A 57,671-nucleotide genomic window follows, 5' to 3' on the forward strand; every position below is an offset into this window, starting at 1 on the left:
TACAAGACTTTTTTTGGCAGGGGAGACAGGACTTGAACCCGCAGCCGACGGTTTTGGAGACCGCTACTCTACCAATTGCGCTACTCCCCTAAGACGAATATTAGTATACAATACAGTTTGCAGTCTTGTCAATGAAAAACTGATATTTAGACCAAGAATTTTGCGTGTGAAGATAAGGATAGCTATTTTCCATTTTTCGACCGTATTATTTCCGGGTTTTTTAATAATATTGCTCCTTTACTTGAAAAAAGGTATTATTAAAAGTAGAATATTAAGTAACATTTTTAAGCAGTAAATTTTAAAGCAACACATTTTAAAATAATACATTTTGAACTCAAGTTATATAATTTTAAGGCACACTTGATTGACCGATTGTAAAATACAGATAATGAGGCAGCTATGAAATTCAGAGACAATTTCTTTATTTTATTTATAATCTTCATATGGTTGGGTGCTTTGGCTACTATTCAGATAAGAAGCACTGTGGACATGCAGCGTCAAAATGCCGAGACCCTGGATCTGGGCAAGCTGAAGGACCAGCTTGATTCAAAAATCAAGCTTGGGGAATCCTATAAGGCCCAGATAACAAAATTGGAAAATGACAAGGAGGTTTTTATCAAGGCCTCTTCAACCAATGCGGCAAATGCCCAGTCCAAAATGGAACTTGACTATTTAAGACTGATATGCGGGCTGACGGATATTACAGGGGACGGAGTCATTATTACCCTCAATGATGCTGAGGGACCTGACGTAGTTGATGCTGATTCGGTTATGGACTATATTATCCACGATTCCGACATACTGAATGTGGTGAATCAGCTCAGAATCGGCGGAGCGCAGGCTATTTCCATCAATAATGAGAGGATCATTTCCACAAGTGAGCAGGTGTGTGCCGGTCCTACCATAAAGGTCAACAGCAACCGCTATGCGGTTCCATATGAAATAAAAGCCATCGGTGATCCTCATGAACTGTACGCGACCTTGACCGGCAGCGGTTTGATCGATGAAATGACCACCCTTGGCAAAAGGGTCACCATAACTCAGAAGGAAGGCATTGAAATACCTAAATTTTCAAATGATATCAGCGGTTTGATTTCCAAGTTGGAGGTAGTTAATAATGAAAGCAAAAAGAGTAAGTAGAAATATATCCATAGCCTTGATATGCGTTATTTTGGGCCTGGCCTTGTCCTGGCAGTTCCAGAGCATCAGGAGCAATGCAAAGGTTATGAATCTGGAAAGCCAGAAAAAAGATGATCTGGTTGTTAAAATACTCAATGAACAGAAAAATAATGAGAATCTGAGGGCAAAGCTTAACGAACTGCAGGTTCAGCTTAACAAATTCGAAAGCGCAAGAGGTAATTCCGACGAAAACCTGAAGCTTTTGACCGATGAAATACAGAAGCTGAAAACAGTGGCAGGCCTGACCGATGTTAAAGGCAGGGGTGTAACTGTGACTTTTGCAAAGGAAGATTCACTTAATGTGGAGGATGACGATCTTTTGTTCGTGCTGAACGAGCTCAGGGCCACAGATGCCCAGGCGCTGGCAATTAATGACCAGAGAATAATCGACACTACCGAGGTGAGGGTCGCCGGAGGTTATATAATGGTAAACGGCCGGCATGTTACACCGCCATATGTGATAAAAGCCATTGTAGACCCTGACAATGCAGTGAATGCACTGAATATGATCGGCGGAGCCCTGGAAAAAATAAAGCTCTTCATAGATGTACATGTTGAAAAGTCTGATAACATTGAGATTCCGAAAATAAGTGAGGAATTGATAAGGACAGATAAGTTAAAGCCGGTGGAAAAGGATTGACCCAGGGCCCCGGCCTTGTTTTAAAACAAATTGTATAATACAAAATCATCAGCTTTACCACAAATGACAAGGCAGTCTTGCAGTATGTTAAAACATCATACTGCAAGGCTCTTTTTTTGTTCTCAAATCAATATAAAGTTTATATAAATAAATATAAATAACTTTTATCATAACGAGGCCATAGATGTCTGTGCTGTCCTACAGGACTCTTTTTCCTCGTTAGATGCGCCTAAGTAAGAAAATTCTTTTAAAATTTTCAATTAATCTTATGCGTTGTAATGTATCAATTACGTCGATGGGGGTAGTTAAATTGAGGATTAGAAAAGTAATTACCATATTTATTATACTGGTCATTTTTGCCCTGCTGTTTGATAACTTTATAGTGCGCCATAACAGGGCAGACCTGAATTCCAGACTCTCGGACCTGGGCGGGGTTTATAGTGCCAGCAGCAGGAATGTCGACTATTCCAACGAGCTGACAGGCAGAGTTATAGATGAGGTAGACTCTGCTGCGGGGGAGGAATCTGCACAGCAGGGTGTTTATTCCTATGAGCAGAAAAGATGCTGGGGGATCAGCCGCCAGCCTGACGGCCAGACTCCCAGGGCAGACCCTGGGGCAGGTGATGTGCTGAAAAAATACGGCGGCAAATATTTGGGAGATGTAACAAAAAATATTATCTATCTCACCTTTGATGAGGGCTACGAGAATGGTTACACCCCCAAAATACTCGATACTCTAAGGGACAACAATGTAAAGGCCGCATTTTTTATTACAGGCCCCTACCTTAACGAACATCAGGACTTGGTGCGGAGAATGGTTGAGGAAGGCCATACGGTGGGGAACCATACCATTCATCACCCGAGCCTCCCCGAAAAGGATGATTCACAGATAGAAGAGGAAGTTCTGGGGCTTGAGAGGGCTTTCAACGAAAAGTTCGGTGCAAAAATGAAATTCCTCAGACCCCCAAAAGGCGAGTACAGTGAACGAAGCTTGAACATCACATATAAACTGGGCTATTGCAACCTTTTCTGGAGCTTTGCGTATGATGACTGGCACAGGGACAAAATACGCGGTCCCGAGTATGCATACAAAAAAGTTATGAGCAACCTGCATAATGGAGAAGTAATGCTTTTGCACGCAGTATCCAAAGATAATGCGGATGCCCTGGATATGATAATAAAAGGAGTCCGGGCAAGCGGATACGAATTCGGAAATGTGGAAGAACTTGCAAACTAGTTCTACTGTGAAGAGAGGCAGGAATCCGATGAAGAGTAAGGCTTTGGAGAAAGGAAAGGCTGTCAGGAAAGCTGGGGCTGCCAAAAAGGAGCAGGAAAAGAAGAAACCCGGACTTAAGGAAAAGGTTGCTGAAATCCTTGAACTCCCTAAAGAAATAGTCTTGAATATGCCCAAGCTGACCATGCTGGGGAATGGGGATCTCATTGTTGAAAACTACAAAGGCATTGTAGAGTATGATGAAGGGATTATAAGACTCAATACAACCTCGGGAATCATTAAGGTAACAGGCACTAATATTTACATAAAGGAAATCACACTCGAAAACATAATGATTTTTGGTGAAATTCAATCTCTGGAATTTATGAAATAGATTATCGGATGATTGAATTTGAGCAAATGAAGAATATCTTGGGCATATGAAAAAACGCAGGTGCTCTTTATCACTGTTTGCTTGCGTGCATGTACCGGGTACGCAGATAGGAGATTAGATGTTGATTTGGAGATTATGGAATTATATCAAGGGATATGTTATTATTATAGTTGAAGGTTACTTTTTGGAAAAGTTTATAAACATATGTACCCATAGAAACATCCGTCTTTGGAATGTCAAGTGGCAAAAGAACAGCAGGGTGTCAATGAAACTCAGTATAGATGATTTCAGGGAGCTGAGACCTGTTGTAAAGAAGACCAGGTGCAAGGTGCATATTGTCAAGCGAAAAGGTATCCCGTTTATTTTAAACAGGTATAAAAGCCGTAAGGCCTTTGTGATAGGTTCCGGTATTTGTATTATTGCTTTTTTTCTGATATCCTCCTTTATCTGGGATATATCAGTTGCCGGAAACAGTAATGTTTCTACCGAATTTATACTGGAAAGGTTAAGGGAGAACGGCGTAAGGACAGGTGCCTTGAAATTCAGGATCAATACGGATGATGTTGTGGAAAATATGATGCTTCAAATAAATGACCTGGCCAGAATCAGTGTTTCACTAAAAGGAACCAGGATTTATGTGGAAGTCACCGAAAGAACAAAGCCGCCTGAATTGATAAATAAGGAAATTCCCTGTGATATCATAGCATCCAGGGACGGAGTGGTTTATTCGATAGTTGCCAAGGAGGGACTTGAAACAGTAAAGATTGGAGATACTGTTACAAAAGGTCAGCAGTTGATTACAGGCAGGGTGCTCAATGTTAAAAATCCTGAAGCACCTCCATTGATGGTGCATTCCATGGGAAGCGTAAAGGCAAGGACCTGGTATGAAGCAACTGCAAAAATTGAGCAAAATCTCGTAACGGCTAAAAGAACGGGCTTGAAAAAAGAAATGTATTCGATAGTTTTTTTTACAAAAAAAATCAAATTATTTCACACTCAAATTCCATATAATAATTCAGAGCATGTGGAATTGAAAAAAAAGCTGTCGCTTGGAGCCAACTTTGCTTTACCTTTTGAACTGATCACTGATCAGTATTACGAGTATGAATTGGAACAGAACAAGGTTGATATGGCAACGGCAAAAAAAATTGCTTCTGAGAAGGCGGTAGAATTGGCACAGAAGCAGATACCCTCTCACGCAGAGGTGTTGAAGAAGAATATTACTGAAGTTGAGGACGGCGATGGAAGCAAATCAGTCAGAGCATTGATAGAATGCATTGAAGACATCGGAATTACACAGGAGATTGGAGGAATGTGATACTTGACAGAAATAGTGGAAAAGAGTATTGATTTTTACAGTATTGAGTATGCAATGAATATTTTCGGAAATTATGATGAAAATATCAAAATTATAGAGGACGCCTTAGAGGTGAAGGTACTGACAAGAGGGACTTCGATCACTATTAGCGGTGAGGAGGAAAACGTACAAAAGGCCGAAGTAATAGTAATAAAGCTTCTGGAAATTGCAAAGCAGGGACAATCCATAACCAGGCAAAATGTTCAATACCTGGTTGGGCTCACCCTTGAGAAGCAGATAGAGAAAGCTGATGAAATTATACAGGACTATGTGTGTCTGACAGCCAAAGGGAAGCAGATCAAGTATAAGACCCATGGACAGAAGCTTTATTTCAACGCCATCAAGAAGAATGATATAGTTTTTGGAATAGGTCCTGCCGGCACGGGTAAGACCTTCCTGGCAGTTGCAATGGCGGTTACGGCTTTCAGAAACAAGGAGGTCGACAGGATAATCCTTACAAGGCCGGCAGTGGAGGCCGGTGAAAAGCTGGGTTTTCTGCCAGGGGATCTGCAAAACAAGGTCGACCCGTATCTGAGACCTTTATATGACGGTTTGTATGAAATAATGGGTGCTGATCTCTATATGAAATACCTGGAAAGAGGTATGATAGAGATAGCTCCCCTGGCCTATATGAGGGGAAGAACTCTTGACAATTCCTTCATCATCCTTGACGAGGCCCAGAACACAACTCCCGAGCAAATGAAGATGTTCCTTACCAGAATAGGCTTCAACTCAAAGGCGGTTATAACCGGGGATATCACCCAGATAGATTTGCCGGGGGAAAAGAGATCGGGCCTCAAGGAAGTGACAAATATTTTAAAGGATATCAATGGTATAGAGTTTGTTTACCTCACAGAAAAAGACGTTGTCAGGCACGAACTGGTACAGAAAATCATAGTTGCTTATGACAAATACGATAAAAAGAACAGTGTAAAGCAGTAGTTTAGGGGATTTGCCAATGAAAAAAAACAAGAAGAATACCAGCAAACTGAACAAGCTTGCCAGGAATAACAATGTACAAAGGATGTTCCTGGTATTGATTACTGTTTTAATTGCTTTTATCATAATTGAAACAGGTGCCCAGCCCACCAAATACAAATTGAGTGTCGGTGACGTATCCAGATATGACATTCCCGCACCGAGAGACATTGTAAATGAGGTTTTGACCGAACAGAACAGGCTGGCTGCTATGGAAAATGTCGAACCCGTCACAAAGGAAGATACCAAAGCCTTTGTGGAGGTAATCTATAAAAAGGACGACTTTTTCAAGGCAGTGGCCGGGTCAAGATCAAGTGTTGAGAAATATTTAAAGGATATGGGTATATCATCCAGGGATGAAAACTATGCCCAATATCTGAAGGATGCCCAGAATATTGCAATCAACAGTTTGTCGGGACAGGTGAAAAAACAGGGTATAATCCTGTCGCAGGACCAGATAAGCTACCTTGTTACAAAGGCCACAGACAGCGAAATGGAAATTTTCGAGGAGCTGACCAGGCGTCTGATTTCCGAATCCATGGCCGAAGAGGTTACCGAAAGCAATCTTGCAATACATTTACATAGGTTGCAGAACAGTTACCAGAGTGAGCAGGGTATAAGCCAGGAATTGAAGAATATAGGGGAACATCTGGTCAGGAGCATTTTAAAGCCAAACAGGATTGTGGATGCTGATGCTACCGCAAAGAAGAAGGAAGAAGCCTACAACGACAATGCAAACATTGTAAAGATAAAAAAAGAGTCCAGGATAATAAGCTTTGGAGATATAGTTACCGACGATAAGCTGAAACTGCTGGAAGATCTCAATCTGCTTGAGAAAAACGGAAAATATGATTACCTGTTCTCAGCGGGTATCCTGTTTGTAATTTTATTCCTTACAACGCTGACAGCCCTGTTCCTGAGGAAATATAACAAGGACATATACAACAGACGGAAGGATATACTGTTGATTTGTCTGATAATAACAATAATTCTGGTGCTTGCAAGGTATTTGTTTACATTTTACGATGGTCTTGTAATACCTATATTTATGGGGACCATGCTGGTAGCAACTCTTTTGAATATTGAAACCGCCGTGGTGATAAACTGTATTCTGACCATCGGCATTTCAGTAATGTCCAAGGGGAATTTGAAATTTCTGTATTTGGGCCTTATTTGCGGTGTCATATCGGCATTTATGGTCTCAAAGGCCAATCAGCGCAGCAGGATGTCCATGAATGGAGTATTGCTCGGCCTTATAAATACTGTTTTTATTGTTTGTCTGGACTTTATTTATAAGAGTGATTCCAAGACCATACTGATCGACAGTGCGGTAGTATTTCTGAACGGTTTTGTGTCAATGATTCTTACCATTGGCTTCCTGCCGTTTCTGGAGAGCGCCTTTAATATAGTCACCCCATTGAAGCTTCTGGAGTTGTCAAATCCCAATCATCCGCTGCTGAAAAAGCTTTTGATCGAAGCTCCGGGGACCTATCACCACAGCCTGATGGTAGGGAATCTTGCAGAGATTGCCGCCGAGGATCTGGGTGCCAATGCGCTTCTGGCGAGAACAGGTGCGTATTTCCATGATGTCGGCAAGCTTAAAAGGCCTGACTTTTTCAAGGAAAATCAGTTGACCGAAAACCCCCATGACAGGATGACTCCAAACCTGAGTACCCTTGTCATTACGTCCCATACCAAGGATGGCCTTGACATAGCAGCCAAATATAAACTCCCCCAGTCAATACTTGATATAATCAAGCAGCATCACGGGACTACACTGGTTGCCTATTTTTATCATAAGGCTTTGAAGGGAGAGGGCGAGGCCGAAATCAAGCAGGAGGACTACAGATATGACGGACCAAAGCCTCAGACAAGGGAAGCAGCAGTGGTAATGCTGGCCGATTCGGTTGAGGCTGCCGTGAGATCCATGAATGATAAAACAGAAGCCAAAATTGAAGCTCTGATCAGAAAAATTATAAAGGATAAGCTGGACGACGGTCAGCTTGACAATTGTCAGCTTACATTAAATGACCTCGATAAAATAGCAAATTCTTTCATGAGGGTATTGAGCGGATATTTCCACGCAAGGGAGCAGTATCCTGAAATAAAGGATGCCCTGATGGGAGCGAATAATGTGAATACCAAAGAGATTAATGAGTTATCCGAAGCCGCCGGGACAGATGCCGTTGGGAGACCGGCAGGAGCTGACGGGGAAAACCGCGGAAAAGGAGAGGCAAGGGTTGATAATAATAGAAAATGAACAGGACAGGATTTCAATATCCGGAAATATAAATGAGTTGATAGAGCGCACCATAGACCTCTGTATGAAAGCTGAAAAGCTGGAAAAGGCTTATGAGGTAAGCGTGTTAATAGTGGACGACGAGGAAATAAGGAAAATAAACAGGGAACACAGGGATATTGACAAAGCTACCGATGTGCTTTCGTTTCCTATGGCGGAATTTGAAAACGGTGAACTCATCTCGGATGAGGGGGACTACGATCCCGAATCCGAAGAGCTGATGCTGGGGGACATAATCATATCTGCCGAGACTGCAAAAAGGCAGGCCCATGAGTACGGACACAGTTTCGAAAGAGAAATTGCCTTTTTGACGGCACATTCCTGCTTCCATTTGCTGGGCTATGACCACATGGAAGCGGAGGAGGAAAAAATAATGCTTGGCAAGCAGGAAAAAATCCTGCGGCAAATGGGTTTAAACAGGCACAGTATTTAGCTGCATTTATGCAGATGTGGAGACATATATGAAAAACAGAAATCTTTACGAGAGCTTTAAGACGGCTTCTCAGGGTATATGGTATACCCTTGTAAAAGAGAGGAATATGAAGATTCATTTTGCCGCTGCTGCCGGTGTTATTCTTCTTTCGCTCTGGCTTGGCGCAAGCAGGCTTGAATTGACCGTACTTTGCCTTACAATAGCTATGGTTATTTGTTTTGAACTCATAAATACAGCAATGGAGGTCATGGTTGATATCATTGTTGACGTATATCATCCCAAAGCCAAAATAATAAAGGACGTGTCGGCAGGAGCCGTCCTTGTATCCGCATTCTTCAGTGTTGCCATTGGCTGGATCATTCTGGGAGATAAGCTTATAAACAGGTTGATTATTTTATTGAAATATTTTTAAATCCAATTGACAAAGATAATGTCAGGTGATAGTATGAATATAAAGAGTGGTAATACCACCTTACCAAGTTAGTTTGGTGGCTTGCAAATTTTTAATATTACAAAAGGAGTCTTGGTTTTGAATTATAGTGATGGAGTAATAAATAAAAATGCCGTAAGCGATCAAATAGTTGCATACATTGAAGAACGTATCATAAAAGGAGAGTTAAAAAGCGGTGATAAACTTCCCAGCGAGAGGGTATTTGCCGAAACACTGGGCGTCAGCCGTATTCCCCTGAGGGAAGCTCTGAGATCCCTGAGCCAGCTGGGGCTTGTAGAAACAAAGCACGGCCAGGGCACTTTTATACGTGATGCCAATAATAGTTTTCTCACAGGGAAGCTGGCGACATATATGTATTCCAGCGATACTTCGGTTTTTGAAATTCTGCAGTTCCGCCAGATTTTGGAGTCTGAATGTGCAAAGCTTGCTGCAACTTTAGCTACAAAAGAAGAGCTGGAGGAGATCAAATATTACAGGATAAAGGCCGAAGATGCCGAGGCTTCCATCCGGAACGGTGATTATGATGAATTCAGTTCCATGGATATCAAGTTTCATACGGCCATAGTAAAGGCCTCACACAATCAACTATTTCTCAATCTATTCAATGCAATTCATAAAACGCTGAGGATACAACAAATTTGGAGTTTGAGCGAAAGTCATGAAATTTATGATTATATAGATTTTCACCGGCAGATAACAGAAGCCATAGAAAACAGGGATCCTGAGCAGGCATACAACTGTTCGAGGGAGCATATCATCAGCGTGGGCAATCTCATGATGAAGAGTTATAAAAAAGATCAGGAATAAGTTCTGTTAAAAATCCAGCTGAAAAATTGAGATTAATATTGTAATATACATTTAGCCGGATTTTTTTATTCAAAGTGGTAATACCACCTTACCAATTAGTGAGGATTATAACTTATACACAGAAGAGCTTAACAATAAAAGGGGGTTATCCAATGGATATTCTGAAACAAAATATTATTGCGGCAAAGGACGATTTAATACTGGCTGCCCGGAGAGCTGTCAGGTCGGGACTTCAGACCGGCACAGGGGGCAATATAAGTGTCAGGGTTCCGGATTCCGGTTTAATGGCAGTAAAGGCAAGCGGTGTGGCTTTTGATGAATGTGTACATGATAATATTGTGGTTACCGACTTTCAGGGAAATGTGCAGGAGGGCAATTTGAAGCCTACACAGGAGTTTGTGCTCCACGCTTCCCTGTATGAAAAATACGGAAATATCGGTGCCATAGTACATACTCATTCTCCATACTCCATAGCATGGACCTACACAAAAAAAGATCTGCCTCTTATAACACAGCACGCAATGCTCAAACTGAAGCATGCCATACCAAATTTATCCTATGACACACCCACAATTCCAAAGGAAGGCATGCTGGAAATATATAAAAATATGGACGAGAAGGCCGGCTTGCAGGCATTTTTACTGGAAGGCCACGGTATTGTGGCAATTGGGAAAAGCGCGGTTAAAGCCTGCCAGACAGCCGAGCTTATAGAGGAGACGGCAAAGATCGTATACCTGAATGCAGTTCTTAAAAGTACATTAAAAAAATTTAAAGATCTTTAAACAGAATTTAAAAGCATTTGAAATGGAGATTAAAATGAAAAATGAGCAGATTTTTTGTTTAATGGAAAAGATAAAGGATGAGGATTATATAATAGCCACCTATTACGTTGAGTTGATGCAGAATGAAAGTATAGTAAAAAAAGCTTCTGCATTTGCCGTAGGTCAAACCCTCGGAACATGGATTCCCGTTCCCGGGATTGATGATGCAATGAGAGAACGGCATATGGGTAAGGTAGTAAACATCTATGATATTCCGCCTGCCGATCTTGAAGTGTCCGGGGATGAAAAAAGAAAATATCTGATTCAGATAGCATTTCCCATAGAGAATTTCGGGAACCAGTTCCCCATGATGCTGACAACCCTGGTCGGTAACGATGCTTCCACCTCAATTCAGACAAAGCTTGTTGACGTTCAGTTCCCCAAAAAATTCACAGCTGGTTTCGGCGGCCCCAAATATGGTATTGAAGGCATACGCGAACTGAGTGGTGTGAAAAATCGTCCTTTGCTGCTTAACATGATAAAGCCCTGTACAGGAATCACACCTGAAGCAGGTGCCGGAATTTTTTATGAGACGGCTTTAGGCGGAGTTGATTTGATCAAGGATGACGAACTTCTGGGTAATCCTGCCTTCAGTGAGATTTCAAAAAGGGTAAAAGAATATAAAAAAGCAGCCCGGAGGGCCTTTGAAGCCACCGGACACAAAACCCTGTACGTGGTGAATATTACCGACCGCGTGGGAAATATGCTGAATAATGCAAAAAATGCAGTTGATCTGGGTGCTGACGCAATTATGATCAACTATTCGGCAGTGGGCTATGACGTTCTTAATTATATTTCGGAATCAATAGATATTCCCATTCTGGGGCATTATGCGGGAGCCGGACTGTTCTATGAATCAGGGTTCTCAGGTATAAGCTCCCACCTGGTCACAGGGAAATTCCCGAGACTGGCAGGAGCGGATATGGTGGTTATCAATACACCATATGGAGGTTCCAATTTGAAGCATCAGAAATATTTAAACACAGTACAGCAGCTTACCCTGCCTTTTTATGACCTGAAGCCGGTATTTCCGGCTGTTGGAGGCGGAGTACACCCCGGCATGGTAGAAAGGTATATGAGTGATCTGGGAGCAGATATAATATTGGCTTCCGGCGGGGCGGTGCAGGGTCACCCCATGGGAGCCGCCGCAGGGGCAAAGGCAATGAGACAGGCTGTGGATGCAGTGGTTGAAGGAACAAAAATGGAGGATGCCGCAAACCGTCACGAGGAATTGAAATGTGCTCTGGATTTGTGGGGGTATCAAAAGACCTAGGAGGATGAGTTAGTGAAAAAACCAGTTTTCGGTTCGGGTTGGAAAATGTTTTTAACGGATAAGGAAGCCATGAATTATGCTCAAAGGCTGAAAGAAAATATTCCCGGGGAACAGGACGCAGAACTGTTTGTGCTTCCGTCCTTCACGGCTGTAGAAAGGGTAACGGCAATACTGGCAGGGACTGACATAAATGTTGGGGTACAGAATATGTGCTGGGAGGAAAAGGGAGCCTTTACCGGAGAAGTATCGGTATTGTCACTGAAGGAAATGGCTGTCAAATATGTGGAAATCGGACATTCAGAACGCAGAACGTTATTTGGAGAGACAGACCGGACAGTAAATTTAAAAATCGGAAAGGCCATGGAACACGGCCTGGTACCCATATTCTGCATGGGAGAGGAACTGCAGGAAAAAGAAAAAAATCTTGCCAAAGAGCTGCTTTCAATAGAGATAAAAAACGCTTTGCACGGAATACCTTATGCTGACGCTAAAAAAATTATTTATGCATATGAGCCTGTATGGGCCATAGGCATGGAGGATTCGGCCCAACCCGATTATGCCCAGGAGATACTTGGATTTATCAGACAGCTTCTTGCGCAGATATACGGGAGGTCCGAGGGGACTGAATTTACCGTGGTATATGGCGGAAGTGTGTCCCTTAAAAATGTGGAGGAGCTCATTTCACAGCCTGATATTGACGGAGTTTTTGTAGGCAGGGCAAGTTTGAGCATCGAATCCTATATGGAGATGCTTGATATAATCAAAGATTCATGGAGCAAAAAAGTTAAGAAGCAGAGAGGGGACGATGAAAATTGATCATTGCAATAGGAAGTGACCAGTGGGGATTTGATTTTAAACAGATGCTTATAAAGGAATTCACAGCTAAAGGACATGAATTTGTTGATGTCGGTGCTTATAACAGGGATGAAATAGATTATCCCGACATAGCTTATACCGTTGCACAGAAAGTTTCTAAAAAAGAATGTGAAAGAGGCATACTGATATGCGGTACCGGAATCGGTATGGCGCTGACCGCCAACAAAGTTAAAGGTGCTTATGCCGCAGTATGCCATGATGTTTATTCCACCGAAAGGTCAATACTCAGCAACAATGCCAATATCATGTGTATGGGAGCACAGGTCATAGGGCCTAAAACTGCATATTCTCTGACTGACCTCTGGCTGAATCTGGAGTTTGACAGTAAAAGCAATTCAGCGAGAAAAGTTCAGGAAATATATCAGATTGAAAAGCTGGGCTAATAATCATTAAATAACAAGGAGATATAAAATGTCTAAACTAACTGTAAGACCAATCAATACAGGATATATACCAACCTATCCAAAGCAGTATCATTATCATCATTCGGTCCACAAATATTATCCTGACATAAGTGATGAAAAGGTTGCACTGCCGGTGTTTACATTTCTTGTAGAAGGAGGGGAGGAGCTTATTCTGGTGGATACGGGTATGGCCTGGACCGACAGGGCAAGTGCATATCACCATCCGGGCTCTTATCAGCCGGAGGGAATGGCAATCCATGAACAGCTTGAAAAGATAGGCTGCAAATGTGAGGATATTAAGAAAGTTATTTTCACTCATCTGCATTGGGATCATATATTTTACATGGAGAAATTCACCAATGCCCAGTTTATAGCACAGCGCAAGGAGTATGAGTTCGCCATGGATCCAATACCACTGTACTATAAGTCCTACGAACACCCGTCGCTGGGAGTGAAGCGTCCTTTTGAAGGTATAAAAATAGATCTTGTGGACGGTGAGGCGGAAATTGCTCCCGGAGTGAGAGTATTCCCCACACCTGGACATTCTCCGGGACACCAGTCTGTTGAAATCGACACAAACCAGGGCAGTTATATTTGTGCAGGCGATTCGGCTTTCATCATGAATAACTTTAATGAAATCGGTGAGATCAACTATACAGTAACTCCGCCGGCACGCTTTGCAAATATGGTGGAATGCTGGAAGAGTCTTGAAATACAAAAGAAAAGAGCTAAAAGCCTGGAATTCATACTGCCTTGCCATGAACCGGAAATAGAAGAACGTATTAAGAAAACTCCGGTTCTGGGAAAATAACCGTTTGAATGGAAGGTAATTATTGATATCATGGAAAAAACCATAGCAATTATCGCCAGTTTGGATACAAAAGAAGCTGAAGTGACATTTGTGAAGGAAATGATAGAAAAACAGGGCTGCAAGACTTTCATTATAGATGTGGGAGCAAAGGGCAGCGAGCGCATTATGCCCCATATCAGGGCTGAAGATGTGGCCAGGGTGGCAGGCAGGGAATGGGACAGTATATATGACATTCCAAAACATGAAATGATAGCGGGACTATTGGAAGGGATAGCTGCTTTGATGCCTGAACTGTATGCTCAAGGGAATTTTGACGCTGTTTTGTCTCTCGGCGGTGCCCAGAATACAACCATAGGCATCAGTGCAATGAAAAGCCTGCCCGTTGGGCTGCCAAAGCTGATGGTCTCCACAATTGCGTGCGGACAGAGGACTTTCGAGTCATTCGTGGACACAAAGGATATCACTATAATGCCGTCCATTGCAGACATATCCGGAATCAATAACCTCACCCGCACCATTTTAAGCAATGCTGCGGCAGCTATTGCGGGAATGGCCAAACACGCGGGAGCTCCATTAAAATCAGGCCAGGAGCTCATTGTTGGGGCAACGCTGATGGGGGTGACCAATACCGGAGTTGCAGAGGCAGTCAAGCTGATGGAAAAAGCCGGCTTCCAGGTCATAAGCTTTCATTCCACCGGTGTGGGAGGACGGGCGATGGAAGAATTTATTCAAGAGGGCGCAATCCGGGCAGTAATGGACTTGTCCCTGCATGAAATCACATCCGAGATGTTCGGAAAGGGCTTTTCCACAGGGGCCAATAACAGGCTGGCTGCAGCCTGCAATGCGGGCATACCCCAGGTGGTGGCACCCGGAGGGGTTGACTTTATTGACTTTTATGCAAAAGAATTGCCGCAGGATTTAAACAAACGCAAACATATATATCATAACTCAAACATTGTACACGTTAAGCTCCTGGAGCAGGAAATAGTCAGGGTGGGCGAGATTATTACCGAGCGGTTAAACAAAAGCCGCGGACCCGTCACTGTAATTATTCCCTTACGCGGATTGAGACAGAATACTTCTCCGGGTGAAGCCTTATATGCCCCGGAGGTCGACAACGCTTTGATTGAAGTGTTGTACAGGGGATTGCGCAGGGATATTAAAATCGTTGATGTGGATGCAAATATTAATGATGAGATATTCAGTAAAACAGCTGCGGCAGAGCTGCTCAGGCTGCTCAGGCAGCAAAATATGGAATAAATGTAACTGTTGAGGGGAGTTTGCACAAAAAGCGTACTTTATATTGAAAATATATTGTGCAAAATAACCTAAAAAGATATTGACTTATGTAACCTTGTTTTATATAATGTAATACGAAAACGTTTTCGTGTTAGCGCTTTCTAGAAAACGTTTTCGCAAATAATTACATTATGGAGGTATGCCATGTCAAACATAAATGATGTTGCTAAAGAGGCCGGTGTATCAATTACGACAGTTTCCAGATATCTTAATAATTCATACCCTGTGAATGTCAATACTAAAAAAGCAATACAGGAAGCCATTGACAAACTGAATTACAAACCTAATGCCATAGCAAGGGGATTGGTCCGGAAAAAGACAAACACTGTAGGAATAATAGTCCCCTACATAACAAACATGTTCTTTCCTGAAGTGGTAAGGGGTATTTCAGATCAGTGCAACGCAAAAGGTTATGACATTATTCTGGTTAACAGCAACAGTGATGGTTTTGAAGAGAAGAAAGCCGTAGAAAACTTTCTGGAGCGGCAGGTAGACGGTATCGTGATCATAGCACCGAAAATAGAAAAACTGCCGGCCTCCTTTTATAGAAAGCTTAATAAAACCCTGCCGCTGGTTCTGGTCAACAAATACTTTAATGATAAGGATATTGTTTTTATTTACAACGATGAAAGAGATGGGGCTTTCAAAGCCACAGAGTACCTACTTGATTTAGGACATAAAAATATTTTGTTTATAAGCGGTTCAGAGAACAGTTACTCCAGTGAAGTAAAAATAAAGGGCTTCAATAAAGCCTTGAAGAGCCGGGGGCTGCTTCAGAAAAAAAATTCCGAAGACAATGATAATATTTTGATAAGCGATTATACCAGCGAAAATACCTTCAAACTGATAAAAAGCAATATGGAGCATGTCAGAAAGCATAGTGCCATCTTCTGTGCCAATGATCTGATGGCCATAGGTGTGATAAAAGCACTTAGGTCGGAGGGATATGAAGTGCCCAGGGACTTTTCGGTCATGGGGTTTGATGATATCAGCATAAGCGCTTTATATGAGCCGGGTATATCCACAGTTTCTCAGAACATTACTTCTCTTGGGAAAGTATCTGGAGATGCAATAATTAAACTTATATCAAAAGAGGATGTCGTAAGAAATCAGGTTTTGAATACCAGTCTTATTATCAGAGATTCATGTTCGAGAATAAAGGAATAGTAGTTCCTTTATCTAATAAAACCCAATTTGAGGAGGAAATTATTCATGAAGAAAAAGATTTTAGGCTTGTCATTGGCAGTTGTTCTTTCAATAACAGCAGTATTGACTGGATGCGGCGGACAATCAGCTTCAAATCAAGCACCGTCAAATTCGTCTGCAAGTGCTGCCAGCACCGCCGGAAAAGCGGAAGAACCGGTAACAATCAAGTTTGCTTATTGGGCAAGTGCCGGCGGAGAGAGCGATGCTTTTGATGCATTGGCTAAAAAGTTCCAGGATGAAAATCCAAACATCAAGCTGACAATGCAAGGTGGAGAATTTAAGGATTTTTATACAAAACTTGAAACCAGAATTGCCGGAAATGATGTACCCGATGCTATAAGGATTCAATTCCAGCAGGTGGGAAGATATTCAAGTAATGGTGTTCTAAAAGATATAACCAAAGACCTCCCTTCAGATTTCAGCTCAGACTTTCTTCCTTCCTTATGGAGTGCGGTTAATTACAAAGGTGCGACTTATGCTATACCACAACATACTGATACTCTGGCGTTGTATTATAATAAAAATTACTTTGAGAAACTTGGCATCACAGCTCCTACCAAGCTTGAAGATGCCTGGACCTGGGACCAGTTCCTTGATATAGCAAAACAGCTGAAAGAAAAAGCTGGAGCCAAATATGGCTTTGCATACAACTGGACAAAAGGGAACAGCTACAGATGGCTGCCTCTGCTGTATCAAAAGGGTGGTCAGCTCCTCTCGGATGATTTGAGCACAAGCAAGATAGACAGCCCTGAAGCGCTGGAAGCACTGAAGCTGTCAAAGAGATTCTTTGATGAAGGTCTGGTGCCTGCCGGAACAAGTGTAAAGGGTACTGAAGATATCAACACCTTATTTACCAATGGAACGGTTGGTATGATAATCAACGGAAACTGGCTGGCAACCAACTTTGATAAGAACATGACAAATTATACTTATGGGGTAACTTACATGCCAAGGGATAAGGCTGCTGCTTCCGACATGGGCGGAAATGCACTGTCGGTCATGAATAAGGCAAAGAATCCTGAACAGGCGCTGCAATTCATAGAGTTTATGACATCACAGGAAAGCATGACATATTTTGTAGAGAATGGTATATTCCTCCCTGCAAGAAACAGTATTACTCCTGAAAAGCTCAAATACGCAATAAACCAACCTGACATAATGAAAGTATTCATGGAGCAGTCCACAACAGTTCCGGCCAATATGGCCCAGTCTGTTACATCCCCGAATATGAGCAAAATTACTGCTTTACTGTCGGATGAACTGGATATGTTATTCACACAGGGGAAAGATCCGGCAGAGGTACAAAAGGCTTTAAAAGATGGCATTGATGCGGCATTAAAGTAATATATCCGGCAAACCAAAAAATGTATGGCGGACCTGCAAATTTTGATTTGCAGGTCTGACTTTAACCTGATAGGGGACGTGAAAAATGCAGCTTTCATCAGTTAAAAAAAATAATACCAGGCTTAACAGAAATAAATTTCTTCCATACTTGTTTATTGCACCAAATATGCTTCTGTTTTTGACTTTTATGATTATCCCCATTATTTTCACCTTTACCATGAGCTTTACCAAGTGGACTCTTATAGGTACACCGGAGTTTAACGGAATTTCCAACTATGTTAAATTGCTGAGCGACAAACAGTTTCTTGCGGCAATGCTGAATACGGTTTACTATACCCTGGCCACTGTTCCCACAACTCTGGCGCTTGGCTTGATCGGGGCAATAGCTTTAAACAGAAATATGCCGCTGAGGGGGGCTCTTCGAGGAATATTCTATATCCCTACGGTAGTTTCCCTGGTTGCAACCGGTTTGATATGGCAATGGATATTAAGTACTGATTACGGCGTGCTGAACTATGTTTTAGAGGCGGTAGGAATAGGAGAACAGCAGTGGCTTACCAGCAATGCCCTGTCCATGCCTTCGGTAATATTGGCCACAATCTGGGTAAGATGCGGCTATTGCATGGTAATTTACCTGGGAGGTTTGCAGGGAATATCACAGGACTATTATGAGGCAGCTGAGATTGACGGTGCGGGGGACATGAAGAAGTTTAAATATATTACCTGGCCATTGTTGAGATCGACAACAGTATTCCTGACGGTAATGTCCATAATTTACGGGTTTATGGGTTTTGACCTGTTCTATACCATGACTGGAGGAGGACCGGGTTTCTCAAGTACGGTAATGGTTCATTATATTTATAAACAGGCATTTCAGGTTGGAGAGATGGGATATGCATCAGCAGGCGGAGTTGTATTATTCCTTATAATATTTATTTTAACTCTGCTGCAAATGAAGGGGGATGACCAGCAATGATAAAAAAGGAAGTTTTAAAAGACCGGATTGCATTTATATTATTATTACTGGCGGCAATGGTAACATTATTCCCGTTATTCTGGATGCTGTCAACTGCGTTGAAACCATCGGAAGACCTATTTGCAAAAGTTCCGATACTTTTTCCGTCAAATCCTCAATGGAGCAATTTTGCAGAAATATTCAGCATGGCTCCCTTTGCAAGGTATTTTTTAAACAGCGGCATCGTTGCCACAGTTTCGGTGCTTCTAACAGTGTTTATCAACCTGCTGGCAGGATACACATTTGCAAAATACAGGTTCAGAGGCAGAAAGGTACTGTTTTTGATCGTACTTTCCACCTTGATGATACCCATGCAAATCATTATGGTACCGAACTTTATTATTCTTTCAAAGCTGGGTTGGCTCAACAGCTATGCGGGCCTGATCATTCCAAGGGCTGCCGAAGCTTTTGGCCTGTTTCTGTCCAAGCAGTTCATGGATGAGATACCGTATGAATTAATAGAAGCGGCGAGAATCGACGGAGAGTCCGAGTTCAAAATATTTGTAAAAATCATACTGCCAAACTGCAAACCATTGATTGCAATACTGTCCATATTTACATTCATGTGGAGATGGAATGATTTTCTCTGGCCGCTTATTACAACCAGTGACAAGGACATGTACACAGTTCAGCTGGGATTGGCCAGCTTTGTAGGCCAGTTCTATGTTGAGTGGAATTCTCTCATGGCTATTTCCCTGCTTGCCATTATTCCGGTATTGATAGTATTTTTAATGTTCCAGAAACTGATTGTACAGGGAATAGTTACAACAGGTATCAAAGGGTAGAAAATATAACAGTAAACATTACCCTCTATTGACAATGTACAATACGTTTTTGAGTGGTTAATTTGCCTTGCGGCTGCGTTGAAGCCGCTTGCAAGGCACAAAGCCTTACTGCACGCCTTTGCCTTGCCGCAAGCCAAATTATCTCACTCAAAAATCACCGACCTCGCGCTGAGATATTTTGGCGATTTTCGAGGAGGATGGACGCAGGCTTGCTGACGCAAGGCAAGGACGACGACAAAGAAAAGCGGCAAAATAGCCGGCGTGAGGCGTGTTATACATTGTCAATAGAGGGTAAGGACTGCAAACTAAATAGGAATGTAAACTAAAAGAAAGAGACAGGAATATAATTATGAAACCAGTTTTAGGAATCCTCTTAGGCGAGGCTGCAGGTATCGGTCCGGAACTTGTAGCCGGGATGTGCGCCCTGAAAAAATTTGATGATTACTGCAGACCTCTGATAATAGGAGATGTCAGGGTATTAAGATGGGGAATGAAAATTGCAGGAGTGGATTTTCCGGTCACAATGCTTGAAGATACATCAAAAATAGAATGGGATGGGTCTGTAAATATATTTGACCTGAAAAATCTGAATATTGAGACTGTAGCTCTTTCCACCATAAATGCGGAATCCGGACGTGCAACAGGAGAGGCTTTGCTTGCTGCGCTGGATTTTTGTAAAAAAGGAATTATAAATGGATTTGTATATGCACCTTTAAATAAGGCCTCATTGAAAAAGGGCGGTTTTGATTTTGAGTCTGAAATGAATATGATGGCACATTATCTCGGGTGGAAGGATGTATATGGCGAGATGAATGTAATAAATGGATTGTGGACTTCCAGGGCAACCAGCCATATTCCGTTTAAAGAGGTCCCTGGCAAGTTGACAATAGTAGCTTTGCTGGACGCTATGAGACTTGCCCACAGTACCTTGAAAAAGAACGGTTACCATGATCCGAGAATTGCTGTTGCCGCATTGAATCCCCACGCCGGCGAGTCAGGTTCCTGCGGCACCGAAGAAATTGAGGTCATAACTCCTGCGATAAATGCGGCTAAAGCAGAGGGTATCAACGTTGCCGGACCATTTCCGGCAGATACCATATTTATAAGTGCCTTCAAAGGCATGTACGATGCGGTAACTACGTTATATCACGATCAGGGGCAGATTGCACTGAAGCTGTTGAAATTCCATGAAGGAGTGACGGTTTCCACCGGATTCCCTTATCCCATCACAACACCGGCACATGGAACAGCATTTGACATTGCCGGACAGGGCATTGCAAATATCGAACCCATGGAAAAAGCGGTGATGATAGCTTCAAAAATGGCAGAGTGGGACAATACCTTAACTTGATTATAGATTATAAAGAGAGTGAGGTTCTAAGCAATGGTGCCAAAGCTTATCAGAGTAAAACAGAAATTTGCCGATGAATGTATAGAAGACATTGAAGGCGCAGTAAAAAACGAGCTTGCAAAATCCGGTGCAAAATTTGCAAGCGGCTCCAGTATTGCCCTGGCAGTGGGCAGCAGAGGCATAAAAAATATTCACCGTATTGTGAAGGCAACGGTAGAATATTTGAAAACTATGGGGGTAAAACCCTTTGTGGTACCTGCCATGGGAAGTCATGGAGGAGCCAATGCCGACGGACAGAAGAAGGTTCTGGAAGGTTATGGTATCACCGAAGAGTACACAGGAGCTCCCATATATTCTTCCATGGAAGTGGTGGAGCTACCGCAGGGGGAGTTGTGCCATAAGGTTTTTATGGACAGCTGTGCCTATAATGCAGATGGCATTATTGTAATAAATCGTATTAAGGTTCACACTGATTTTCACGGTAAAACCGAAAGCGGTCTCCTGAAAATGTGTGTGATCGGGCTGGGAAAACATAAGCAGGCTCTGGAAATACACAGCTACGGAGTATATGGTCTGAGGGAGTTGATTCCCAAAGCCGCAAGGCATATCCTTAAAAACAGCAAAATCATGCTGGGGATAGGCATCGTTGAAAATGCCTATGACAATACTGCGGTTATTAAAGCTGTAAAACCTGAATTAATGGAAGAGGAAGAAATGAGGCTGCTGGACATATGCAGAAAAAACATGCCGGGGCTTCCGGTTGACAAGCTGGATATTCTGATTGTAGACGAAATGGGAAAGGATATCAGCGGTGTAGGCATAGATCCCAATATCACAGGCAGAATGAGGATCAGAAATGAAAAGGAGCCTGAAAAGCCGGATATAACCAATATAGTTGTAACCGATCTGACCGGGGCTTCCCACGGGAATGCGCTAGGTATGGGGCTGGCGGATTTTATAACCAGAAGGCTTTATGATAAGATTGACTTTAAGGCGACATATGAGAATGTCTTGACAAGCACCTTCCTGGAAAGAGGGAAAATGCCTGTTGTTGCCGAAACAGATCAAGAGGCGGTGGAATATGCTCTCAGGACCTGCAGCAAAACAGATCTTGAAGCTGTAGGAATTATAAGGATAAAAAATACTCTCCATCTGGGTGAAATATATGTTTCACCGGGTATATATGAGGAAATAAAAGACAGTTTAAATATTGAGGTTATCGGGGACTTCGAAGAAATGACAGATTTACAGGGCTCGTTAAAAAAGTTTGAACCGGGAGATACATAAAATGAGATTGCTTGTGATGGCGGATGATTTTACAGGTGCAATGGATACGGGTGTACAGTTCTCCAAAAAAGGGATCAGGACCTTTGTAAGTACCTGCACCCAATTGGATTTTGATCAGGTTGAGCAGGACGTACAGGTATTGGTGATTGACACCGAAAGCCGGCATATTTCTCCCGGGGAGGCTTACGAAATAGTGCACAGGCTTGCGCTGAAGGCCCGGGAGTATGGGATACAACATGTTTATAAAAAGATAGACTCCACCTTCAGGGGAAATGTCGGACAGGAACTGAAGGCGGTAATGGATGCATGGGAGGGTATGCCCTTTATGTGTGTACCTGCATATCCCAAAACCGGAAGGACAACCATTGACTCAGTGCAATTTGTGGATGGTATACCGCTCCATCAAACCATTTATTCAAAGGATCTGTTGAATCCGATAACAACCGGTTATATTCCTGAAATCCTCATGCGGCAGCCCGGAATCGGTGCGGTTTCTGCAACTGCCGAAGGAAGGCTGATTACCGGCCTGGAAGATAGGAATACCATTTATATATTTGACGGACAGTCCAACGGGGATCTGATAAATACCGGTAAAGTTCTGAGCAGCAGGAAAAAGCTGTCGCTTACCGCCGGCTGTGCGGGATTTGCAGAGTATTTGCCCGAATTTATAGACCTTGAAAAATGCGGTGCCGGCCTTGAACAGGTTAAAGCGGAAAATATCCTGGTGGTCAGCGGAAGCATCAACCGGGACTCCATTAAACAGACCTTGTATGGGGAAATGTCAGGCTTTGAAAGTATCGTACTTACATCCGAACAGAAGAATGCCCCCGGGTATATGGAAACAATCCGGGGAAAAGAATTGGCGGCAGGGATTGCCGGGATGATAAAACGGGCCGGCAAAGTAATCGTAAAAACAGTTAACCGCAGGGAAGAAGTTGATGAGGCGGGCGACCCCGTAAAAATAGCCGGCAGTCTGGGAGCTTTGACCAGACTGGTGCTGGATTGCGGTACAAAGTGCGCCCTGGTTGTATTTGGCGGGGATACGGCAATTCATATAATGGAGGCGGTGGAGTGTTCAGGATTATTGCCGGTAGAAGAAATCGTACCCGGTGTGGCTGTATCACATGCCGTATGCAAATATGGTAAAATCATACTGGTCAGTAAAGCCGGAGGCTTCGGAGAAGAAGATGTTTTACTGAAAATACAGGATTATTTGAAGGGAAAGGTATAGCCATGTTAATAGGGATTACAATGGGAGAGGCCGGAGGAGTGGGTCCGGAACTGGCTTTGAAAGCATTCGGAAGCGGAGATATATGTGAAAATTTTATTCTCATAGGTGATTATGAAATAATTGAGTACTGTAACAGCCTGCTGGGGTATAATGTGCCTTTAAAGCGGATTACAGATGTTGATGAGCTAACCCGGGGATATTTTAATGTTCTGGATATGAAACTGCTGGGAAAAGAACAGCTCAGAATAGGGCAGATATCCAGGGAATCGGGATACGCGGCCAGAAGCTATGTGGAAAAGGCTGTGAGACTGGCCCTGGAAGGAAAAATACAGGCTTTGGTCACCCTGCCCATGAATAAGGAGTCAACCAGGTTGAGTGATCCTGTTTTTTCAGGACATACCGAGCTTATTGCAGAGCTTTGCGGGCAGAAAAACTACACCATGATGCTCTCAGGCGAGAAACTGACGGTAACCCATGTAAGTACGCACGTATCAATGCAGGAGGCCGTCGAAAAGGTAAAAAAGGATAGGGTTTACAATGTTATAAAGCTCACATATGAGGCTCTTAAAAGTTATATACAGGAGCCAAGGATTGCAGTAGCCGGCCTCAATGCCCATGCGGGCGAAAACGGGTCCTTTGGAAAAGAGGAGATATTGGAGATAAAGCCGGCAGTTGAGAGGGCAAGGGAAGAAGGGATGAACGTGGAGGGGCCTGTCGCTCCCGACACGGTTTTTATAAAGGCCTGCAAAAAACAGTTTGATGCAGTGGTGTGCATGTACCATGACCAGGGACATATTCCGATGAAATTATTGGATTTTGAGGGGGGAGTAAATGTGACCCTTGGCCTTAAGGTCATCAGGACTTCGGTTGACCATGGGACTGCTTTTGACATAGCCTATAAAGGTATGGCCTCCACCCGCAGCCTTATTGAAGCTTTTAACCTGGCGGTAAAAATGTGTGGCAGGAAATGACGTAATTGACGTAATTAAAATAAAATACTTATCGGAGGTATACTATGGCAAAGGTTACATTTATAGGGGCGGGAAGTGTTATATTTGCAAAGCAGGTAATGGCTGATATATTATCTTTCAGTGAATTGCAGGACATCACCTTCAGCCTTATGGATATTGATGCGGAAAGGCTGAGAGTTGCAGAACTTATGGCAAAACAGTTTTCCCGGAGAATAGGCGGGAGGGCTAAGATCGAGACAACCATGGACAGGCGTACTGCGTTAAAAGATGCCGATTATGTCATACATGCAATTCAGGTGGGCGGACATGAAGCCACACTGTTCGATTTTGACATACCCAGAAAATACGGCCTGAAGCAGACAATAGCAGATACATTGGGAGTTGGAGGCGTTTTCAGGGGTCTTAGAACAATTCCTCCCCTGCTGGAGCTTTTAAGAGACATGGAGGAAATATGCCCGGATGCCTATTTGCTGAACTATTCAAATCCCATGGCCATTTTATCCCTTGCTGCAATGAAAAGTTCGGGAATAAAATATGTGGGGCTTTGCCACAGCGTACAGCAAACCTCTGAAAAATTGGCGGAATATATTTCGGTGCCCTATAGTGAGATCAATTATGTGGTAGCAGGAATAAATCACATGGCATGGTTTTTAAGATTGGAGCATAAAGGAAAGGATTTGTATCCCCAACTGTTTGATTGTCTGGATAAGCCTGAAATATATGGCGATAACAAAGTCAGATTTGAGATCATGAGGCATTTTGGTTATTTTGTAACTGAATCCAGCGAGCATATGGCCGAGTATGTACCTTATTTCATAAAAAGAGAGGAATTGATTGGCAAACTGGATATTCCCATTGACGAATATGTCCGCAGAAGTGTAAGAAATATAGGCAGATTTGAAGACACAAAAGCAACACTTGAAAGCGGAAAAGACCTGGAGACAAAATTAAGTCATGAATATGCCGCATACATCATTCACTCGCTTGAAACAGGGTATGAGCGTTCCTTTAACGGAAACGTGATTAATAATGGTTTGATAGAGAATCTGCCTGCCGACAGCTGCGTGGAAGTCCCCTGCCTTGTAAACAAAAACGGCTTCCAGCCTGTAGCCGTGGGTAAACTCCCAACTCAGCTGGCAGCACTGAACCAGACAAATATAAGTGTGCAGCAGCTGGCTGTGGAAGGTGCATTAAAGGGTAAGAAGGAATATATATACAATGCCGTTATGATGGATCCTCACACGGCTTCAGTGTTGACACTGGATGAAATAAGAAGTATGACCGATGAACTGTTTGAGGCACATGCGCATCTGCTGCCGGCTTTTAAATAATAATCAGGAAAGTTAGAAGAATTCACAATGAAAATGTGTCCGGTAAACAAGTGCCGGGCACATTTTTTCAATATTCAGGAATTTGTCCCCGGAATTCCGGCCCATAATAAAAAAAATAATACTAACATTTAAAAAATGCTATATAATAGAGATATGCTTTTTTAGCGTGAGAGAAGCGGATTTTCTTACGGTATATGTTTTAAAGCTATATGGAGGAGCAAATGATTACAAATGAGCAATTGATTGCATATGCCAGAAAGGCTATGGAAAATGCATATGTACCGTATTCCAAATTCCATGTGGGAGCCGCGCTTCTGACCAAATCAGGCCAGGTTTATACAGGCTGCAATATAGAGATAGCCTCATTCGGAGCTACCAACTGCGCCGAGAGGACTGCCGTATGGAAGGCTGTATCGGAGGCTGGCCGACTTGAAATTGCCAAGATAGCAATAACAAGTGACGAACCGGATTACATATATCCGTGTGGTATATGCAGACAGGTTCTGGCGGAATTCGCCGATGACGAAATGGAAATTATAGCAACGAAAAAAAACGGGGAATATAGGACAGTACGCTTTGGGGACATTCTGCCCAATGCATTCAGAAGTTTTTAACATTAAATACATTAAATTAACCCGTTGTGCCAGTTAAATTGACTTTCAACTTTGCAGTAAAAAGAGTTAGTATGGAAGTACCGGTATAATCAGTAAGAATTTTTTACTTGCAAAATTAATTAACTAACTGGCACAACGCGTTAAATTATTCATGGAGGATATATGTCGTTTAAATCGGGTTTTGTATCGGTAATCGGAAGGCCAAATGTGGGAAAATCAACATTGTTGAATGCCCTGACAGGACAAAAAATAGCTATAATGTCCGACAAGCCTCAAACCACCAGGAATACCATAAGAGGAGTTATTACAAATGATGAATGCCAGCTTGTATTCATAGATACGCCTGGTATTCACAAACCCAGGACCAAGCTGGGTGAATACATGGTAAATGTAGCGTCGGAAACCATGAAAGAGGTGGATTTGATCCTTTTTCTTACTGAGGCTGCAGCTCTCCCGGGAAACCTGGACATCAGCATAATTGAACAGCTGAAAAAGGTCAACACTCCTGTTTTCCTTATTTTGAACAAGGTTGATATCACCGGAAAGGACAAGCTTTTCTCAGTAATAGACGGTTACAGCAAGTTGATGGATTTCAAGGCGGTTATTCCAATTTCAGCCCTGAAAAATGACGGAACTGATATAATAGTAAGAGAGGCATTAAAATATTTGCCCGAAGGGCCCAGGTTTTTCTCTGAGGATACCCTGACAGACCAGCCTGAAAAGGTTATCGCCGCTGAAATGATAAGGGAAAAAGTGCTTTTGAACCTGGAGGATGAGGTGCCCCACGGTGTGGGTGTGGAGGTTATGTCCTTTAAAGAGAGAGAGGACGGTCTTGTCAATATACAGGCAACAATTTATTGTGAAAAGAGCACCCACAAGGGAATAATAATAGGCAAACAGGGTCAGATGCTCAAAAAGATCGGAAGCGCCGCAAGGTTCGAAATTGAGAGGCTGCTGGATACTAAAATCTTTCTTGAACTCTGGGTAAAGGTCAAGCCCGATTGGCGCAACAACGACAACATGTTGAAAAATCTGGGTTACCAAAATAAAAAGAAATAAGAGTCAAATAGCCTATCCAGGTATACTCTTTGGTCCATTGAGGGAAAATAACAGTTGCAGACCTCCGGCCAAAGGGGAGTTCCCGGTATGGATTAAAGCTCGGAGGCCGCAAAGGTAAATGGGTTGTGTAAATTATAAGGGAATAGTTATAAAAGAAGTGAATACCGGTGAGGCCGACAAGATAGTAACCGTGTTGACTGCTGAGGAGGGAAAGATTTCAGTTGCCGCAAAAAATGCGCGGAGGACAAAAAACTCTTTAAGCAGCGGCACTCAGCTGCTGTGCTTCAGCGACTACATGCTCTTTAAGGGCAAGGAACTGTACAATATGTCCTGCTGCGAGGTCATCGAGCCGAACTATGAGATAAGAAACGATATTTACAAGCTCACTTACAGCTCCCATATACTGGATTTGATCTATGACAATGTGCAGGAGGGAGAGCCCTCGGAAAGTATTCTCAGGCTCCTTTTGAACACTCTTTATGTAATTGCCAAGACCGAACGTCCTCTGGAGCTGGTTACAAGGGTTTTCGAACTCCGGCTCATGGCGCTGCTGGGCTATGAACCCCAGGTGTCAGGCTGCATCAACTGTAATAAAACAGATGATGAAAATATGTATTTTGATCTGGATAACTCGGGTATTGTCTGCGGGGAATGTGTAAACCCCAAGGGCAGGGTAATACCTCTTCTGCCGGGGACGGTGAAAGCTTTAAAATATATTATGAGAATAAATCCGCAAAAATTATTCAGCTTTTCACTGTCGGAACAGTCAATAAAAGAGCTGGGAATAATATCAAGGAAATATATAAAGGAGCATCTGGGAAAGGAATATAACAAGCTTGATTATTTGAAACAATTAATATAAATAAATCATTAAAATCCGGAGTGGTATATGAACAATATAGGCTCTACCATCACTATAATAGTTATTGCAATAAATATTGTATTCATTATCACGGCTGTTTTCTTTGAACGTAAAAAACCGGTCCAGGCCTTAAGCTGGGTTATTACCCTGTCTTTACTGCCTCTGATAGGTTTTTTTCTATATTTGCTTTTGGGGAGAAAATCCTATAAGCAGTACAGTCATAAAGTATTCAAGAATTCAAACAAAATTCCTTATGGCAGGGAGATCAGAGTGCCGGAATATTCCGGTGAGCAGATGAAACAGCTGATGAGACTGAATGCAGCCACCTCACAAAGTCCCTATACGGATAATAATGAAGTGGTGATCTTCACAAGTGCACAGGATAAATACAGCCAACTGTTCAAAGACCTGGAGGAAGCCAGGGAATCCATACATCTGCTGTATTTCATACTCCAGAACGACAATATCGGCAGGAAACTGATAGAGCTGCTTGCCAAAAAGGCAAAGGAAGGGCTTGAGGTCCGGGTGCTGTTTGACCATGGCTCAAACCTGTTAATGCCGTTTAAGGCCTACTCACCCATTGTGGAAAACGGCGGTGAAGTATATACCTATTTCTCCAATACCATCAGCAATTACTTGAAGGTGAATTTCAGAAACCACCGCAAAATTGTGGTAATAGACAGCAGGATCGGCTACACCGGAGGAATAAACATTGGGGACGAATACCTGGGTTATCACAGGAAAATAAAGCCCTGGAGGGATACTCACCTGAAGATGACGGGGAGCAGCGTATTGGATCTGCAGCTCAGATTTATCGAGGATTGGTTATATGCGTCAAAACAGCCTTCCGAAAGGTTTGATACCAGCAGGTACTTTCCGGAAACAGTCAACGAAAAAGGGAAAACCGGAATACAGATAGTTTCCAGCGGACCTGATACGGGGGGAGAGGAAATAAAAAGGGGCCTGCTGAAAATGATCAGTTCTGCAAAGCAGAGCATTTTTATACAGACACCTTATTTTGTACCTGATGCAACCTTTCTGGAAGCACTTCAGGATGCGGCCCTGTCAGGTGTGGAAGTGGTAATTCAGATCCCCGGAGTTCCCGACAAAAACTATGTTTACAAGGCTACTATGTCATATGTGGCAGATGTTATGGATTATGGGATAAAAGTTTATTTATACCCCGGCTTTTTACATGCAAAAATGATGGTAGTGGATGATTTCTGCTCTGCCATAGGGACGGCAAATATTGATATGAGAAGTTTTTCTCTCAATTTTGAAATTGATGCCTTTATGTACGGCGAAGAAATATCCCGCAGGTGTATAAAGATTTTCAAAGATGATTTGAAGATTTGCAGTCTGCTGACCAAGGAGGAATTCCAGGAAAGAAGTGTTTTCTCAAGAATTCAGGAAAGTGTATTCAGATTGTTTTCACCAATTCTTTAAAATATCCCGATGTTCCTTCCATATTATTTAAAAAAGAATATTTTGTAATATTTTTTATAGTTTATTGTCTTACCATCTCTAATAAACTATAATTGATAGAAAATGGAGGCTGATATGACAGAAGAAATTATCAAGGAAATGATATTATATTTCAATAAAGATGTAAGGCGTATAAATCACGCTCTGAAGGTATATGCTTTCTGCGCCGCCATTGCAGACCTTGAAAAGCTTGATGATAAAAACAGGCTGATAGTAAAGCTTTCAGGCATATTGCATGATATTGGCATCAAGGAAGCCGAGAGGAAGTACAATTCTTCTGCGGGGCCATACCAGGAAAAGGAAGGTCCTGCTATAGCAAAACAGATCATGGAGAAATACCCAATCGATACTGAAATAATAGAAAGGGTTTGCCATATAGTAGGGCATCATCATAGCTACGGTAAAATTGACGGACCTGATTTTCAGATACTGGTTGAAGCGGATTTCCTCGTCAACATCTATGAGGATGAAATGGATGGGCAGGCCGTAGCTTCAATAAGAAGCAAGTATTTTAAGACTAAAGCCGCTGTGGAATTACTGGATACAATGTATCTTTAGTCATAGGTATATAAATTTAGGCAATATATGCAGTTAAATCAACACAACAGAAGGAGTTTTAATTTTGTTCAGACTGGTTAAATACTTGAAACCATATATCAAACAGGTCACGCTGGGACCGGCTTTCAAGCTGCTGGAGGCCATCCTGGAACTGTTGATTCCCTTATTAATGGCCAAGCTGATAGATAATGGTGTTAAAGCAAATAATTCTTCATACATTTACATGATGGGCGGTCTAATGCTGCTCACTGCCGTTATCGGGGCAGGATCGGCATTTATTTGCCAGTATTATGCGTCAATAGCTTCACAGGGTTTTGGCACAACAATGAGAAATCTATTATTTAAAAAAATACAGGGCTTCTCCTTCAATGAAATCGATAAAATAGGGACACCGTCGCTAATAAACAGAATTACAAGTGATGTGAACCAATTGCAATTTGCCGTTGCAATGCTTATAAGGCTTGTTATCCGGGTACCCTTCCTGTGCATAGGCGGGGTGGTGATGGCAATGATAATCAATGTAAGACTGTCTCTGGTACTGTTGATTGTAATGCCTCTTTTTGCAGCATTTCTCTACATAGTCATGTCCAGAAGCATCCCAATGTACAAATCAGTACAGAAAAAACTGGATACCCTTTCAACGGTTATACGGGAAAACCTGTCGGGGGCAAGGGTGGTCCGGGCTTTTGCCAGATTGGACAAGGAGAGGGAACGTTTTATTAAAAGCAACAGGGAATATGCCGATAATTCCGTCAGGGTAGGACGGATTTCGGCACTGCTCAATCCGGCGACAACAGTCATTATTAACCTTGGAGTTGCTGCAATACTCTGGTTCGGAGGCTATCAGGTCTATGAGGGCAGTATGTCCCAGGGGGAAATAATAGCTTATATAAACTATGTAAACATGATCTTATCGGCGCTGATAGTTCTGGCAAATCTCGTGATCACCTTCACAAAGGCAGCTGCGTCGGCAGCCAGGGTCAATGAACTGCTTGATCTGGAACCGTCAATCTCCGATCCCGCCGAAGAACAACTAAAATCAATGGACCAACTCACTGATTTATCGGGAGAGAGTAACTCAACTGAAAAAGCAGAGGAACCGGTAGTAGAATTTAAAAACGTCAGCTTCTCTTATGAAGGGTCGGCGGAAAATGTGCTGCAGAATATTTCCTTTAAGATATACAAAGGCCAGGTTACCGGGATAATCGGTTCTACGGGGGCGGGTAAAACAACTCTTATCAACCTGATAGCACGTTTTTATGATACCACGGGAGGCGCTGTCTGTATAAACGGAACAGATGTAAAAAAGCTGAAGCAAAATGAGCTAAGAAATAAAATCGGGATGGTTCCCCAGAAGTCTGTACTTTTTTCCGGAACCATAGAGGAAAATCTCAAATGGGGAAAACACGATGCTGCCCCGGATGACATGATTAAGGCCGCAAAGGTGGCTCAGGCCTATGAATTTATTGAAAAGAAGCCAGAAGGGTTTAGTACCCAAATAGTGCAGGGAGGAAGAAATTTATCCGGAGGTCAGAAGCAGAGGCTCGCCATAGCCAGGGCTCTGATAAAAAAACCTGAAATATTGATACTTGATGACAGTTCCAGTGCACTTGACTACGCAACAGATGCCTCCTTAAGAAGGGAACTGAAGGAAAACCTGACTGACACGACGGTAATAATAGTGACCCAGCGTGTTGCAGCCATACGCAATGCCGAGCTCATAGTAGTAATGGACGAGGGTGAAATAGTGGGAATGGGAAGAAATGAGGAGCTGCTGGAAAGCTGTGCGGTGTACAGGGAAATTGTGAATTCTCAGGATGAAAGCGGGGTGGCGCCGGATGAAAAGTAATGTTGTAAAGCGTCTGCTGAAATACATCGGAAAACACAGGCGGTTTGTGCTGGGCGCCTTGCTGTGTGCCGTGTTCAGCAATATACTTATGATAGCGGGACCTTTTATAATAGGTAAGGGTGTTGATAATATCGTTGGAAAGGGACAGGTGGATTTCAAGCAAATATTAAATATAGTTGTTATAATAATAATACTTTACCTGGTCAGTGCGGTTTTTCAATGGAGCCTGCAGGTGCTTACCAGCAAGCTGGCCAACAGAACGGTTGAAGGGCTGAGGAACGATGTATTCACACACATAACCAAAATGCCCCTGGAGTATTATGACAGGAATGCACACGGTGATATAATGGCCCGGCTTACAAGTGATATGGAATATATATCGGAGGGCATTTTCCAGTCGGTCACCCAATTTGTGACAGGTATTATCTCAATAGCCGGTTCACTTGTTTTTATGTTTATTCTCAATCCCTTTATAACACTGGTTGTTATAGTTATGACTCCGATTACATTCTTTATAGCATCATTTATTACAAAGCGTTCGTCAAGGCTCTTCAAGGAGCAATCCAGGCTTAACGGTGAGCTGAATGGCTTTGTGGAGGAGATGGTGGGCAGTCAGAAGGTGGTTAAAGCCTTTAATTACGAAGACCGTGCCCGGGAAAAATTTGAGGAAATCAACGGCAGGCTGTACAAGGCGGGCAGGTGGGCCCAGTTTTATTCATCACTTGTAAATCCTTCAACACGTCTCGTGAACAATATAACGTATGTATTGCTGGGACTTACAGGAGGGATAGCAGCTATTGCGGGAAGACTGAGTGTGGGATATATTTCAAGTTTTTTAACCTATTCAACCTACTTCTCCCAGCCGATAAATAATATAACAAGTGTTACAACCCAGCTGCAAACTGCCGCTGCTTCGGCGCAAAGAGTATTTGCAGTGCTGGACAGTGAACCCGAGAAGCCGGAAGCACAGGGGCTTGTGGAATTTACAAGTTCTGAAGGAAAGGTGAGCTTTGACAAGGTGGATTTCTCATATAATCCTGAAACCCGGCTTATAAAAGATTTCAGTCTTAATGTAAAACCCGGCACCAGAATTGCTATTGTAGGACCTACAGGAGCGGGCAAAACTACTTTGGTAAATTTATTGATGAGGTTTTACGAGGTAGATAGTGGGAATATATATATAGATGACATTAACAGCAGGGAGATGACAAAGGACAGCCTCAGAAAATCTTTTGGGATGGTATTGCAGGAAACCTGGCTGTTTAGCGGAACCATCAGGGAAAATATTGCATATGGCAAACCCGACGCCACCGATGAAGAAATAATTGCCGCTGCAAAATCGTCAAACGCCCACAGCTTTATAAAAAGGCTTCCGGCGGGCTACAATACCATGGTTGCCGAAGGCGGGGGAAATTTGTCCCAGGGACAGCGGCAGCTATTGACAATTGCACGGGTAATGCTTATAATTCCACCAATGCTGATTCTTGATGAAGCAACCAGCAGTGTGGACACCAGAACTGAAATAAAGATTCAGAATGCCTTTAATAAATTGATGGAGGGCAGGACAAGTTTCATAATAGCACACAGGCTTTCCACCATCAGGGAGGCCGACCTGATACTGGTATTGAATAACGGGCAGATAGTAGAACAGGGAAATCATGAACAGTTATTGGAAAAGAGCGGTTTTTACAGTAAACTGTATTACAGCCAATACGAAAATGAGGATTGACATTTTTATTCAACTGCCCATATAAAATTTCATAACTGTTTTGTGGCCGCTGTGCGGCTCAAAGCCATAATACGGCTTAGGAGGTCAAATATGGAAAACATATATGAAGATTATAGAGCTCAGAAAAGATTATTGATGGAAGCCCTTGTGGAAAGGGATTATATGGAGATATATGAATCGAATATATTGAAAAATGATTTTATTCTTAAGCTGGGAGAACCCAGATATGAGCTTCACAGGCTTGAGCTTACCATTGCCAGGACTAAGCTGAAGCTTGAAATGATGCAGACCTGCATACATTTTCAGATACCCATTGATCCGGGGCATATTGACAGGACCCTTGAAAAGGAATTTGAAAAGCATTTTAACATGCTTAAAATAATGAAGAGAGAAATCGACAACGTCCATAACATGGATGGAGAAAATGAGTCTCTTGCCGCTGCTGCCAGGGAATTGAAGGATTTATACCTTTCGATAGCAGACAGGGTACATCCGGAGCTTATTGTCTCTTCCGACAAAAAAACCAACAGGATATGGAAGGCGGCAAAAGCCGCATATGAAAAAAAAGACGCGGCTAAACTTAAAAGGCTGCAGAAGAGAGTTTTGACCGAGTTTCAAAGTATCCCCGAACCTCAGGAGGAGCCGCCCAGGAATATGAAAAAAGTTGTGAGGCAGATGAAAACCAGGACAAAGAGCGTACTTGCCGAAATTGACAATCTTAAGAAGCAGTTTCCTTTTAACGAGGCTAAATTGCTTGGGGATGACGATGCGGTGGAGAAGTTCAGAAAAGACATATCTATCGATATACAAATTGCAAAAGAGCTTCTGGATAAACTGGAAAAGCAGATACTTGAGAAATTGCCTCCCATAAGTGATTTGTTGAATTAAATATCAGAAATATTATAAACCGGACCCCAAAGAGGTCCGGTTTAAATTACACCTCATTTGGTACGGATTCTGCCCGGTGAGATGCCATACTTCTCCTTGAACAGGTGATAGAAATGGCTGAGATTTTCAAAGCCTGATTCCAGAGCTATGTCCAATATGTCAATATTGGTTGTTACAAGCAGGTTCTTTGCATGGTTGAGCTTCAGATTATTGATATATGTCGTGGGAGTGGTACCGAGATATTGCTTGAATACGCGGTTCAAATGACCTGTACTCCTGCCGGAAGTCATATATAGTTTGTCGAGGCCGGCGGTAAAATTCTCCTTCTTCTGCAGCTGGAAAAGCACGGAATCCAACCAGTCCGGAATTGTTTTCCTGTTTTCATTTTTATAGTTTGCAAAAAGAGATGTAAGCGCATCAACCAGGAAGCTTTTTGCAAATATCCGGGCTTTGTATTTATCAATTGATGCAAATAAATGTATTTGTTCGGCCTTGCCGACCAGGGAATACATCTCTCCGGAAGGCAGTACTGCACTGGCGGGCAATTGCATTGTTTCCAGCATTGATGAAAAATTACGGTCACCAAAAAAATCAAATGCAGACTCAATAAATCCGGTATAGAAGTTTATGTTTATAAACTGACAATCCATATTGTTATAAATATCATAGCTGTGCCTGTCCTGCGGCCGCACAAATACAAGTGTTCCGGTGCCCATTACCTGCTCCTGTCCGTTGACCCTGTGAACACATTTTCCGGAGGTAATGAGGAAAATTTCATAAAAATCATGATAGTGTAACGGAGTGGTCTGTGTTATAGAAGCTTCAATATGAAAGTTTGCCTGTATCTGAGGGTCTATGAGAGCTTCTGCCGTAAGCATGGGTATGTGCATGTATGCCACCTCGGTCAAATAAATTATTTCAGTATACATATGTTATTATACCACAATAAAATGTGAGAAGGTTACAAGACAAATTGATCGCTATGATGGTAATATCTTGTTAAAGCCGATTCCGATACCTTTTTTACAGGTATGGATATTGTGTAAATAGTACAATGCATATAAATGAGGAGGAATATTATGATTTTAATAGACCTTAATGGAAAATGGCAGATGAAAAGAACGGATGAGGAGCAGTGGATAGACGCTGTGGTCCCCGGAACGGTGTATAATGACCTGCTCAGGGCGGGAAAAATGAAAGATCCGTTTTTCAGGGATAATGAGTATGAAATCCGTGATTTGTGCAAATTTGACTATGAATACAAAAGAACATTCCAGGTTGAAACAGAGGACTTGAAGCACGACAGGATTGTTTTGCTCTGCGAAGGACTTGATACCTTATGCCAGGTGTTTATAAACGGCAAAAGCGTGCTGAAGGCTGAGAACATGCACCGGACATATGAAGTGGATATTAAGGACAGCATTGCAGCCGGAGAAAATGATATCCATGTGGTTATCAGTTCACCCATAGAATATGCTCTTGAAAAGGACAGGGAGCAGTATCTCTGCAGCTGTGCCGACGCGGTGCCAGGAATTTCCCATATCAGAAAGGCTCACTGCATGTTCGGCTGGGATTGGGGCCCGCAGCTGCCTGACATGGGTATATGGAGAAATATATCCATACAGTGCCGTAATACTGCCAGGATAGATGATGTCTACATTTCACAGGTGCATTCCCAGGACAGGGTGGAGCTTGACGTCAGATTAAGGACCCATAACTGGAGCAATTCCGGTACAGATATATTGATTACAATTGAAACCCCCGACTGTGAAATAATACAAGAGAAAGCTCCTGTTGAAGCGGCCGAACAGCATATAGCAATGGGTATCTCCAATCCCAGGCTCTGGTGGCCGAACAACTACGGTGAGCAGCCCCTGTACAGGCTGAAGGTTTCTTTAATGAATTGCGGGAAGGTCATTGATGAAAAGCTCATGCGGATCGGCCTTAGAACTATTTCATTAAAACGGCAGGAGGATAAATGGGGAGAATCCTTTGAGTTCGTTGTAAACGGGAACAGTATATTCTCCATGGGCGGCGATTATATACCCGAGGACAACATCCTGGCAAGGTGCAGCCGCGAGAGATCGGAGAAGCTTATTAAAAACTGTGTTGAGGCTAACTTCAATACAATACGGGTATGGGGCGGCGGGTATTATCCCGATGACTATTTTTATGACCTGTGTGATGAATACGGCATCATAATATGGCAGGATCATCTGTATGCATGCGGGGTATATGATTTCAGTGAGGAATTCAGGGAAAATATAACCCATGAAACCAGAGACAACATGAAAAGACTTCGCCATCATGCCTCCATGGGGCTGTGGTGCGGGAATAACGAGCTGGAGTACGCCTGGGCTTATTGGGGCTGGGGTGAACGGTTCGGACAAAAGCTTCAAAATGACTATTTGAAACAATTTGAGGAATACCTGCCGGAACTGGCAAGGGAGATGGATCCAAACACCTCGTATTTGATAGCCTCACCTACCTCCAAAGGCGGTTTCGATGATCCCAACAATGAAAATTTCGGAGACATGCATTATTGGGATGTGTGGCATGGCAGGAAGCCGATAACAGAATACCGGACTCTTTATCCGAGGTTTATGTCGGAATTCGGGCTTCAGTCCTTCCCATGCCTGAAAACAGTAGAAACCTTTACATTGCCCGAGGACAGAAATATCTTTTCCTACGTTATGGAATCACACCAGAAGAATGGCACGGGGAATGAAAAAATTCTATATTATATAAGTGAACATTTCAAATATCCAAAGGACTTCGATTCCCTGCTCTATGCCTCCCAGCTGATACAGGCCGAAGGCCTGCGCTACGGGGTGGAACACTGGAGAAGGAACCGCGGACGGTGCATGGGTGCTATTTACTGGCAGCTCAACGACTGTTGGCCTGTGGCCTCCTGGGCAAGCCTTGACTATTTCGGCAGATGGAAGGCGGCACATTATGCGGCCAGAAGATTTTTCGCTCCCGTAATGGTTTCGGCGCTGGAAGAGGACACAAAGGTCTCACTGCACGTATCCAATGAAACCTTGAATAAATTCGAAGGCAAACTGATTTGGAGACTCAGGGACAAAACCTCGTCGGTCATCAAACATGGAGAACTGGCAGTGGAAATGGACGCTCTTTCCACTGGGGAGGTTGTTGACCTGGAATTTGGCGAGGTATTGACTTCTCAGCAAAAGAAAAGGGAAACTTATCTGGAGTTTGGCCTGATTGCCGATGGAAAGGAAATAAGCCGGGGAACGGTGCTCTTTGTCAAGCCCAAGCATTTTGCGCTGTTAAAGCCTGATATTTCAACCGAAGTATATGAAGAAGCCGGTAAATTTATTATAAATGTATCAAGCAAAGCCTTTGCAAGATTCGTGGAACTTGACCTTACAGATGCCGATGCAATTTTCAGTGATAATATATTTGATTTATCAGCGGCTGAAATAAAGCGGGTTGAGCTGAAGAAGGAATACCTTTCAAGGGAGCTGACCCTGGAGGAAATACGGAATAAGCTGCGTGTACGCAGTTTATATGACACCTTTGAATAACACGGGAACTGTCTTAAAATGGGACAAATGAAAATAAATGCGTTACCGGCCATAGTGCGCGAGTACAACTTCAAAAAATGAGAGCTCTATAAAAGTACGTGCCTGAAATTGTAGGTGAAGAACAAATATTTTTGCTGACAAATCGGCAGGAAGCCGATTTGAGCAGAACTCCGAAACAGGATGTTGAGTGTTCTGCTGCAGCAAAAATACTTGTGAGGAGCCGTACAAATTTCAGGCACGTACTTTGTGAGCTTTGCATTTTTTGAAGTTGATACGGGAGCACTATTAAATGCTCCACATGCTTTAAAGTATGTTAATCTTTGTGACAGCCTTTTGGCTCCTGGCTTTGTCAATAGACATCATCTGTTAGCTTTGCAGGAATCCGTATTTCAACGGTAGTCCCCCTGCCATATTCGCTTTTGTAGCTTAAGCCATATTTATCGCCGTAAAACAGTTTTAAGCGCTCATTAATGTTTTTGATGCCATAACTGCTTCCCGACGAGCTCCTGAGTTTTCCGCGGGTTATCATATCCAGCCTGTCCTCCGGAATGCCTATTCCGTCATCATTGACCAGTAAGAGAATCTCGTCATTGTCAAGGCTGCCGCTTATGACAATGGTGCCTTCCTTGCTTTCTTTTCCCTGTATTCCGTGTACAATGGCATTTTCTACTATTGGCTGCAGAGTTATCTTAAGGATTTCGAAGTCCTTGATATATTCATCCAGATCTATAATGAAGTTGATTTTGTTGTTAAACCGTATATTTTGAATATCCACAAAGAATGAGACATGGTAGAGCTCATCCTCTATTCTGACAAGTTCCTTACCTTTGCTTAAGCTCAATTTGTAAAATTTGGCCAGAGCCTTAACCGAGGATTCGATTTCATTGTATTTGTTTTCCTGGGACAGGCATATTACCATATCCAGAGTATTATAAAGAAAATGGGGGTTGATCTGGGCCTGCAGAACTTTCAATTCGGAGTTTTTAACTTCCTTACCCAGTGCATACTGTTCCTCCAGAAGTAATTTGATGCGGGATATCATGTAGTTGTAATTTTCAATCAATTCCCCAATTTCATCCTTATCAACGGTTTTAGTTATTTGAGAAAGGTTTCCTGACTGTACGCTTCTCATTTTCCCTATCAGCTGGGAAATTCGTCCCGTAATGCTGGTAGACAGCAGAAAGGCCAGAAGATAAGCTATTGAAGCAATGAAGAATACCTGGATAAGTGTCTGGTTCCTGATTTTGGCCGTTTCGGAAAAAATCTCCCTGTAAGGTATTACTGTGACCATATACCAGGTAGTTCCGCTTATGAGCTTGCTGTGGAAAAAGCTATTCTTATTGTTAATTCTGGCGGTATTCCAGGTTTCGGAGTTTGATTGGCCGATTACCAGTGAATTATCGACTTTAAAATCAGCCGCCGGCCTGTTGTCGGAAGCCAGTACAATATCTCCCTCCGAGTTCTGAATATAGGTTATGGAGTTTTCAACCGTGTTGGCATTTGAAATAATCTCAAAAAGCTTGCTTTTTGCTATGTCCACTCTGAAAAGTGCGATTATTTTGGAATAATCGGTGCTGCTCCTTAAAAAAGTAACGGCCGATACGGTATTCTCGGCAGTTTCTTCATTATCACTGAAGTAGGCGGGAGGACACCAGAGTATCCTGTTACCGCTTTGTTTTAATTTTTCATACCATATTTTATCCTCTATATCATTTATATTGAATAAGGGTGATGTTTTCACGTCGCTTTTATTTGCGTAGATAAGACCATCCTTTACATACAAACGGATTTTGTCAACTACCGACTTGTCTTCCAGGTTGTGCAGAAAGGCTGTCATATGGTTCATATCACTCATCTGCTGAAAAATATCGGTGTTTTCAGTGCTGACATTTGCAATTTGATTTATAATATCGTCCTGCACAACAACATCCATTGTTTTTACCACTTTCAGCAGCTTGTCGGATATGAAGGAATAGGCCTGGCTATAGCTCTTATCGGCAGAGAACAGGGCCTTTTCCTTCAGTATGTCCGAGAAACTGCTGTAGGTTATAAATGAATAGATAAACAGGGGTATGACTATCAGGACTATATAGGAAATCAGCAGCTTCTGCCTTAACTTGAGATTTTTTATATACTGGCTGATATTTCCAATAAGCTTATTTTTCATTTATGACACATCTCCTTAAACTCTGTGGGAGTAAGTCCTGTTTTTTTCTTAAATATTTTTGCAAAGTACTGACTGTCATTAAAACCAACGCTTTCGGCTACATGTGAGATGTTATGGTTTCTGTTTTTTAACATTTCCTTGGCCTTTTCTATCCTGTAATCAGTAATGTGCTGGTTTATGGTATCACCGGTTTCCTGCTTAAAAATTGAACACATATACGCAAGACTCAAATAAGTGTGTTCACTTATCATTTTAATAGACAGGTCGCTGTTCATATAGTTGTTCTCAATGAACCGCTTGATCTGCAGAATCTTGCTTTTATTATCCCGCTTTTCTCTTCTGCACTGAAAAAAGAATTCTATTTTCCGGCAGCAGTACTCTTCAACCTCATTGAGAGTGTAGAAATAGCTCAGGTCCTGCCATAGCCGGCTCCGGTCGCTATTCCCTGAAAACGTCTCCAGGCCCAGCTCCGAGGACAGGTCATAAAGCAAAAGTATGATTCTGTAAAAAAATTCTTTTATATTATTCGGCAATGTGTTACTGTATTGTTTTAAATCCAGAGCCAGGGCCCTGATAAGAGAAACGGCCTGCCCGGCTTCCTCGGCAAGAATCATTTCATTTATGTCTTTTATGATATCTTCATTGAAGGTGTAGGGTATCTCACTATTCTCAGAATAAAAGAGAGTAGTCCTGTAGTCATTAAAAAAACCTTTTTTCAAAGTGAGAACAGCTGAATTATACGATTGGGGCACATTCCGGATTCCACTGACCTGCTTTCCCACAGCAATGAAAAAATCAATGTTCATCAGAATATTTTCCACATCCTTCAAATATTCCTTAATACATCCGCTTTCCAGAAGATGTTTTTTATCAGGCGGACACGCTATGTGAATAAGTATATATTCATTGTCCTTTATAGTTGAAATTCCAACCAGACCTTTTGATTTCAATATATTGTCAATATTATTTATGGTGTTTTCCATTGCGGAATAAAATCCAAAAGGTGTCAGACTGTTTTTATTTATAATCTGAATAAGGGTAGTTACAAAATCCCATTGGGGCTGGATTCCAAGCAAAGTATAATCAAACTGCTCGTTTAAGAGCTTATACGGGTTTGTTAATTTAATTGCCAGTTCATTCCTCAGCAAGGGAAAGTTTTTTGAAAGTCTTTCGCTTATAACGGCATTTTCACGGTTTTTATGCTCCAGGATTAAAAGGTTGATAGCCTCACCTAATATATCTTTGAGTTCATTATAATCAATGGGTTTTTCAATATAGCTCAGAGCTCTTAACTGTATTGCCGATTTCAGATATTCCTTGTCGGAATATCCGCTCATAAAGATAATTTTTGTGCCAGGAAAGGATTCCTTGAGTTTAAAAGACATTTCTATTCCGTCCATCCGCGGCATTCTGACATCAGTCAGCACTATGTCGGGACAATACCATGCCGCGATTTCAAGGGCCCTTATTCCATCATCGGCCTGTTCAATAAATGAGATATCAAAATCCATCTTCATGATATTTCGAATAAGACTATCTCTGGAGGTTATTTCGTCATCTACTACCAATAATTTTACCAATTAAATCCCTCCGAAACTGTATAGATGAGTAATTTCCTTCATTATATGAAATGTCGTAATCCCAGTCAATAGAATTTGGGTCTCCAAAATAAGGACAGAAAGAATTTACACAAAAACAAAAAGATCCTCCATTATGCCTGAAATGACATGATGCTATAATTCACGTAGCAAGCGAACAGAGACATGGAAAACATTTAATTAATACAACAAGGTGGAATGATAATGAAAAGCAGCAATGGAACTTTCTTCCTCAAGCTAAAGAAATATAAGACGTTATTACTTATGTTGACACCTGCAATTATTTTCTTTATAGTATTTAGTTATTTACCGATGTTCGGAGTGGTCATAGCCTTTCAAAGATATACCTTTGACGGCGGAATATTCCACAGTCCATGGATCGGACTTGAAAATTTCAAATTTCTGTTTATGGCCGGAGATATTTTAAGTGTAACAAGAAATACGTTACTGTATAACGTTCTGTTCATAATCGTTAATAATGTACTGGAAATAACCTGCGCAATAGTATTGGCAGAATTGTCAAACAAATATTTTAAACGGATCAGCCAATCCATGATGTTTCTTCCGTATTTTATTTCATGGGTGGTTGTGGGAGCATTTACCTATAATGTTTTGAATTACGAGTCGGGTGCCATTAACACACTGTTGAAATCAATGAATCTGGAAGCCTTTGATTTTTATAACAAACCAGGTATCTGGATATTGATAATAGTGCTGGTTTGTGCCTGGAAAAGCTTCGGGTACGGTACCATCATATATCTTTCGGCAGTTATGGGAATAGACGGTGAAATGTACGACGCGGCTGAAATAGACGGTGCGAATATATTCCAGCGCATCCGCCGCATAACCCTGCCAAGCCTGGTTCCTACAGTTGTAATACTCGTGCTGCTTTCAATGGGGAATATCTTCCGCGGAGACTTCAGTATGTTCTATCAGGTGACAGGCAACAATCCCATGCTTTATTCCTCAACAGATGTTATAGACACCTACGTGACACGTTCTCTTATGACATCGCCTGAATTCGGGATGACTGCTGCTGCCGGGTTATATCAGTCGGTTTTATGTTTTGCAATAATAATGGCCTTCAATTACCTGGTGAAAAAATATGATAAAGATTATTCACTGTTCTGAGAAAAGTATTTTTACAATGTAATTAACATGGCTTAGGAGGTTACTTATGGCTACAAAGAGCACAAGCAACAGAATATTTAATTTTACAGGTTATACTTTTATTACAATACTGTCGGTGTTGTCGGTCATACCGTTTATAATGATAATTTCAAGCTCTGTAACAGCGGAACGTTCCATTTTGCGATACGGATATTCCCTGATACCCAGAGAATTTTCAGGCCAGGCCTATGCTAAAATATTCGGCTTTCCCGACGATGTTTTCAAAGCTTATGGCATCACCATATACAATACTGTGGCGGGAACCGTCCTGGGATTGTTTCTGACGGCAATGACGGCCTATGTATTATCCAGAAAGCATTTTGCATGGAGGAACAAATTCTCCTTCTTTTTCTACTTTACTACATTGTTCAGCGGGGGAATAGTACCCTGGTATATACTGTGCGTACGCTTTCTGCATTTTAAGGATATGCCGCTGATTGCACAGGTTGTTCCGTATCTGTTTTCAGTGTTCAATATAATAATTGTTAAAAGTTTCATGCAGGCCATTCCCGACGCCATTACCGAATCGGCAAAGATAGATGGGGCAGGAGATTTCAGGATATTCATACAGCTGATCTTTCCGCTGTCGAAACCGGTGCTTGCTTCAATAGCTTTATTTATAGCGATTGGTTACTGGAATGACTGGTATTTAAGCTTTATGTTTGTACAGAAGAGCAGTTACTTTTCACTGCAGTTCTATTTATATAAGATATTAAGTGCCGCTGAGGCGTTGAACCGGATACAAAGTCTCTCGGGAAATTATGTGGGTGAAATGCCCAAGGAAAACGTTAAAATGGCCATGGCTGTCATAGCGACGGGGCCCATCATCCTTCTATATCCATTTTTACAGAAATATTTTGTAAAAGGTTTGACAATCGGTGCAGTTAAAGGATAATACCGAGAAAATCGGTTATCAATATATAAAAATAATTGAATGGGGGAATCAGAAGTGACAGGTTTAAAAAGAAAAACAGGTACCGTAGCGGCTCTTTTACTTGCAGGAGCTGTGACGCTTGCGGGTTGCGGAAGTGCGGCAACCTCCGAAGCTTCAAATCAGTCTTCGTCACCGTCCACAGCTCAGACATCCGGGGATGCAGCTGCAAATGATCCGGTCAAGGCTGAAATCGCAAAAGGTCCGGTAAAACTGGTAGGTTATCAGTTCGGGGATAACACCGTTGACCACGACCTGGTATTGGCCGAGGTCAACAAGAGGCTGGAACAGGACATAAATACAACACTGGATTTAAGAGGTATTCCATGGACCGATGCTGAAAAGAAGTACAAGCTTTTATTTGCATCAGGGGAAGATTTCGACTTCTGTTATTCAGGGGCCTGGATAGGCTTCAACCAGGTGGCCACAACAAACGGCTATATGCCTATTGATCTGGAGATGGTCAAAAAATATGCTCCCGATACATTTGCAGCTACTTCTGAGGACCGCTGGAAACAGGTAACCATAAAAGGCAAGATATATGGGCTGCCCAATATAAATGCAAAGGTTAAAAACGTATTAACCGTATTCAGAGGAGATATTGTAAAAAAATACAATATAACAATTGCCAACAAGTCCGACTTTGTAAATTCTTTGTTTACCATAGCAAAAGGAGAAAAGGATCTACTGGCATGGAATGTTGGAAATACCGAGCAAAACGGCAGAATGAGAGGTATTTTATACGGACAGTCCAAGAATCTGAGAGATGTCATACAGGGTATTCCAGTTCTCTGTGTAAGCCTTGACGATCCGGAGCTGAAAGTTTTCAAGACATATGAAGATCCTGATTACCTGGAATATCTCAAAACCACAAAGCAGCTGGCCGATGCCGGCGTATGGTCAAAGAGTGCACTTTCCAGCAAAGATTCGGATGAAGCTAATTTTAATGCAGAGAAATCCGCTGTTTATATTGCTGACGCATTTGAAACTTTTAATAACAATGATGCCAAGACAAAGGCCATCAACCCTGCATATGAAAATAAATACTTCGACGTAAACAAAGGTTACAAGAAGATTCCTGAAGGCGGCAATATGTCAATGATATCCATTCATGCCACTTCAAAGCACCCTGAAAGAGTTATGATGATGTTTAACCTGTTTGAAACAAATAAGCAGTACTTTGACCTGGTAACTTACGGTATTGAGGGTGTTCACTACAAAGCCGAAGGAGAAAAGAAATTTACTGCAATACAACCCAAGTTTAATGATTTCAACGGCTTTACAATGGCATGGGGAACTAATAATTCAGAACTGATACGTCAGAATTCCATAGTGCCGCAGGAGCAAATAGACGAATATAACAGATCACTGTCTGAAGACTCCGTTGTGACTCCTTTAGCCACATTTACTTTTGATGACAGCAAGTTTAAAAATGAGGAAGCAGCTATCACCAATATAATTGAGACTTATATGATACCTATAGAAATGGGCCTTACCGATCAGCAAAAAGGCTTGGATATGATGAAACAGAAGCTCACGGCCGCAGGTATTGACAAGCTGCAGGCTGAAGTCCAGGCTCAGATCGATGCTTATGTGAAAGAATACAACGGTACTAAGTAAATTACAAATCTCAATTGAATATTGCAGATATTGACTACAGGTTACAGTTTGTAGTTTGTAGTTTGCAAATTACAGTTTACAGTTTGCGGATGAGAGGGCAGTTAACTCTCATCCGTTTTTTTTACCCGGTTTTACAGTAGATTTGCGTTGGGAATAAGGTAAAAACAATAAAAAAAGAAAAGGCACTATCAGATCAAGCCTTTTCCGGATGGGTATACTTTGAGCAGCTTTAGCATTTGTAGAAGTTCGTCAATAAATACAAAGTATCAGTGAAGGGGTTGAAAAAATTATTAATTTATGATCAAAGTATAACCTTAATCTGATTTTACATCTTTAGTATTAAAAACATATTTGAATTATGTTAAATAAAAATTATTATATCGGCTTGATATCAATTGATTTAAAAATTTGCCGAATGAAGGCAGAAAATTGCTAAGCTGAATTTGATAGTTGACTATGTAATATTCCAGATATAGTATTATTTGTATTGAGGTTAAATAACGTAATTGCAATTCAAGGTAATTGAACAGTAAAACTGGAGGTTTTATGGGATTGAAAATTTCTTTTGAAGTACAAAACTTTAAAGCAGTGAGATTTATCGGTAAAGAGGTTATTGTTGGCAGGAAAAATCCTGTTCCGGAACTATGGAAAAAGATATTAAATGATGGTACTAATGAGTTTCTTCAAAGTATGCCTGAGCGAGTATCTCCCATAGGGGACACAATCGGATGGATGGGTGAGTACAATCCACAGTCCAAAGAGTTTACTTACATAGCAGGGATATTTACAAAGCCGGATACTATTGTACCCGATGGGTTTTCTTATCGTGATATTCCAGATTGCCTAATGGGTATTGGCTGGATACAGGGAAACACTTCTCATTTGGAAAAAGGGGCACATGCCAAAACAGAGAAAATAATGAGAGAAAACGGGTATGAGCCTGATTATTCAATCGTTGGGATTTCATTGGAATATTATTCATTCGATAAATATGCAAATATAAAAGAAGATGGCAATAATACCTTTACTTTTGGGTATTTTTTACCATGCAGAAAAAATGTGGACTAAAGTTCCTTGTTTTATACTGATAAAATGACTATTGTTATTCGTGTTTTTGGTGACCATATAAATTTTATTAATGATAAAGTGATTCACTGCAAAGATGAATTATTGGAATACAAATTAACACCAAAAGGAATGTTTCAGATATTTGATAATCAACAATTACCGTTAGACACTATTAAGAAAATAATTTATGATTGCAGATGATAAGCATTATTAGACTTGAGTTTTAAATAAGAACCAAAAAGTATTCCAATAGAAGTAAATATTAAATATAAGTTTTCACAGGAGATCATTTATATGTATGATGTAATCATCATCGGTGCAGGCCCGTCAGGTTGTACTGCTGCCCGGGAATTGGCCTGCAGCGGTCATAAGGTATTGCTGATCGAAAAGTTCAGGCTGCCAAGAAACAAATCCTGTTCAGGTATTCTTATCAGGAAATCCATGGATCTGATCCGGCAATACTTTGGGGAGGATGTGCCGGAGTCAGTCATGTGCAAGCCCTTTGACAACCGGGGTATGATTCTTACAAATGACAGGGGTCAGGAGTACCGTTTTGAACAGGAAGGATTAAATATATGGCGAAATTCCTTTGATTATTGGCTTGCAGCAAAGGCTGCCCGGGCCGGCGCAGAGATACGTGACGAAACTGCCGCCATATCCTGTGAGGAACAGGAAAAGTATGTACTTGTGAATCTCAGAGGTACTTCTACATATTCCGAAAAAGCAAAAGCAGTCATTGTATGTGACGGGGTGGTGGGCTCTGTTAAGCGGAAACTGCTTCCGGCACGCCCAAACTATGTAACCACTTACCAGACCTTTAACAAAGGCCGTATAGATTTGGACCGGCACTATTTTTATGCCTGTCTGCAGCCCTGGCTTTCAGAATACGATGCATGGTTCAACGTAAAAGATGATTATTTGATTTTCGGTGTGGCGGTTAAGGATATATGCAAGCTTGAACATTATTATTCAGAATTTATTTCCCACATGAAAAAACATCATAACGCAATAATTGAAAAGCAGGAAAAAGCAGAAAAATGGCTAATGCCCCACATTATGCCAAAATGTCCCATTGATTACGGAAAAGGGAGAGTGCTGTTTGCAGGTGAAACGGCAGGATTCCTGAATCCGATGGGTGAGGGTATTTCTGCCGGAATGGAAAGCGGGCATGCTGCCGCAAAGGCCATAGAACAAGCCGGTTTAGACAGTGTTCCGGATCTGAAGGCATTATACCAGGCATATATAAGCAGCACTGCTGTACTTAGAAATTATATGGAAAGACAATGGAATTTTGTTGCAAATATATCGGATACTTTCGGTTACATGAAATTGTGAGGAATTAAATGTATTTATAAAATAAAAGCTTTAAAATAAAACTCCTTCCTGATATTCAGAGTGCAGTTCACTTTACCAGAAAGGAGTTTTATAATTATTTATACCACAGGTTTTATTTAATTTTATATTTTAAAGCTTTTAAACGCATAGTTTATTATGAAGTATTACTCCCATGTGGTTCAAATCCAATTCCAGAGCTTTATGGAATTGTTCCCGGGCATTATGGGCAGCTTCCAGTCCCAGACAGCTAAGGCCCAGCTTTCCCAAACCCATGAGATATCTGCAGTGTATAACGTTCCTTTTGTCCAGGTCTTCGTCAAATATGAGAAAATCGGGAAGTGATACTGCAAAGTAATCTATGGTAACATGATCATTTATATGGGTTTCACCATAATTTATCAATTTATCAAAAATTGCTTTTGCCTTGTCGACATTGCCCAGCTTGATATGAGCCAAACCTTGATAAAAAATCATTTCGGGGGGCTGATCGTTGTAGTACATTGCACTTGTTGGCTCATCAAGTCCGACCGATGCTTTAAGAAAGTATTCTTTTGCTTTGTCGGCATCCTTCAGGCCTTCATATGCACAACCCAGATAATAATTCAGATTGTTTTCCTGTGTACCGAACAGCTTACCTTCTCCTAAATTGTGAGGATAAGTCAGGGCTTCGCTTAATACGGATATGGCGGCTTCATACTTATTCCCGGATATGAGTTCTTTTCCAAGCTCTATATTGCAGTTGACATACTGCTTTGTAATTTTTCCTTCTCCGCCCTCCCATGGATGGAATTTTCTCTTTGAAATCAACTCTTTGGCTTTCCGGAAATCACCGCTGATATTGATTAATGTAATATATTCAACATACAGGTCATCCCGGATTTCAACCAGATCAATGTACTTTTCAAAGTTCCTGAGCCGTTCCTCAGGTGCGACACCGAGTTTTTTATACAGCTGATCCAATTCAAGGAAAACTCTTGAATCCTCCTGATTAAGACGGAAGGCTTTCTCAAGGGACTCCCTGGCCCTGACCTCATCGTGGAGCTTGTTATAGTAGGCCAAAGACAGATTTCTGTGAACCGTAGGATAGGTATCGTCCAGCTCTCTTGATTTTTCCCAGCAGGCCACAGCTTCCTCATACTGTTTCTTGTCATACCACAGGTTGCCCAAATAGTAAAACGCTTTGGAATCGCCGGGGTTGACCCTTTGAACCGTTTGCAGGAGAAGTATGTCTTCGAGGCGGTTGGGGAAGCAGTAATCCGGGTTTGCTGACGCACCCTTGGTGAAGTAATCCCTTGCGGCTTCATCCTGTCCCAGGGACAAAAGATTCCAGCCTGTATAGTAATAGAGCATTGGGCTGACATCCCCGGCCGCACTGTTGGAAATAAGTCTCTCAAGTATTTCGGCAGCTTCCTTGTACATACCGCAGTCGGAATAATCCAGGGACAATTCTATATAGTTTTTCAGGTCATTTCTCATGAGAGTAACAAGTTCCTCGAGAAGACGACCGGCTGACTCAAGATTTCCGGCCTCCCTGGCTATAAGGTATAACTCGTTTCTGGCGCCGAAATCCATAATATCTATTTCAATTGTTTCTTTTGCAAAGCTTTCGGCTTTATTAAAGTTTCCGGATTTGCGCAGCAAAGCTGTTTTCAGGTTTCTGGCCTTGAAGTTGTGATAATTCCTGACTATCGATTTTTCTACATGCATAAGTGCCAGGTCAAACTCCTGCCGCATGCAGTTTATTTTGGAAAGCGAGAAGTAACCGCAGTCCTGCATTGCCACATTCCAGCATGCCTTATAAAAAGCATCATAGGCCTCATCCAGCTTACCCTGCATTTTCAGGGAGAGCCCAAGATTGTAGTAAGGTTCGCCATCGTAGGGATTGGGGTTGTGGCGGGTTGAGGTCTTAACAGCGGTTCTGAAATATTGTTCGCTCTTAGCAAACAGGCCTCTTCTGAACAACAAGGTTCCGTAGGCGTTATTTATGCGGATATCTTCAGGGTCCCTGCGCAAACCTTCCTCATAATAATTCTCCGGTTCATAGGTGGCATGCCTGTATTGCTCCAGGTGGATACCCGCAAGATACAGGGCCTCGGTATTGGTCAGCTCCGAAGGCTGGGAAATAGCCTTTGCGGCATTTGGGACCAAATCCTGTTCAACAATTTTAGGAGTATATGACACAAGCACTCTGCCATCCTTAGCAGTCACCGTAAGTGTCAGGTCGGTTTCAATATCACCCTGTACAAGTCCGCATTCAAAACTGCAGGTACTTACAGGTGATATTTCAGTTGTGATTTTGTGATAAACCGAATTTTTACCTTTCAACTCAACTGTTGCATCTTTAAACACAGAAGTGGCGTATACCGATACCTTAATGATCCCTTTTTCTACTTCCAGGTTCACCGCTGCATCAGTCGATGCGTTTTTTACCATACCTATGTTTTTATAGGGCATGAAGTATTGTGTGAAGGTCTTTTCCTCGTATGGGTTGAGCCAGGTAAAGTCAGGCTGGTTATCGGTATAAACTCCGGTCATAAGCTCAATATAAGGTCCGTCTTCATCGGTAAGATTTCTGTCCCATGCCTTGCCAAAATCACCATTGCCCCAGGTCCACTGTTTCTTGCCGGGAGAGATGTGATGGTCTGCAACATGCAGCAGGCCAGCTTCTTTTTGATGATCGTAGCCCCCGACAAAATTGTAGTCGGATTTGTAAGCCATATAGGAGGTTGGAACAGGGATGTTTTTATATTTTGATATATCCACTCCCGCCGAATAGTCTACTTTATAGTAGGTACCTGTTGCTATGGGGAAGGAGGAAACATCTCTCTTGCCATGGTCAAATACTGCCGTGACATCAGGCGGGAAAACCGACTGAGTATGATCGTTTACTGCAACGGCAGGGTTTGCCCACCACAGGAAAGTCTGCGGTTCGCAGGTCCTGTTGTACAGCTGTGCCTTTATTTCCAGGTAAGCTTTATCAGGATATATGGTAAAACCTGCGGTTACCTTTGTTCCGCACATCTGATCAATTTCGCCCACCCAGCAGGTTTTACTGCCGTCTTCATTCTCCTTTAGGGTATACTCAACCGGAGAGTAGGTGCTTGGTCTGTGGTGCTGCGGCCAGTTGAATTCGATGCCGCCGGATATCCAGGGACCGGCAAGTCCTACCAGGGCAGGTTTTATAACCTGATTGTAATAAACAAAATCGTAGTTGTTTGTTTTGTCAAGTGCTCTCTGGATCCTGCCTCCCAATTCGGGTATTATCCATATCTGGATATAGTCGTTTTCCAAAAATACCACACGGTATTTCTGGGTTACTTTACTGTCATATATTTTGTCGATTACAGGCAGGGGATAAACTTTTCCGGAGCTGCCCTGGTAGACCCTTTTCTCCAAAAACATGGGGTTTTTATCGGGTTTTCCTGCGGGATAGGTCGGGAGCTCGATGTCTTCTTCCCATATTAATGCTTTTCCTTTTGAATCTGCCATTAATAATACCTCCTTATTCATAAAAACTGATTCTTTCATAGTTGGTATGAAGCCGAATCAAATTATATTTCTATATTAACATCATAATATACCTGATAGAATGGAATAAAAAACGAAAGAGATGGACTATATTACTATAAGAATTTGATTTTTCAAACATGGTATAATAAAATAAAGCATATTGGAAACTTTTTTAAACACAATAACTGTTATTGCAGGAGAGTGGGGCGGAAATGGGGCAAATAAGAAAAATTCAGGGCTTTAAAGATGAAAAGGCAATTGTGTTTCCAAGGCTCTTTCTTGAGTCGGCCAAAAGTGATCCGCTGGTGGCTAATATATATCCAACCGATATTGGATTTTATCCACATGCACAATTTCACTATAGGGAGCGTTTGCGGGGCTGCGAGCAGAACATACTGATTTATTGTACGGGCGGAGAAGGTTTTATATTGCTGGACGGCATAAGGCACAGCATTGAAAAAGACACTCTTTTGATAATACCTCAGGGAATACCGCATACTTATGGTGCCGGTAAATCAGATCCCTGGAGCATATATTGGCTCCATTTCCTTGGGAGCAACGCACAAAATTTTCTTAGAAATTTAGACATTGAAAACCCGGCACTTCATTATTCGGCGGATAAATCCTCAAAGGTCAGACTTTTGTTTGAGGATATTTTCAGGGTTCTGGAAAAAGGGTTTACCCAGGAGGCAATGATCTATTCGGCACAGGTGGTTGCTAATATTCTTGGAGCCCTGTTATTCCAGACTCCCAATCTGGTCAGTGTTCCTAAAGAAACGGCACTCCAGGTGGAGGAGTCCATTCTTTTTATGACCATGAATTTGAAGAGGAATCTTACTCTCAGGGAATTATCCGACCAGGCAAATCTATCGCCCACCCATTACAGTTTTTTGTTTAAGAAGAGGACAGGGTATTCTCCCATAGATTATTTTTTAAGATTGAAAATAAAAAGCGCATGCCAATACCTGGATACCACGCAATTAAGAGTTAATGAGATTTGCCAGCTGCTGGGCTTTAACGACCCGTATTACTTCTCACGCGCATTTTACAAGATAATGCAGGTGTCTCCCACTGCATACAGGGCTGTAATGAAAGGGTAAATGCTATTGGACATGGAGGTTAGCTTGAAAGACTTCACTTGCGTTCGTATTCCAAGCAAACCTGTGAATTTATGGCCGTGCGAAATATTCAAAGTATTTGCAATACTTTGAAAGCGCACATGGCCGATTAACCTCCTTTATTCGCCACATTGCGATAAAGGATATAGGTTTTCATTACATTTTGTGGCCGCAATGCGGCTCAAAGCCATAAATGGCTTAGGAGGCTAATATGATATACGAGAGTATTTTTAAAGGAACGAAATCAATAGTAATTGAAAGTGAGAAGCTGAAGGTGATAGTTCTGCCTGAGCTTGGCGGAAAGCTTGCATCTATTTTCAACAAACCAAAGGAATTTGAACTGTTATTTCAAAATAAGGCCGATACATATAAAAAGGCCGGCATATATGAGGATTTTGGCAATTATGATGCATCAGGCTTTGACGACGCCTTTCCGTCAATAAACGAAGGTATGGTACCGGTAGGGGGAGAACTGATAAAATACCCTGATCATGGTGAAATATGGACTATGGCCTTCAGCAGTGAAATTACCGGTGAGAAGCTGGTCCTGCATGGAATCAGCTCGATTTTATCATATGAGTATAAAAAGATACTAAGTGTACAGGGGGATCAGCTTTTGATCCGATATATCATTGATAACACCGGTACCGCAGATATTCCCTGTTTATGGGCAATGCACTGTCTTATCCGGTGTGAAGAGGATATGGAGCTGATATTTCCCGAAGGAACAAAAGAGATAAGAAATGTCTATAAAAGCAAGTACTTGGGAGAGGTAGACCGGATTCATCCCTATCCTTCGGTTCTTATGGAGGATGGGAGCGAATTCCGACTGGACAGGATTTTCCCGGAGAATGCCGGAAAATGTGAGAAATATTATGTGAATGGCAGGGTTGATACGGGGATGTGCGGAGCCTATTATCCCGGCAGGGATGTAGCCTATAGGGTATATTTCCATAAGGAGAGACTGCCGTATTTGGGATTCTGGCTCACCGAAGGGGGCTTCAGGGGGGATTATAATTGTGCACTGGAGCCGGCTAACGGTTTTTATGATTCAATAGCAACCGCACGGAAAAATAATGCGGTATACAATTTAAAAGCTGGAGAAGCCTTGACCTTTGACTTGAAAATTGAATTAAAGTGATGCAGACAATATTGAAAATCAGAAATAAATTCTATGTAACCTGAAAATGTAACACGAAAAAATATTTTCAAAAAGATATTGACTCCGACCCTGGGTCAGACCTTATAGTAACATCTGGGAGGTGAATCGCATGTCGTATACGGTGAATGAAGTAGCAAAAATATCCGGCGTAACAATCAAAACACTTTACCATTATCAGAAGATCGGATTGCTTATGCCGGAAAGAGTTGCTGAAAACGGATACAGGTATTACGGTGACAAAGAGCTTGAAAAGCTCCAGCAAATCCTGTTTTTCCGTGAACTTGATTTTTCACTGGAGAAAATAATACTTGTCATGCAGAACGAACCCTCCCGGCTGCGGTGCCTATGCGAACAAAAAACTCTGTTGATGGCGCGCCGGCAGAGACTGGGCAGCATATTGCACACGCTTGAAGAAGCTATTATTCATGCGGAGAAAGGAGTTACTATGAGCAAAGAAAAAATGTTTACGGGACTGAACAAGCAGGAGTGGGAGGAAACGCTGTCCGGGCAAAACGAATACCTGAAAAAAGAGTACGGATACGATATGCTGTCCGAAAACGATATCAAACCGGACGAACTCAATGAGCACTCCCAACAGGCTGCAAAGTTTATGATGTTCATGGCTGATGCACTGAAAAATGGAGTTCGGCCTGATGATGCCGGCATTAAGGAAGCTGTCGGGAAGCACATCTCCTATGTTAACGAAAGGATTCATCCCACAGATGCCAAAGCCTTTTTGGGAGAAACAGAGTTTTTCCTGACGGACGATTTCCATCGTAATATGTATGAAAGCATCCAAACCGGTCTTAGTTATTACATTTTTGCAGCTGCAAAAATGTTTGCCCAAAATCAATGACAAATTTAAAACCATATTAAAAACATGTACCACACATTCATTAAAAAGATGTGTGGTTTTTTTTAGTTATATGTTATATGGCTGTATTCAAATGCCATATTGAGGTTGGGTTTATGCATTTACTGGAAGATGTTTACAAAACAAGTCGTTATAATTATACATATTTTATAAAAATGGAATATTGTGGAAGATATGTTTGACATGATAAAATCGTAACAAATAAACGGAAAAGCATTAATAAAATACAATTTGGAACAAAAAGTCATGAAATTTATAAAAAAGGAGGGTGCACATATGCTTGCAGAAAAAGATCAGGTTTTTTTAAAGAATGAGTCCAACGAGATAAGAAAATTAATCATCAGGTTCTCAAATCCGGAATTGTCGAATCATTTCGGCGGTCCCTTCTCTTCTGTGGAGATAATGACATATTTATATATGTTTGTTATGAAAGATATGGATTTATCACAAAAGGAGAGGGATAAACTTATACTTTCAAAGGGCCATTGCTGTCCGACCTTTTACGCACTTCTGGGACGGCGGGGATACCTCTCGGAAGAGGAACTCCATACTTATAAAAAATTAAACAGCCCCTTACAGGTTCAGCCCGACATGAAAAGGCTTCCGTTTGTAGATTTTTCTTCCGGTTCGTTGGGACAGGGCTTATCGGTTGCTGTGGGGATGGCAATAGCAAACAAAATGAAGAACTCAAAAAATAATATATATGTCATTCTGGGGGATGGAGAAATCCAGGAAGGACAGATATGGGAAGCAGCAATGGCAGCTTCCAAGTACAGGCTTGACAATCTTATATGTTTTCTTGATAAAAATAATCTGCAATCTGACGGAAATGTATGTGATGTAATGCCTATAGAACCGGTAGCAAAGAAATGGGAAACTTTCGGCTGGTTTGTAACTGAAGCCGACGGACATGATTTTTGCCAGATCGATCAAAAGTTTAAAGAATGCTCACAAGCGTCCGGTGTTCCCAAAATGATTGTCTGCAATACGGTAAAGGGCAAAGGCGTATCGTTTATGGAAAATAAGTATGAATGGCACAGCAAAATCCTCAGCAATGACATGAAGCTGCTGGCGCTGAAAGAACTGGAGGGGATGGTATGTTAAAATACGAAACCATGCAGGAATATTCCGAGGCCTTGCTGTATCAGGGCGAAACAAATCAAAGGATTGTTGTGGTGGATTGTGATCTTGGGGAGCCCTCAGGAACAAAAAGTTTCAGGGAAAGGTTTCCCCACCGTTACATAAATGTGGGCATAGCCGAGCAAAATGCCGTGGGGGTTGCGGCAGGTCTGGCCAGCGAGGGATTTATACCCCTGGTGCATTCCTTTTCCATGTTTGCATCCTTAAGAACCTGTGAACAGATAAGGAACAGTCTCTGCTATACAAATATGAATGTCAAGGTTGTGGGAACAAGAGCCGGAATTTCCAACAGCTACCTGGGAGCAACACATCATGCAATTGAGGACATTGCAGTAATGTCTTCCATACCAAACATGGTTGTTGTTTCGCCCTGTGACGGGAAGGAAGTCAGAAATGCTTTAAAAGCTTCCATAGAATATGACGGTCCTGTTTACTTGAGAATAAACAAAACCAATACCGAAAATATCTCAAAAAATGATTTTATGCTGGGCAAAGCAAGTGTGATAAGGGATGGCAGGGATTTGACGCTTATAGGAACGGGGGATCAGGTAATAAACTGTGTTAAGGCAGCAGATACATTAATGGGATACGGTCTGAGCGTCAGAGTAGTAAATATGTCAACCATAAAACCTGTGGATGAGCAGATAATTGTTGAAAGTGCAAAAAGAACAGGGGCTGTGGTTGTTGCCGAAACCGGCAATATGTTAAACGGCCTGGGGGCCCAGGTGTGCAGGGTGGTATGCAGGGAAAGACCTGTGCCTGTGAGAATTGTCGGAATAAATGACAGCTTTACCGAGACGGGGAGTTATTACGAATTAATGCACAAATACCGTATAGACGAGAACAGTATTGTAAAAGCTGCGCTGGAAAGCGTGAATTTTAAAGTTCCGGTTACAGCCGGGCTGCCGGATGAATTCAAGGATGATATTGCCTGATTGAGTAACTTTAATAGCATTTGATTTATGAATTTAATGAATGAATATGATTTATGAATTTAATTTATGAATTTAATGTATGAATTTGATTTATAGATAGTATTTATGAATGGGATTCATGGAAATGCGAAAGCTCATTTGCATATTTGTGGAGGGTGAGATAATGATAAAAGCAGTTATTTTTGATTTTGACGGAGTACTTTTTAACTCCAGAGAAGTCCAGAGAAAAGCTTTAAATGAAAGCTACCGCCTGGTTGTTAAAAATGGACAGCCATCATTTGAAGAATTTTTAAGTCATAGCGGGGATTCAATATTTAATATACTTAAAAAAATGGGTTTGCCTGAAGAAATGGCAGGTTACTACTTAGGCCTGATAAAAGAGAATGCCGGCGGCGTAAAGATATATGATGGGATAAATGAGCTTTTGGATCAACTGCGCAGAGACGGTTTTCGGCTTGCAATATGCACGGGCAGGGATAAAAAAAGCACCATGCAGCTAATTGATATGAACAGCTTGAATGATTACTTTGATGTAATAGTTTGCGCTGATGATGTTTTGTATCCTAAACCGAATCCGCAGATTTTAAATCAGGCTGTCGGCCAGCTGGACATGGTCAAAGAATCCTGCGTAATGATAGGAGACAGCTGCAATGATTTGATTTGTGCAAAAAATGCAGGTGTTAAAAGCATTGCGG

At 41.9% G+C, this 57,671-nt stretch carries 49 protein-coding genes and 1 tRNA gene (1 of these 50 running past the window's edge); 45 read left to right on the forward strand and 5 right to left on the reverse strand.

The annotated features are described in order from the left end of the window. Positions 1-14: 14 nt before the first annotated feature. A tRNA-Trp gene (locus tag T344_RS0124860) sits at positions 15-90 on the reverse strand. Positions 91-399: 309 nt separating this feature from the next. Here T344_RS0124860 and T344_RS0124865 point away from each other — a divergent pair. From T344_RS0124865 to T344_RS0125035, 33 genes are all read left to right on the forward strand, one after another. After that, positions 400-1,140, forward strand: coding sequence for a DUF881 domain-containing protein (locus T344_RS0124865; protein ID WP_027630953.1), 741 nt, complete (start codon positions 400-402; stop codon positions 1,138-1,140). Next, on the forward strand, positions 1,118-1,819 hold the full coding sequence (locus T344_RS0124870; protein WP_027630954.1) for a DUF881 domain-containing protein: 702 nt from the start codon (positions 1,118-1,120) through the stop codon (positions 1,817-1,819). The genes T344_RS0124865 and T344_RS0124870 overlap by 23 nt, the downstream gene beginning before the upstream one ends. A 310-nt stretch (positions 1,820-2,129) precedes the next feature. Next, complete coding sequence (gene pdaA / locus T344_RS0124875) at positions 2,130-3,056, forward strand: delta-lactam-biosynthetic de-N-acetylase (protein WP_027630955.1); 927 nt, start codon at positions 2,130-2,132, stop codon at positions 3,054-3,056. A 28-nt stretch (positions 3,057-3,084) separates the two neighbouring features. Continuing rightward, a complete protein-coding gene (gene yqfC, locus T344_RS0124880; protein ID WP_004625393.1) occupies positions 3,085-3,426 on the forward strand; it encodes a sporulation protein YqfC in 342 nt (113 codons plus the stop codon). A gap of 118 nt (positions 3,427-3,544) precedes the next feature. Then, positions 3,545-4,744 carry a sporulation protein YqfD gene (gene yqfD / locus T344_RS0124885; protein WP_027630956.1) on the forward strand — a complete coding sequence of 400 codons (1,200 nt, stop codon included), beginning with the start codon at positions 3,545-3,547 and terminating at the stop codon, positions 4,742-4,744. A 3-nt stretch (positions 4,745-4,747) separates the two neighbouring features. Further along, positions 4,748-5,725 carry a PhoH family protein gene (locus tag T344_RS0124890; protein ID WP_027630957.1) on the forward strand — a complete coding sequence of 326 codons (978 nt, stop codon included), beginning with the start codon at positions 4,748-4,750 and terminating at the stop codon, positions 5,723-5,725. Between the two features lie 16 nt (positions 5,726-5,741). Then, complete coding sequence (locus tag T344_RS0124895) at positions 5,742-8,021, forward strand: HD family phosphohydrolase (protein WP_027630958.1); 2,280 nt, start codon at positions 5,742-5,744, stop codon at positions 8,019-8,021. Then, the gene (gene ybeY, locus T344_RS0124900; protein ID WP_027630959.1) at positions 8,002-8,493 is read left to right on the forward strand and encodes an rRNA maturation RNase YbeY; all 492 of its coding nucleotides are present in this window, start codon (positions 8,002-8,004) and stop codon (positions 8,491-8,493) included. Before T344_RS0124895 ends, ybeY begins: the two co-directional genes overlap by 20 nt. Positions 8,494-8,521: 28 nt before the next feature. Further along, complete coding sequence (locus tag T344_RS0124905) at positions 8,522-8,905, forward strand: diacylglycerol kinase family protein (protein WP_027630960.1); 384 nt, start codon at positions 8,522-8,524, stop codon at positions 8,903-8,905. Positions 8,906-9,022: 117 nt separating this feature from the next. After that, the gene (locus T344_RS0124910) at positions 9,023-9,751 is read left to right on the forward strand and encodes a FadR/GntR family transcriptional regulator (RefSeq protein WP_027630961.1); all 729 of its coding nucleotides are present in this window, start codon (positions 9,023-9,025) and stop codon (positions 9,749-9,751) included. Between the two features lie 152 nt (positions 9,752-9,903). Continuing rightward, on the forward strand, positions 9,904-10,533 hold the full coding sequence (locus tag T344_RS0124915) for a class II aldolase/adducin family protein (RefSeq protein ID WP_051572254.1): 630 nt from the start codon (positions 9,904-9,906) through the stop codon (positions 10,531-10,533). Positions 10,534-10,567: 34 nt separating this feature from the next. Then, positions 10,568-11,845: a RuBisCO large subunit C-terminal-like domain-containing protein gene (locus T344_RS0124920; protein ID WP_027630963.1), complete on the forward strand. Its 1,278-nt coding sequence runs from the start codon at positions 10,568-10,570 to the stop codon at positions 11,843-11,845. 12 nt (positions 11,846-11,857) lie between these two features. Then, on the forward strand, positions 11,858-12,661 hold the full coding sequence (tpiA, locus tag T344_RS29275) for a triose-phosphate isomerase (RefSeq protein ID WP_051572257.1): 804 nt from the start codon (positions 11,858-11,860) through the stop codon (positions 12,659-12,661). Further along, complete coding sequence (locus T344_RS0124930) at positions 12,658-13,104, forward strand: RpiB/LacA/LacB family sugar-phosphate isomerase (protein WP_027630964.1); 447 nt, start codon at positions 12,658-12,660, stop codon at positions 13,102-13,104. The genes tpiA and T344_RS0124930 overlap by 4 nt, the downstream gene beginning before the upstream one ends. Before the next feature lie 28 nt (positions 13,105-13,132). Continuing rightward, complete coding sequence (locus tag T344_RS0124935) at positions 13,133-13,936, forward strand: N-acyl homoserine lactonase family protein (RefSeq protein WP_027630965.1); 804 nt, start codon at positions 13,133-13,135, stop codon at positions 13,934-13,936. A gap of 30 nt (positions 13,937-13,966) precedes the next feature. Then, the gene (locus T344_RS0124940) at positions 13,967-15,196 is read left to right on the forward strand and encodes a Tm-1-like ATP-binding domain-containing protein (RefSeq protein ID WP_027630966.1); all 1,230 of its coding nucleotides are present in this window, start codon (positions 13,967-13,969) and stop codon (positions 15,194-15,196) included. Positions 15,197-15,379: 183 nt separating this feature from the next. Continuing rightward, entirely contained in the window at positions 15,380-16,402 is a 1,023-nt protein-coding gene (locus T344_RS0124945) for a LacI family DNA-binding transcriptional regulator (RefSeq protein ID WP_034863122.1), read from the forward strand. Positions 16,403-16,447: 45 nt separating this feature from the next. Then, entirely contained in the window at positions 16,448-17,785 is a 1,338-nt protein-coding gene (locus T344_RS0124950) for an ABC transporter substrate-binding protein (protein ID WP_027630968.1), read from the forward strand. Between the two features lie 85 nt (positions 17,786-17,870). Continuing rightward, positions 17,871-18,761 (forward strand): carbohydrate ABC transporter permease, encoded by an 891-nt coding sequence (locus tag T344_RS0124955; RefSeq protein ID WP_004630313.1) that lies wholly within the window; start codon positions 17,871-17,873, stop codon positions 18,759-18,761. Further along, the gene (locus T344_RS0124960; protein ID WP_004630304.1) at positions 18,758-19,585 is read left to right on the forward strand and encodes a carbohydrate ABC transporter permease; all 828 of its coding nucleotides are present in this window, start codon (positions 18,758-18,760) and stop codon (positions 19,583-19,585) included. The genes T344_RS0124955 and T344_RS0124960 overlap by 4 nt, the downstream gene beginning before the upstream one ends. 349 nt (positions 19,586-19,934) lie before the next feature. After that, positions 19,935-20,936 carry a PdxA family dehydrogenase gene (locus T344_RS0124970; RefSeq protein ID WP_027630969.1) on the forward strand — a complete coding sequence of 334 codons (1,002 nt, stop codon included), beginning with the start codon at positions 19,935-19,937 and terminating at the stop codon, positions 20,934-20,936. Positions 20,937-20,969: 33 nt separating this feature from the next. Beyond that, a complete protein-coding gene (locus tag T344_RS0124975; RefSeq protein ID WP_027630970.1) occupies positions 20,970-22,223 on the forward strand; it encodes a nickel pincer cofactor-dependent isomerase, group 22 in 1,254 nt (417 codons plus the stop codon). A 1-nt stretch (position 22,224) separates the two neighbouring features. Further along, positions 22,225-23,454: a four-carbon acid sugar kinase family protein gene (locus T344_RS0124980; protein WP_027630971.1), complete on the forward strand. Its 1,230-nt coding sequence runs from the start codon at positions 22,225-22,227 to the stop codon at positions 23,452-23,454. Between the two features lie 2 nt (positions 23,455-23,456). After that, the gene (gene pdxA / locus T344_RS0124985) at positions 23,457-24,425 is read left to right on the forward strand and encodes a 4-hydroxythreonine-4-phosphate dehydrogenase PdxA (RefSeq protein WP_027630972.1); all 969 of its coding nucleotides are present in this window, start codon (positions 23,457-23,459) and stop codon (positions 24,423-24,425) included. Positions 24,426-24,469: 44 nt separating this feature from the next. Then, positions 24,470-25,756 (forward strand): alpha-glucosidase/alpha-galactosidase, encoded by a 1,287-nt coding sequence (gene melA, locus T344_RS0124990; protein WP_027630973.1) that lies wholly within the window; start codon positions 24,470-24,472, stop codon positions 25,754-25,756. 221 nt (positions 25,757-25,977) lie between these two features. Continuing rightward, positions 25,978-26,370 (forward strand): cytidine deaminase, encoded by a 393-nt coding sequence (gene cdd / locus T344_RS0125000; RefSeq protein WP_479692238.1) that lies wholly within the window; start codon positions 25,978-25,980, stop codon positions 26,368-26,370. A 162-nt stretch (positions 26,371-26,532) separates the two neighbouring features. Next, positions 26,533-27,429: a GTPase Era gene (gene era, locus T344_RS0125005; RefSeq protein ID WP_004630489.1), complete on the forward strand. Its 897-nt coding sequence runs from the start codon at positions 26,533-26,535 to the stop codon at positions 27,427-27,429. Positions 27,430-27,547: 118 nt separating this feature from the next. Continuing rightward, the gene (gene recO / locus T344_RS0125010) at positions 27,548-28,291 is read left to right on the forward strand and encodes a DNA repair protein RecO (protein WP_004630460.1); all 744 of its coding nucleotides are present in this window, start codon (positions 27,548-27,550) and stop codon (positions 28,289-28,291) included. A 27-nt stretch (positions 28,292-28,318) separates the two neighbouring features. Next, the gene (gene cls, locus T344_RS0125015) at positions 28,319-29,737 is read left to right on the forward strand and encodes a cardiolipin synthase (protein ID WP_027630975.1); all 1,419 of its coding nucleotides are present in this window, start codon (positions 28,319-28,321) and stop codon (positions 29,735-29,737) included. A gap of 114 nt (positions 29,738-29,851) precedes the next feature. Continuing rightward, positions 29,852-30,334, forward strand: coding sequence for an HD domain-containing protein (locus tag T344_RS0125020; protein WP_027630976.1), 483 nt, complete (start codon positions 29,852-29,854; stop codon positions 30,332-30,334). 64 nt (positions 30,335-30,398) lie between these two features. After that, on the forward strand, positions 30,399-32,183 hold the full coding sequence (locus T344_RS0125025) for an ABC transporter ATP-binding protein (RefSeq protein ID WP_027630977.1): 1,785 nt from the start codon (positions 30,399-30,401) through the stop codon (positions 32,181-32,183). Further along, positions 32,173-33,912, forward strand: a complete 1,740-nt coding sequence (locus T344_RS0125030; protein ID WP_027630978.1) for an ABC transporter ATP-binding protein — start codon at positions 32,173-32,175, stop codon at positions 33,910-33,912. Before T344_RS0125025 ends, T344_RS0125030 begins: the two co-directional genes overlap by 11 nt. 90 nt (positions 33,913-34,002) lie before the next feature. Further along, a complete protein-coding gene (locus tag T344_RS0125035) occupies positions 34,003-34,800 on the forward strand; it encodes a hypothetical protein (protein WP_027630979.1) in 798 nt (265 codons plus the stop codon). A 53-nt stretch (positions 34,801-34,853) separates the two neighbouring features. Here the strand turns inward: T344_RS0125035 and T344_RS0125040 are convergent, their stop codons facing one another. After that, positions 34,854-35,690, reverse strand: a complete 837-nt coding sequence (locus T344_RS0125040; RefSeq protein ID WP_027630980.1) for a helix-turn-helix domain-containing protein — start codon at positions 35,688-35,690, stop codon at positions 34,854-34,856. Positions 35,691-35,879: 189 nt separating this feature from the next. On the opposite strand from T344_RS0125040, the gene T344_RS0125045 reads away from it, so the two are divergent. Beyond that, on the forward strand, positions 35,880-38,348 hold the full coding sequence (locus T344_RS0125045; protein WP_027630981.1) for a beta-mannosidase: 2,469 nt from the start codon (positions 35,880-35,882) through the stop codon (positions 38,346-38,348). Between the two features lie 349 nt (positions 38,349-38,697). On the opposite strand, the gene T344_RS29280 is transcribed toward T344_RS0125045, so the two are convergent. Next, positions 38,698-40,515, reverse strand: coding sequence for a sensor histidine kinase (locus tag T344_RS29280; RefSeq protein WP_051572259.1), 1,818 nt, complete (start codon positions 40,513-40,515; stop codon positions 38,698-38,700). Continuing rightward, positions 40,512-42,095: a response regulator gene (locus T344_RS0125060; protein WP_027630982.1), complete on the reverse strand. Its 1,584-nt coding sequence runs from the start codon at positions 42,093-42,095 to the stop codon at positions 40,512-40,514. The genes T344_RS29280 and T344_RS0125060 overlap by 4 nt, the downstream gene beginning before the upstream one ends. A 222-nt stretch (positions 42,096-42,317) precedes the next feature. Here T344_RS0125060 and T344_RS0125065 point away from each other — a divergent pair, with 222 nt between their 5' ends. The 5 genes from T344_RS0125065 (at position 42,318) to T344_RS0125085 (ending at position 48,237) form a co-directional block, all read left to right on the forward strand. After that, positions 42,318-43,244, forward strand: a complete 927-nt coding sequence (locus T344_RS0125065; protein ID WP_027630983.1) for an ABC transporter permease — start codon at positions 42,318-42,320, stop codon at positions 43,242-43,244. Positions 43,245-43,290: 46 nt separating this feature from the next. Beyond that, positions 43,291-44,178, forward strand: a complete 888-nt coding sequence (locus tag T344_RS0125070) for a carbohydrate ABC transporter permease (RefSeq protein WP_027630984.1) — start codon at positions 43,291-43,293, stop codon at positions 44,176-44,178. Positions 44,179-44,232: 54 nt separating this feature from the next. Further along, complete coding sequence (locus T344_RS0125075; protein WP_027630985.1) at positions 44,233-45,834, forward strand: ABC transporter substrate-binding protein; 1,602 nt, start codon at positions 44,233-44,235, stop codon at positions 45,832-45,834. Positions 45,835-46,380: 546 nt separating this feature from the next. Beyond that, entirely contained in the window at positions 46,381-46,902 is a 522-nt protein-coding gene (locus T344_RS0125080; protein WP_027630986.1) for a GyrI-like domain-containing protein, read from the forward strand. A 294-nt stretch (positions 46,903-47,196) separates the two neighbouring features. Continuing rightward, positions 47,197-48,237 (forward strand): NAD(P)/FAD-dependent oxidoreductase, encoded by a 1,041-nt coding sequence (locus T344_RS0125085; RefSeq protein WP_027630987.1) that lies wholly within the window; start codon positions 47,197-47,199, stop codon positions 48,235-48,237. A gap of 138 nt (positions 48,238-48,375) precedes the next feature. Here the strand turns inward: T344_RS0125085 and T344_RS0125090 are convergent, their stop codons facing one another. After that, positions 48,376-51,726 carry a DUF5107 domain-containing protein gene (locus T344_RS0125090; protein ID WP_027630988.1) on the reverse strand — a complete coding sequence of 1,117 codons (3,351 nt, stop codon included), beginning with the start codon at positions 51,724-51,726 and terminating at the stop codon, positions 48,376-48,378. 233 nt (positions 51,727-51,959) lie between these two features. Here T344_RS0125090 and T344_RS0125095 point away from each other — a divergent pair, with 233 nt between their 5' ends. The 6 genes from T344_RS0125095 to T344_RS0125120 all read left to right on the forward strand — a co-directional run. Beyond that, a complete protein-coding gene (locus tag T344_RS0125095; RefSeq protein WP_027630989.1) occupies positions 51,960-52,847 on the forward strand; it encodes an AraC family transcriptional regulator in 888 nt (295 codons plus the stop codon). Positions 52,848-53,076: 229 nt separating this feature from the next. Continuing rightward, positions 53,077-54,006 carry a DUF5107 domain-containing protein gene (locus T344_RS0125100; RefSeq protein WP_027630990.1) on the forward strand — a complete coding sequence of 310 codons (930 nt, stop codon included), beginning with the start codon at positions 53,077-53,079 and terminating at the stop codon, positions 54,004-54,006. A 130-nt stretch (positions 54,007-54,136) separates the two neighbouring features. After that, positions 54,137-54,883: a MerR family transcriptional regulator gene (locus tag T344_RS0125105; protein ID WP_027630991.1), complete on the forward strand. Its 747-nt coding sequence runs from the start codon at positions 54,137-54,139 to the stop codon at positions 54,881-54,883. Between the two features lie 294 nt (positions 54,884-55,177). Continuing rightward, entirely contained in the window at positions 55,178-56,005 is an 828-nt protein-coding gene (locus tag T344_RS0125110; protein ID WP_027630992.1) for a transketolase, read from the forward strand. Beyond that, positions 55,999-56,976 carry a transketolase family protein gene (locus T344_RS29285; RefSeq protein WP_051572260.1) on the forward strand — a complete coding sequence of 326 codons (978 nt, stop codon included), beginning with the start codon at positions 55,999-56,001 and terminating at the stop codon, positions 56,974-56,976. Before T344_RS0125110 ends, T344_RS29285 begins: the two co-directional genes overlap by 7 nt. Before the next feature lie 163 nt (positions 56,977-57,139). Further along, positions 57,140-57,671: the 5' portion of an HAD family hydrolase gene (locus T344_RS0125120; RefSeq protein WP_027630993.1), read on the forward strand. 125 nt of this gene lie beyond the right edge of the window; 532 of the gene's 657 nt are visible here — the first part of the coding sequence; the start codon lies at positions 57,140-57,142; its stop codon lies off the right edge, out of view.

It is taken from the genome of Ruminiclostridium cellobioparum DSM 1351 = ATCC 15832 (assembly GCF_000621505.1).
Lineage (GTDB): Bacteria > Bacillota > Clostridia > Acetivibrionales > DSM-1351 > Ruminiclostridium > Ruminiclostridium cellobioparum.

Bases quoted from the DNA above. Each gene is read 5' to 3' on its own strand.
- T344_RS0124865 (WP_027630953.1), top strand. From the start codon at position 400: ATGAAATTCAGAGACAATTTCTTTATTTTATTTATAATCTTCATATGG.
- T344_RS0124870 (WP_027630954.1), top strand. From the start codon at position 1,118: ATGAAAGCAAAAAGAGTAAGTAGAAATATATCCATAGCCTTGATATGC.
- yqfC (WP_004625393.1), top strand. From the start codon at position 3,085: ATGAAGAGTAAGGCTTTGGAGAAAGGAAAGGCTGTCAGGAAAGCTGGG.
- yqfD (WP_027630956.1), top strand. From the start codon at position 3,545: ATGTTGATTTGGAGATTATGGAATTATATCAAGGGATATGTTATTATT.
- T344_RS0124895 (WP_027630958.1), top strand. From the start codon at position 5,742: ATGAAAAAAAACAAGAAGAATACCAGCAAACTGAACAAGCTTGCCAGG.
- T344_RS0124905 (WP_027630960.1), top strand. From the start codon at position 8,522: ATGAAAAACAGAAATCTTTACGAGAGCTTTAAGACGGCTTCTCAGGGT.
- T344_RS0124915 (WP_051572254.1), top strand. From the start codon at position 9,904: ATGGATATTCTGAAACAAAATATTATTGCGGCAAAGGACGATTTAATA.
- T344_RS0124920 (WP_027630963.1), top strand. From the start codon at position 10,568: ATGAAAAATGAGCAGATTTTTTGTTTAATGGAAAAGATAAAGGATGAG.
- T344_RS0124935 (WP_027630965.1), top strand. From the start codon at position 13,133: ATGTCTAAACTAACTGTAAGACCAATCAATACAGGATATATACCAACC.
- T344_RS0124940 (WP_027630966.1), top strand. From the start codon at position 13,967: ATGGAAAAAACCATAGCAATTATCGCCAGTTTGGATACAAAAGAAGCT.
- T344_RS0124945 (WP_034863122.1), top strand. From the start codon at position 15,380: ATGTCAAACATAAATGATGTTGCTAAAGAGGCCGGTGTATCAATTACG.
- T344_RS0124950 (WP_027630968.1), top strand. From the start codon at position 16,448: ATGAAGAAAAAGATTTTAGGCTTGTCATTGGCAGTTGTTCTTTCAATA.
- T344_RS0124955 (WP_004630313.1), top strand. From the start codon at position 17,871: ATGCAGCTTTCATCAGTTAAAAAAAATAATACCAGGCTTAACAGAAAT.
- T344_RS0124960 (WP_004630304.1), top strand. From the start codon at position 18,758: ATGATAAAAAAGGAAGTTTTAAAAGACCGGATTGCATTTATATTATTA.
- T344_RS0124970 (WP_027630969.1), top strand. From the start codon at position 19,935: ATGAAACCAGTTTTAGGAATCCTCTTAGGCGAGGCTGCAGGTATCGGT.
- T344_RS0124975 (WP_027630970.1), top strand. From the start codon at position 20,970: ATGGTGCCAAAGCTTATCAGAGTAAAACAGAAATTTGCCGATGAATGT.
- T344_RS0124980 (WP_027630971.1), top strand. From the start codon at position 22,225: ATGAGATTGCTTGTGATGGCGGATGATTTTACAGGTGCAATGGATACG.
- pdxA (WP_027630972.1), top strand. From the start codon at position 23,457: ATGTTAATAGGGATTACAATGGGAGAGGCCGGAGGAGTGGGTCCGGAA.
- melA (WP_027630973.1), top strand. From the start codon at position 24,470: ATGGCAAAGGTTACATTTATAGGGGCGGGAAGTGTTATATTTGCAAAG.
- cdd (WP_479692238.1), top strand. From the start codon at position 25,978: ATGATTACAAATGAGCAATTGATTGCATATGCCAGAAAGGCTATGGAA.
- era (WP_004630489.1), top strand. From the start codon at position 26,533: ATGTCGTTTAAATCGGGTTTTGTATCGGTAATCGGAAGGCCAAATGTG.
- recO (WP_004630460.1), top strand. From the start codon at position 27,548: ATGGGTTGTGTAAATTATAAGGGAATAGTTATAAAAGAAGTGAATACC.
- cls (WP_027630975.1), top strand. From the start codon at position 28,319: ATGAACAATATAGGCTCTACCATCACTATAATAGTTATTGCAATAAAT.
- T344_RS0125020 (WP_027630976.1), top strand. From the start codon at position 29,852: ATGACAGAAGAAATTATCAAGGAAATGATATTATATTTCAATAAAGAT.
- T344_RS0125030 (WP_027630978.1), top strand. From the start codon at position 32,173: ATGAAAAGTAATGTTGTAAAGCGTCTGCTGAAATACATCGGAAAACAC.
- T344_RS0125035 (WP_027630979.1), top strand. From the start codon at position 34,003: ATGGAAAACATATATGAAGATTATAGAGCTCAGAAAAGATTATTGATG.
- T344_RS0125040 (WP_027630980.1), bottom strand. From the start codon at position 35,690: ATGCACATACCCATGCTTACGGCAGAAGCTCTCATAGACCCTCAGATA.
- T344_RS0125045 (WP_027630981.1), top strand. From the start codon at position 35,880: ATGATTTTAATAGACCTTAATGGAAAATGGCAGATGAAAAGAACGGAT.
- T344_RS29280 (WP_051572259.1), bottom strand. From the start codon at position 40,515: ATGAAAAATAAGCTTATTGGAAATATCAGCCAGTATATAAAAAATCTC.
- T344_RS0125065 (WP_027630983.1), top strand. From the start codon at position 42,318: ATGAAAAGCAGCAATGGAACTTTCTTCCTCAAGCTAAAGAAATATAAG.
- T344_RS0125070 (WP_027630984.1), top strand. From the start codon at position 43,291: ATGGCTACAAAGAGCACAAGCAACAGAATATTTAATTTTACAGGTTAT.
- T344_RS0125080 (WP_027630986.1), top strand. From the start codon at position 46,381: ATGGGATTGAAAATTTCTTTTGAAGTACAAAACTTTAAAGCAGTGAGA.
- T344_RS0125085 (WP_027630987.1), top strand. From the start codon at position 47,197: ATGTATGATGTAATCATCATCGGTGCAGGCCCGTCAGGTTGTACTGCT.
- T344_RS0125090 (WP_027630988.1), bottom strand. From the start codon at position 51,726: ATGGCAGATTCAAAAGGAAAAGCATTAATATGGGAAGAAGACATCGAG.
- T344_RS0125095 (WP_027630989.1), top strand. From the start codon at position 51,960: ATGGGGCAAATAAGAAAAATTCAGGGCTTTAAAGATGAAAAGGCAATT.
- T344_RS0125100 (WP_027630990.1), top strand. From the start codon at position 53,077: ATGATATACGAGAGTATTTTTAAAGGAACGAAATCAATAGTAATTGAA.
- T344_RS0125105 (WP_027630991.1), top strand. From the start codon at position 54,137: ATGTCGTATACGGTGAATGAAGTAGCAAAAATATCCGGCGTAACAATC.
- T344_RS0125110 (WP_027630992.1), top strand. From the start codon at position 55,178: ATGCTTGCAGAAAAAGATCAGGTTTTTTTAAAGAATGAGTCCAACGAG.
- T344_RS29285 (WP_051572260.1), top strand. From the start codon at position 55,999: ATGTTAAAATACGAAACCATGCAGGAATATTCCGAGGCCTTGCTGTAT.